The 57,671-nt window shown below is 33.0% G+C and carries 38 protein-coding genes (2 of these 38 only partly in view); 18 read left to right on the top strand and 20 right to left on the bottom strand.

Annotation, left to right across the window (positions count from 1 at the left end):
* A protein-coding gene (locus tag H0I30_RS02580) for a TolC family protein (protein ID WP_218772755.1) crosses the window boundary here: on the top strand, positions 1–808 show its 3' portion. 515 nt of this gene lie to the left of the window's left edge; only the last 808 of its 1,323 coding nucleotides appear in the window; its start codon lies beyond the left edge, outside the window; the stop codon is at positions 806–808.
* A gap of 57 nt (positions 809–865) precedes the next feature.
* Here H0I30_RS02580 and H0I30_RS02575 read toward each other — a convergent pair whose 3' ends face one another.
* Genes H0I30_RS02575 through H0I30_RS02565 form a run of 3 tightly spaced genes read right to left on the bottom strand, consistent with a single transcriptional unit; the run spans position 866 to position 2,486 of the window.
* The gene (locus H0I30_RS02575) at positions 866–1,558 is read right to left on the bottom strand and encodes a cyclase family protein (RefSeq protein WP_218772754.1); all 693 of its coding nucleotides are present in this window, start codon (positions 1,556–1,558) and stop codon (positions 866–868) included.
* A 3-nt stretch (positions 1,559–1,561) separates the two neighbouring features.
* Positions 1,562–2,110: an acyl-CoA thioesterase gene (locus H0I30_RS02570; protein ID WP_218772753.1), complete on the bottom strand. Its 549-nt coding sequence runs from the start codon at positions 2,108–2,110 to the stop codon at positions 1,562–1,564.
* Positions 2,103–2,486: a 6-phosphogluconate dehydrogenase gene (locus tag H0I30_RS02565; protein WP_218772752.1), complete on the bottom strand. Its 384-nt coding sequence runs from the start codon at positions 2,484–2,486 to the stop codon at positions 2,103–2,105. The genes H0I30_RS02570 and H0I30_RS02565 overlap by 8 nt, the downstream gene beginning before the upstream one ends.
* Positions 2,487–2,600: 114 nt before the next feature.
* Between H0I30_RS02565 and H0I30_RS02560 the strand changes: the two genes are divergently transcribed.
* Positions 2,601–3,776 carry a GlmU family protein gene (locus H0I30_RS02560; RefSeq protein ID WP_218772751.1) on the top strand — a complete coding sequence of 392 codons (1,176 nt, stop codon included), beginning with the start codon at positions 2,601–2,603 and terminating at the stop codon, positions 3,774–3,776.
* 30 nt (positions 3,777–3,806) lie between these two features.
* Here the strand turns inward: H0I30_RS02560 and H0I30_RS02555 are convergent, their stop codons facing one another.
* The 6 genes from H0I30_RS02555 to H0I30_RS02530 all read right to left on the bottom strand — a co-directional run bounded on the left by H0I30_RS02555 (position 3,807) and on the right by H0I30_RS02530 (position 10,907).
* On the bottom strand, positions 3,807–6,137 hold the full coding sequence (locus H0I30_RS02555) for a TonB-dependent siderophore receptor (RefSeq protein WP_218772750.1): 2,331 nt from the start codon (positions 6,135–6,137) through the stop codon (positions 3,807–3,809).
* 31 nt (positions 6,138–6,168) lie between these two features.
* Positions 6,169–7,092 (bottom strand): FecR family protein, encoded by a 924-nt coding sequence (locus H0I30_RS02550; protein WP_218772749.1) that lies wholly within the window; start codon positions 7,090–7,092, stop codon positions 6,169–6,171.
* Positions 7,093–7,153: 61 nt separating this feature from the next.
* Positions 7,154–7,672, bottom strand: a complete 519-nt coding sequence (locus tag H0I30_RS02545; RefSeq protein WP_218772748.1) for an RNA polymerase sigma factor — start codon at positions 7,670–7,672, stop codon at positions 7,154–7,156.
* A gap of 48 nt (positions 7,673–7,720) precedes the next feature.
* Positions 7,721–9,466, bottom strand: coding sequence for a M14 family metallopeptidase (locus H0I30_RS02540; RefSeq protein WP_218772747.1), 1,746 nt, complete (start codon positions 9,464–9,466; stop codon positions 7,721–7,723).
* Positions 9,467–9,472: 6 nt separating this feature from the next.
* Positions 9,473–9,925 (bottom strand): pantetheine-phosphate adenylyltransferase, encoded by a 453-nt coding sequence (coaD, locus tag H0I30_RS02535; protein ID WP_218772746.1) that lies wholly within the window; start codon positions 9,923–9,925, stop codon positions 9,473–9,475.
* Between the two features lie 4 nt (positions 9,926–9,929).
* Complete coding sequence (locus H0I30_RS02530) at positions 9,930–10,907, bottom strand: D-alanine--D-alanine ligase (protein WP_218772745.1); 978 nt, start codon at positions 10,905–10,907, stop codon at positions 9,930–9,932.
* A gap of 143 nt (positions 10,908–11,050) precedes the next feature.
* Between H0I30_RS02530 and H0I30_RS02525 the strand changes: the two genes are divergently transcribed.
* Together H0I30_RS02525 and H0I30_RS02520 are read left to right on the top strand one after the other, a co-directional pair.
* Positions 11,051–11,626 carry a PASTA domain-containing protein gene (locus H0I30_RS02525; protein ID WP_218772744.1) on the top strand — a complete coding sequence of 192 codons (576 nt, stop codon included), beginning with the start codon at positions 11,051–11,053 and terminating at the stop codon, positions 11,624–11,626.
* 15 nt (positions 11,627–11,641) lie between these two features.
* Positions 11,642–12,682, top strand: coding sequence for an RluA family pseudouridine synthase (locus H0I30_RS02520; RefSeq protein WP_218772743.1), 1,041 nt, complete (start codon positions 11,642–11,644; stop codon positions 12,680–12,682).
* Between the two features lie 65 nt (positions 12,683–12,747).
* On the opposite strand, the gene H0I30_RS02515 is transcribed toward H0I30_RS02520, so the two are convergent.
* On the bottom strand, positions 12,748–13,170 hold the full coding sequence (locus H0I30_RS02515) for a thioredoxin family protein (RefSeq protein ID WP_218772742.1): 423 nt from the start codon (positions 13,168–13,170) through the stop codon (positions 12,748–12,750).
* 39 nt (positions 13,171–13,209) lie between these two features.
* On the bottom strand, positions 13,210–13,896 hold the full coding sequence (cmk, locus tag H0I30_RS02510; RefSeq protein ID WP_218772741.1) for a (d)CMP kinase: 687 nt from the start codon (positions 13,894–13,896) through the stop codon (positions 13,210–13,212).
* Positions 13,897–14,126: 230 nt separating this feature from the next.
* On the opposite strand from cmk, the gene H0I30_RS02505 reads away from it, so the two are divergent.
* The 10 genes from H0I30_RS02505 (at position 14,127) to H0I30_RS02460 (ending at position 46,930) form a co-directional block, all read left to right on the top strand.
* Positions 14,127–16,352, top strand: coding sequence for a gliding motility-associated C-terminal domain-containing protein (locus H0I30_RS02505; protein WP_218772740.1), 2,226 nt, complete (start codon positions 14,127–14,129; stop codon positions 16,350–16,352).
* Between the two features lie 9 nt (positions 16,353–16,361).
* Positions 16,362–18,191, top strand: coding sequence for a PorP/SprF family type IX secretion system membrane protein (locus tag H0I30_RS02500; RefSeq protein ID WP_218772739.1), 1,830 nt, complete (start codon positions 16,362–16,364; stop codon positions 18,189–18,191).
* 41 nt (positions 18,192–18,232) lie between these two features.
* A complete protein-coding gene (locus H0I30_RS02495) occupies positions 18,233–40,363 on the top strand; it encodes a T9SS type B sorting domain-containing protein (RefSeq protein ID WP_218772738.1) in 22,131 nt (7,376 codons plus the stop codon).
* Positions 40,364–40,365: 2 nt separating this feature from the next.
* Positions 40,366–41,313 carry a type IX secretion system membrane protein PorP/SprF gene (locus tag H0I30_RS02490; RefSeq protein WP_218772737.1) on the top strand — a complete coding sequence of 316 codons (948 nt, stop codon included), beginning with the start codon at positions 40,366–40,368 and terminating at the stop codon, positions 41,311–41,313.
* Between the two features lie 65 nt (positions 41,314–41,378).
* Positions 41,379–42,266, top strand: a complete 888-nt coding sequence (gene rluF / locus H0I30_RS02485; protein ID WP_218772736.1) for a 23S rRNA pseudouridine(2604) synthase RluF — start codon at positions 41,379–41,381, stop codon at positions 42,264–42,266.
* Positions 42,267–42,391: 125 nt separating this feature from the next.
* Positions 42,392–43,522 (top strand): tRNA guanosine(34) transglycosylase Tgt, encoded by a 1,131-nt coding sequence (gene tgt, locus H0I30_RS02480; protein ID WP_218772735.1) that lies wholly within the window; start codon positions 42,392–42,394, stop codon positions 43,520–43,522.
* 12 nt (positions 43,523–43,534) lie between these two features.
* Positions 43,535–44,620 (top strand): LptF/LptG family permease, encoded by a 1,086-nt coding sequence (locus H0I30_RS02475; protein ID WP_218772734.1) that lies wholly within the window; start codon positions 43,535–43,537, stop codon positions 44,618–44,620.
* On the top strand, positions 44,607–45,506 hold the full coding sequence (locus H0I30_RS02470; protein ID WP_218772733.1) for a DMT family transporter: 900 nt from the start codon (positions 44,607–44,609) through the stop codon (positions 45,504–45,506). The genes H0I30_RS02475 and H0I30_RS02470 overlap by 14 nt, the downstream gene beginning before the upstream one ends.
* Positions 45,507–45,595: 89 nt before the next feature.
* Positions 45,596–46,549 (top strand): acetyl-CoA carboxylase carboxyltransferase subunit alpha, encoded by a 954-nt coding sequence (locus H0I30_RS02465; RefSeq protein WP_218772732.1) that lies wholly within the window; start codon positions 45,596–45,598, stop codon positions 46,547–46,549.
* A 93-nt stretch (positions 46,550–46,642) separates the two neighbouring features.
* Complete coding sequence (locus H0I30_RS02460; RefSeq protein ID WP_218772731.1) at positions 46,643–46,930, top strand: hypothetical protein; 288 nt, start codon at positions 46,643–46,645, stop codon at positions 46,928–46,930.
* A 53-nt stretch (positions 46,931–46,983) separates the two neighbouring features.
* On the opposite strand, the gene H0I30_RS02455 is transcribed toward H0I30_RS02460, so the two are convergent.
* Positions 46,984–47,616: a 7-carboxy-7-deazaguanine synthase QueE gene (locus H0I30_RS02455; protein ID WP_218772730.1), complete on the bottom strand. Its 633-nt coding sequence runs from the start codon at positions 47,614–47,616 to the stop codon at positions 46,984–46,986.
* Between the two features lie 87 nt (positions 47,617–47,703).
* Here H0I30_RS02455 and H0I30_RS02450 point away from each other — a divergent pair, with 87 nt between their 5' ends.
* Genes H0I30_RS02450 through H0I30_RS02440 form a run of 3 tightly spaced genes read left to right on the top strand, consistent with a single transcriptional unit; the run spans position 47,704 to position 50,256 of the window.
* Complete coding sequence (locus tag H0I30_RS02450) at positions 47,704–49,227, top strand: helicase HerA-like domain-containing protein (RefSeq protein ID WP_218772729.1); 1,524 nt, start codon at positions 47,704–47,706, stop codon at positions 49,225–49,227.
* A 50-nt stretch (positions 49,228–49,277) separates the two neighbouring features.
* Entirely contained in the window at positions 49,278–49,838 is a 561-nt protein-coding gene (locus tag H0I30_RS02445; protein WP_218772728.1) for a hypothetical protein, read from the top strand.
* A gap of 46 nt (positions 49,839–49,884) precedes the next feature.
* The gene (locus tag H0I30_RS02440) at positions 49,885–50,256 is read left to right on the top strand and encodes a cupin domain-containing protein (RefSeq protein WP_218772727.1); all 372 of its coding nucleotides are present in this window, start codon (positions 49,885–49,887) and stop codon (positions 50,254–50,256) included.
* A 125-nt stretch (positions 50,257–50,381) separates the two neighbouring features.
* Here the strand turns inward: H0I30_RS02440 and H0I30_RS02435 are convergent, their stop codons facing one another.
* Together H0I30_RS02435 and H0I30_RS02430 are read right to left on the bottom strand one after the other, a co-directional pair.
* A complete protein-coding gene (locus tag H0I30_RS02435; protein WP_218772726.1) occupies positions 50,382–51,059 on the bottom strand; it encodes a ZIP family metal transporter in 678 nt (225 codons plus the stop codon).
* Positions 51,056–51,781 carry a bifunctional 2-polyprenyl-6-hydroxyphenol methylase/3-demethylubiquinol 3-O-methyltransferase UbiG gene (locus H0I30_RS02430; protein WP_218772725.1) on the bottom strand — a complete coding sequence of 242 codons (726 nt, stop codon included), beginning with the start codon at positions 51,779–51,781 and terminating at the stop codon, positions 51,056–51,058. Before H0I30_RS02430 ends, H0I30_RS02435 begins: the two co-directional genes overlap by 4 nt.
* Before the next feature lie 112 nt (positions 51,782–51,893).
* Here H0I30_RS02430 and H0I30_RS02425 point away from each other — a divergent pair, with 112 nt between their 5' ends.
* Positions 51,894–53,072, top strand: a complete 1,179-nt coding sequence (locus H0I30_RS02425; RefSeq protein ID WP_218772724.1) for a class I SAM-dependent RNA methyltransferase — start codon at positions 51,894–51,896, stop codon at positions 53,070–53,072.
* A 173-nt stretch (positions 53,073–53,245) separates the two neighbouring features.
* On the opposite strand, the gene H0I30_RS02420 is transcribed toward H0I30_RS02425, so the two are convergent.
* The 6 genes from H0I30_RS02420 to H0I30_RS02395 form a co-directional block, all read right to left on the bottom strand.
* Positions 53,246–54,358 (bottom strand): SMP-30/gluconolactonase/LRE family protein, encoded by a 1,113-nt coding sequence (locus tag H0I30_RS02420; protein ID WP_218772723.1) that lies wholly within the window; start codon positions 54,356–54,358, stop codon positions 53,246–53,248.
* 69 nt (positions 54,359–54,427) lie between these two features.
* On the bottom strand, positions 54,428–55,003 hold the full coding sequence (locus H0I30_RS02415) for a Crp/Fnr family transcriptional regulator (RefSeq protein WP_218772722.1): 576 nt from the start codon (positions 55,001–55,003) through the stop codon (positions 54,428–54,430).
* A gap of 177 nt (positions 55,004–55,180) precedes the next feature.
* Positions 55,181–55,951, bottom strand: a complete 771-nt coding sequence (locus tag H0I30_RS02410; protein ID WP_218772721.1) for a pentapeptide repeat-containing protein — start codon at positions 55,949–55,951, stop codon at positions 55,181–55,183.
* 119 nt (positions 55,952–56,070) lie between these two features.
* A complete protein-coding gene (locus H0I30_RS02405; protein ID WP_218772720.1) occupies positions 56,071–56,346 on the bottom strand; it encodes an HU family DNA-binding protein in 276 nt (91 codons plus the stop codon).
* A gap of 186 nt (positions 56,347–56,532) precedes the next feature.
* Positions 56,533–57,477, bottom strand: a complete 945-nt coding sequence (gene fmt / locus H0I30_RS02400; protein ID WP_218772719.1) for a methionyl-tRNA formyltransferase — start codon at positions 57,475–57,477, stop codon at positions 56,533–56,535.
* Positions 57,478–57,671 carry the 3' end of an ATP-dependent DNA helicase RecQ gene (locus H0I30_RS02395; RefSeq protein WP_218772718.1) on the bottom strand. 1,690 nt of this gene lie beyond the right edge of the window, so the window shows 194 of its 1,884 coding nt (coding positions 1,691–1,884); its start codon lies off the right edge, out of view; its stop codon occupies positions 57,478–57,480.

Below are 57,671 nucleotides of genomic sequence, written 5' to 3'. Positions count from 1 at the left end.
AGCTGTGTATAGTTTTGAGTACGGACAAAATACAAAGTTAGATGTTTTAAATGCTGAGGTTGATGTAAATAATGATAGCATTACCTATTTAGGTGTAAAAAGACAATTAGCCAACGCAAAAAGAGATTTAAACGTTGTATTGGGACGAAATGTAAATACTTCTATTGATGTAAGTACTGATGTTACTTACGCGATTGATTTGAATTTAATGGACGTGTTAGCAAAGGCAAAAGCTAATAATGCAACTTTACTCCAATCAAAAAAGAATATTGAACTCCGACAGTTAGATATTAAGATTAATAAAGCTGGTTGGATGCCAAATGTAGGCTTAACAAGTTCGTATGCTTGGAATAAAAGTAACAACGATGCCACGAATGCTTTTAGTCCGATTTCTAACACCAGAAAAGGATTAAATGCAGGATTAAACTTGTCTTGGAATCTTTTTGATGGTGGACGTACAAAAACGAATGTAACCAATGCTAAAATAGCTTTAGAAACACAAGAAATTCAAAAGGAGCAACAAGAAGAGTTATTAGAAAGAAATGTAAATAATGCTTGGGAAACTTATCAGAACGCTTTATTTTCATTACAAGTTCAAGAAAAGAATGTAATTACGAATAAGCTTAATTTTGATAGAACAGATGAGCGTTATAAACTAGGTCAAATTACTTCTATAGATTTTCGTCAGGCTCAAGTAAATTTAATTAATGCTGAATTAAGTGTAAGTAATGCGAAGTACACTGCAAAAAATGCTGAATTGCAATTGCTACAATTAGCAGGAACTTTATTAGATAATAAGAATTTCTAGAAATAGAATTTTAGCATAAATAGAAAAAAATCCGAAGTTAGTTAACTTCGGATTTTTTTATTCAAAGATTGCAACAGCTCTTACGGGAGAGCCTGTGCCGCCTCTTATTTTTAAAGGAAGACCTATAAATCGAAATCGACCTCTGTTTATCAATTTATATAAATTAATCATATTCTCATAATGCGTGAATTTTAATTCTCCACAAATATGATGTACTTCTTTATTAGAAATTTTTGGAACACCTGGCGACATGGTTTCAACACCAAAAGCGGCTATTTTTTGTTCTCCTAACCAACTAGCACATTCGGCTGTAATTCCAGGTCCTTTGCCCCAATTATCAGTATTAAAATATTTACGATAATGATCGGTATATAATAAAACGGTATCTCCTTTATTTATGGTTTGGTTGCTTTTGAGCAAAGCCGATTTAACTTCTTTAGTAGTGATTAACTCTTGTAGTTTTTTATGTGAAAAATCTAAGCAAATCCCTTCTGTATAAAACATAGAAAGTGGCATTGTGTCTATAGATTCGTCTTTATATTCTGCGGCCATATGATTTAAAGCATCCACATGAGTGCCGGTATGTTCGCACATTTCTAACTTATAAACAGCGGGAGTTTCGGTTGTTGGTTTTTTAATGTTATCCCACTCTTCATGTGTATTATGAACAGACATTTTTACTTGAGGAAGGCTCTTATAAACTGGCATTCCTTCAAAAATTTCCTGACTTAAATCTATAATTTCAGGCATAAACTATAATTCAATTTTTACGTTATATTTTTCTAAATAGTTAATGTAATTGTTAGGCACAAAGTTTTCACTATCAAATTCATCTTTACGTTTGTTCTTCATTTCAATACGTTTTATGGCTTTTAAAAATCTACCAACCTCAATATCATTTTTTACAATTAAACCCGGAACTTCAATACTTTTTCCTTCATTGTCTTTTGCAACCATTGTAAAATAAGATGAATTGCAGTGCTTCTTTTTTCCTGTTCTAATATTTTCAGCATCCACACGAATACCAATTACCATAGAAGTTCTTCCGGTATAATTAACAGAGGCTTTCATGGTAACTAATTCGCCAACTTCAATCGGACTTAAAAAATCTACCGTGTCTACCGAGGCAGTAACACAATATTCACCAGAATGTTTAGAAGCACAAGCAAAGGCTATTTGATCTAATAAAGACAAAATATATCCTCCATGAATTTTACCACTAAAATTAGCATGTGAAGGCAGCATTAACTCAGAAATTGTAATATAAGTCTCTTTTACGTATTTATGTTTTTTGTTATTCATTTGCTGGTTTTAAGCCTCTAAAATGTGGAGAAACTTCTTCTTCTACTTTAGTTATAAAATATTTTGTATCGCCTAGCCAAAAGTAAGAATCGTAACGTTCTTTATAAGTAACCTTTACATAACGACCTTGAAATTTTTGCAAATCGGCAATTACCGTTTCTGCTTGATCTTCAACAGAAAAAGAAAAAATTTGCGCGCCAGAAATACCTTGGCTAATTTCTCCTTCCCATGTTTTTATAAACATTCCTTTATTACTAATTTTTATTAGTTCGCCAGAACGAACACCTTCACTATAAGGTACATAATATATAAAAGCGTAATATAAACTAGCGACTAATAAAATACCACTAATAATTAAAGCTAAAATCTTTTTCATTGCTTAGAAGTTAAAACCTTTAGAGGTTTGTTTAGAACAAAAGTAATGTTAAATTTTAGACTTAAAAAATGAAAGGAAAGTAGTAAGTTTGTCTATCTTCAAAAAAGAAATACAATGAACTATATTTTATTTGATGGTGATGTACGTAACGCATTATTACCATTTACATACACAAAGCCTGTTGCCGATATTAGAGTTGGTATTTTAACCATTAGAGAAAAATGGGAAAAACACTTAGGTTTAACTACAACTACAGTAACTGAAGCGTATTTAGAAGAAAAATACCCGATGGTTGAAATGGAAGAAAATGTTTTGTTAAACGCTTCATTTTTACCAACGAAACCATTAATTGAAATGGTTAAAAGCTTAACGAAAAATCAAGCTATTTTTAAAGGAGAAGATGTGATTGCTTTTTATACGTTTGATTCACAAGAAGAGGTAGATTTTTCATCTTATGAGCAAATCGAGTTTGATGAAGAAATTATTCAAATAAAAAATACTTGGGATATTTTTTCATTAAATGATAAAGCAATTAGAAGTGATTTTGATTTAATTACAGATGGAAGAGATTCAGAACCAATACCTGAAACAGTTAGTTGTATAAATAGAAAAGATATTTTTATAGAAGAGGGAGCAAAGCTAACTTATGCTATTTTAAACGCTTCTACAGGACCAATTTACATAGGTAAAGATGCTGAGGTAATGGAAGGTGTTGTTGTTAGAGGCGCATTAGCAATGTGTGAAAATTCAGTATTAAAATTAGGAGCAAAAATATACGGGGCAACTACTTTAGGTCCGCATTGTAAAGTAGGAGGAGAGGTTAATAATTCAGTTTTAATGGGATATTCTAGTAAAGGACATGATGGTTTTTTAGGGAACTCTGTACTAGGAGAATGGTGTAATTTAGGAGCTGATACAAACAATTCTAATTTAAAAAACAACTACGCAGAAGTAAAATTATGGAGTTATGAAACTGGGCGTTTTGCAAAAACAGGCTTACAGTTTTGTGGTTTAATGATGGGAGATCATTCTAAATGTGGCATAAACACTATGTTTAATACAGGAACAGTTGTAGGCGTTTCTGCAAATATATTTGGTAGTGGTTTTCCAAGAAATTTTGTACCATCTTTTAGTTGGGGAGGCGCATCAGGTTTTACAGAATATAAAACATCAAAAGTTTTTGAAGTTGCAGAAGTTGTAATGAAAAGACGTAATATAGAATTTGATGAAAAAGAGAAAAAAATTCTAGAACACGTATTTGAAGAAACAAAAAAGAATAGAAATTATTAAAAAAAGCCTCACAATATTGTGAGGCTTTTTTTAGAAACTAACTCTAAAAACTAAATTAGGTGTTACACCTAACGAGCGCTTATCTACCGTTTCTAGTCGGTAATCAATTTCATTAGTATTATTAATAAATGGAACAGCAGTATATGATCTATTAATTATATTCTTTTGGTTGTAGATGTTTAGAATAGAAAAACCAAGTTTACCTTTCCATTTATCAGAAAAATTAAACGAGTATGTAACAGACGCATCTAAGCGATGGTATTTAGGTAAACGTTCTGAATTGATATTGTCGGTATCTAAAATAATAATAGGTGATCCTGTGTTTGCATCAATAATAAAATTAGAAATAGGAGTGTATGCATTACCTGTTCTGTGAATCCAACCTAATGAAAACTCATAATTATTAAACTTAAAGGCATGAGACCAAGAGAAATAATTTGTAATATCGTGGTTAGAAGGGAAAAATTTATTTTCTAGATCTAAAAATTTGAATTGATTTTTAGAGTATGAATAGTTAATCCATGTTATGTAATTATTAAATTTTTTATTAACAAGTATATCTATACCAAATATCTTACCTGTTCCTTTAGAGAAATCAGTCGTTTGATCATTATAGCCTCTTGTTTGAGAAGTCATTCCATTTACATTTTTAAAATAAGTTTCAATATCTACTTTCCATCTGTTTTTATTGTAAAGGAAACCTGATGAAACCTGAAAACTTTTTTGAAGAGGAATATCATCATCATTTACTTGCGCCCAAATTTCATTTTCTAGATCGAACCCTAAGCTAGATGTTTGAAACTCTACTATTTGGCCTAATGTTTGATTTTTTTGTTCTAAGGAAGCTTTAAAACTAAGGTCGTAAGTAATGCTTTTTTCTATATATAATCTCGGTTCTATAACCGATTTATTAATTTTATTAAAGTAATTAAAACGTATACCTGCATTTATTTTCCAACTATTGGTATCGTAAATATATTCTGTAAAAAGAGAATGAGTTTTATTGGTACCTTCATCTTCTTTTATTGAATTTATTATATTTTCACTATTAATATCAGCTTGGTACTCTAAACTGTATTTCGTTTTGTTAGAAAGAAAATCGTAACCAAATAAAAGGTTCGTATTGTTATTTGTTTTATAATTTAGGCTGTATGAAAAACCTACATCTTTAACCGAATTTTTTTTGATAGATTTCCTGATTAAATAATCATCAATATAATTGTAATTACCTTTATAGTTTAGGTTAAAATGAGAATAATAAAGTTTTAATTCTTGTTTTAATTTCGGAGTGAAACTTTTATTCCATAAAAAACTTAAACCATTATTCTTAATGTTTAAATCATCTAAATAAATATCTTTATAAATAGGTATTTTAAAGCTGTTAGATAACTTATTTTGAGTGTATAAAAAGCTTACGGATAAAGTTTCGTTAACAGATGGTTTTAAAATTATTTTTGCAGAATAATCGGCAAAATAAAAATGATTATCTCTAACAAAAGGAATGTTATTGTTTATAATGTTTCTCTCTTGATTTGCATCGAAAGTTTGAAATACTCTGTCTGATAATTTATTAAAAGTAAAGGTGTTAATTAGATCAGTAAAAGAGCGTCTAAACGAAGTAGTAATCGCTGTTTTTTTGGTTAAAGGTACTCTAATGTAGGCATCAGCGTGTGTCATGTTAAAACCAAATCCACCAGTTGTTTGCTCAGGAATATCATCTTCTGTTTTTATATCTATAACGCCAGATATTTTATTACCGTACCTTGCTTGTGTTCCGCTTTTAGATAGGGTGATTTCTCTTGTTGTATAAGGATTAAAAGCAGAAAGTGTTCCGAAGAAATGGCCTGAATAATACATTTTTATTCCGTCCCATAAAATTAAGTTCTGATCAGGAGTTCCACCTCTTATGTAAATACCAGAAGCTGTTTCGTTAGGACTTTGTACACCTGGTATAATTTTTAAGGTTTCTAAAACATCGGGTTCTGTTAATCCTGGAAGCAAGCCTAACTTTTTAGGTATAATGGCTATAGAACCGTGTTTGTTTTGATTGATACCAGAGGTAATATAGTTTTTTACTGAGATTTCTTTTAAAACATTAAAGTTTTTTTCGAGCTCTTGAACAGTAATAAAATAGTATCGTTCATCTATTTTATTGAATTTAAGGATAGTTTGTACTTCTATTTCATCAATTAAATTTTCAAGAATACATGCTTTTTTAGAAAAAGAAAATAGAATTCCTTTCGTAATATCAGAGTCAAAAGAGAACTTTATTTTATAATCAGTTTCTGTTTTTTTTAAAACGTCTAACATAGGCGCATCAAAAAAAGCAATGTCTATTTTTTCTTGAGAAAAAACAGACATTGTTAAGCATATAAAAAGAATACTTAATTTTTTATTCATCAGAGGTTAACACAACCGAGCTATTTTCTGCTAATTTAAATGAAATTTTCATAGGAGCAAAAACAGTTTTTAAGGCGATATTAACATCATTATTTGTAAAAGCACCAGTAAAGCGTCTGTTTACATCTATTTTATTAGTATTAAATTTTAAATTGTATCGCTTTTCTAGTGTTAAGATAACTTTATGTAAAGGAGCATTGTTAAAGTTACTTTCTCCTTTTAACCAAGATGGTTTCTCTTTAGAAAATTCCCAATTTTCGTTCTTATTATCATAAACTCTAAACGCCTTTCCTTTTGTTAAAATAGCTTGGCTATTGTTTTTAGAGGTAGCTTTTACTTTTCCTTCAAAACACTGAACTTCAAAAAAGTTATTTGAAGTATTTACAGTAAACCTAGTACCTAATACGACCACTTTACCTTGTTTGCTATTAACAGTAAATGATTTTCCTCTTTCAACTTCAAAATACGCTTCACCTGTTAAAAATAAATCTCTTTTTTCGCTCCAATTCTTTTTATCGAATTCTAAACTAGCACCAGGTGAAAGATAAGCTGTAGAATTGTCAGGCAATTTAATTATTATTTGTTCACCATATGCAGATGAAAAATTACTGGTATTATTTTTATTGATGTAAAATACAGTTAACAATAAAATAATTGAAGCAGCTGCACTATACATCCATGAAGGCGAAAGTTTAAAAACCTTTTTAGATTTCTTTTTCGTACTTTTTTCTTCTTTTATTTTATTTAAAACAGTCTCTTTATTATAATGAGGAGCTTTTAGTAATTGAGAAGTATCATTAATTTTTTTATATTGATGATAATCCTCAGAGTCTTTAAATTTATTTAATTCATCCGACGACAAATCATTCGCAATCCATCGAGCTAAAAATGTTTCATCGTTATATTCTTGTTTCATTTTCGTTTTTCTTGCTATTTATATTAAGAACAATTAATTTACTAATTACCCTACTTTTTTATTATATTTTACCAATTTTTTCTTTGATAATCAGCAACGCTTTGCTCATTCTTTTTTCTACTGCTTTTACAGAAATACCTACAATTTCAGCAATTTCAGCATATTTTTTCTTGTCGATTCTACTTAAAAGAAAAACCTCTCGTTGTTTTTCAGGTAAATCGGCGATTACTTTTTTTAACTTTTGATAAAACTCTTCCTCTTCTAAAATAAATTGTGGAGTTTCGTTAGTTTTATCTGTAGAAATACTTCTTCTTTGATGTTCTAAGACCACTTTTTTATGTGCTACTTCATTAAAAAAACGATTGTTGGCAACAGTATATAAAAAGGATTTCGCTTTTTCAAATATTATTTTAGAGCAATTATCCCAAAGTTTTATGTAAGATTCCTGAACAATATCTTCTGCCTGCTGAGTGTTACCACATTTATAATATATGTAGTTTCTTAGGGTTTGAGAGTGTTTGTTAAAAATTTCTTCGAAATTTTTTTGCTCACAAACAGATTTTAAAAGGTCTTTACTCATTGGGTTATTTTTTTAATACAAACAAAGCCGTAAAATAGGGGAGCTAAGTTAGTATTTTTTATAAATAGGTAATTTCATATGCGCCTCTTCATAATGAGGTGTTTTCTTGTACACATAGTATAATTGTGCATAGGTGTTTTTTGCAAAAAGGGTGTCGTTATTTATTTTATCCATCAATGCTTCTTTTACTAACGGATTTTCTTTTAAAAATATAGCCGCAGCATCTTCAAAAACATAGGCAGAAAAACCTTCTTTTTGCTGTAAAATGGTATCAAAGAAGTTCCAGTTAAAAAAAGAGTCGGTAGCCTCGGCTTCTAATGTTTCAATAATATATCTAAGGCCTTCTTGTTGCGTAGAAATATAAATATCTCCTTTTTTAATTTTAACAGGTTTAGTTTCTTTTGCTACAGAAGTGTTATAGTGTAGATAATGTCCTTCGTAGGCTGTTTTTTGAGTGTCAAAATTTGTTATATGTTGTGTTTCTAATGTTAGAAGTGTGTCTTTTTTAAAACGTGTAAAAGCTATTTTATTTTGCTGTAGTCTTTTAACAATTTTATGCCAACCTTGTTGTATTATATATGCTTTGGGTATTGTTATTTGTTTGGTGCTTTTAAAGTTGTTGTAATAAGTTACTTTTTTAGTGTATGGTTTACTTTTGTCGTAAAATAACCTTTTCCCGTTGGTTACTTCACTATCTATATAAGAACCTTCATAGCCTTTAAAATCTAAATAGCTAGGATTGTTTTTATCAACTTGAAAAGTTATAGGGTATGTTTTTTTACTTAAAATATCTTTAAGATTTTTTTTACGTAAATCTTTAATTTTAAGAGTGTTTTTCTCCGTGAAATCTAATGTAGAAAATAACAATTCATAGGTTTGCTCAACGCGAATTTTATATGGTTTTAACATGTGTGTTTCTACCATTAAACCTAAGGTGTTAAATAAGGTTGTATATCCGGTAGAATATCTTGGCGAGTCGTAAAACTGCGACCATCCTTTTTCGGGAGTATTTCCCCAAACGTTTACATATGGAGTAATGGGAATTTGTTTTTCTGATAAAGAATTTTCTATAAACGGGCGCATTTCTGTTTCTAAAAAAGCACCAAGTTTACCACCTAGTTTATTGTGTTGTGTAAATAAATGTGTAATCGCGTATTGATAATCGGCACCATTACTTACATGATTATCTATAAAAACATCGGGATTTATTAAATGAAAAATTTCTGCAAAAGCAGCGGCATTTTTAGTGTCTTGTTTTATAAAATCACGATTTAAATCGTAGTTACGAGCATTTCCTCTAAATCCGTATTCTTTCGGTCCGTTTTGGTTGGCTCTAGTATGTGAGTTGCGATTTAAAGCGCCACCGATATTATATACAGGAATCACAGAAATTAAAGAATTTTTATATATTTTTTTTAGAGAATCATTCTGAACGATATCTCTTAAAAGCAACATAGAAGCATCTATTCCGTCGGATTCTCCGGGATGAATTCCGTTATTAATAAGTATTTTGCTTTTAGACGAATCTTTTATGTTTTTTAAAGTCGTTTTTCCGTCTGAATTAAAAACTACTAAATGTAACGGTTTTCCAGAATCTGTTTTGCCTATTTCAAATAAAGATATTTCAGTGTAGGTTTCCGCTAAATCTTCATAAAAAGAAATAACGTCTTTATATTCTGGAGTTTTTGTTCCGTTTGATTTTTCGAAAAGTGTTGTAAAATCATCCGTATTGATGCGTTCTTTTTTACATCCGAAGAAAGCAATTAAACAAAGTAGAATAAGTAGTTTTTTCATTAAAATTTAATTTTTTACAGTACTGGGAACTAAGCCTGTATAATCACCATTATTTCTAATAACATCACGTACAATAGAGGATGATATATAGCTTTTACCAGAAGATGTTAGTAAAAAAACGGTTTCTATTTCTGAAAGTTTACGGTTGGTATGCGCTATGGCTTTTTCAAACTCAAAATCACCAGGATTTCTTAAACCTCTTAAAATAAACTCAGCATTTTGTTCCTTACAGAAATTAACTGTTAAGCCGCTATAAGTAACTACTTTAATTTTAGGCTGATCTTTAAAAGTTTCTTCAATAAAACGTTTGCGTTCCTCTAAAGAAAACATGTAATTTTTAGCGGCATTTATACCAATGGCAATAACCAATTCGTCAAACAAGGTAACACCACGTTCAATAATATCTACATGTCCTAATGTAATCGGATCGAAAGATCCTGGAAAAACTGCTTTTTTCATAAGTTTAGTTTTTTAATGCTGTTTCAATAACGTTGCCAAATAGTGCTGTTAAAGAGATGCCAGCACAACTTGCTTGTTGTGGTAAAATACTTGCTTCCGTTAATCCTGGTACGGTATTTATTTCTAAGAAATGAGGTTTATCATTTATAAAAATATACTCGGCACGAGTAAAACCTTTCATATTTAAAATTTCATACACGCGTTTTGCTACTTCGGTAACGTTTTTTTCTTGTGATTTAGAAATTCGTGCAGGTGTAATTTCTTGTGATTTACCTTCATATTTAGCTTCATAATCAAAGAAATCATTTTCTGAAACAATTTCTGTGATTGGTAAAACTTTGGTTTTACCTTCGTATTGAATTACGCCAACAGAAACTTCTGTTCCGTTTAAAAAACTTTCTATTAAAATTTCAGAATCTTCTTTATAAGCAACTTCTAATGCGGGAATTAATTCAGCCTTCTTATGAACTTTAGAAATACCGTAGCTAGAGCCTGCATTGTTTGGTTTTACAAAACAAGGTAAGCCAACTTTGGTAATAATTTCATCAATATTTATGTGGTCGCCTTTATTTAAATATACCGAAATTGCTGTAGCAATACCATATTCTTTAATAACACTTAAAGTATCTCGTTTATTAAAGGTTAAAGCCATTTGATAAAAAGGAGCAGAGGTGTGTTTTAATCCGATTAAATCGAAATAAGCAAGTATGAGTCCGTTTTCACCAGGCATACCATGTATTGCATTAAAAACACAATCAAAAACAATTTTATGGCCATTTACATCCGCAGAAAAATCATGTTTATTTATAGGATATTCATTATTTTCTTCATCAACCAAAACCCATTTGTTTTTTAAAACATGAATTTTGTGAGCCGTATATTTTTCTTTATCAAGATGCTTGTAAACAACCGAACCACTTTTTAAAGATATTTCTACTTCAGAAGAATATCCTCCCATAATAATAGCTATGTTTTTTTTCACTTTACTGCTTTTGAATTGTTTTATAATGTAAAATTGTTTGTCTAAGTTTATACAAACTTACCAAAAAAACTCGTTTAAGAGTTAATGAATTAAAAATAGTAATATTTTTACTGTAAATTTGCGCCACCTTACAAAAAAATAATATGAGTAATTTTTCTGAAAAGCTTAAAAATTTATTTCAATTTTTAAAAAGTAAAACCTTCTTTATTCAAATAGGAATAGCGATTGCTTCGTTGTTTATAGTTGTTTTTGTGCTGCAATGGTGGCTAGGAACCACAACGAACCACAATCAAAAAATACAAGTGCCTAATTTGCATGAAATGTCTTTAGAAGAGGTTGAGAAAAAATTAGAAACACTTAATTTAGATTTTATTATAATTGATAGTGCAACATATAATCCTGCATATCCAAAAAAATCGGTTATAGAACAAGATCCTGAAGTAGGAGATTTCGTAAAAGAAAACCGTAAAATATACTTAACTTTAAATCCATCTAAATACAGAGATATTATAATTCCTGATTTAAACGGACGAACAAAAAGGCAAGCAACGACACATTTACAATCTCAAGGTTTTATTGTAGGAAGAGATGTTACTTATGTAAGAGATATAGGAAAAGATGTTGTTAGAGGATTAAAGCACGAAGGAAAAAGAATTACACCAGGAACAAAATTACCAAAAAAAACCACGATCAACCTTATTTTAGGTGATGGTAACTAATTATATAATTGATTCATGCAGGAAGACGCAAATTTAGCAATAGAAAACGACGATTTATACGAACACCATAGGTTTGTAGCAACTGAAGGACAAGAGCCTTTAAGAGTAGATAAATTTTTAATGAACTTTATTGAGGGTTCAACACGAAATAAGATTCAGCAAGCAGCAAAAGCAGGAAATGTTTTAGTTAATGATGAGATTGTTAAACCCAATCATAAGGTAAAACCAAAAGATGTAGTGCGTGTAGTTTTAGCATATCCGCCAGCTGAAAACTTATTGGTTGCAGAAGATATTCCTATCGATATCGTCTATGAAGATGATACTGTTATGGTTGTAAATAAACCAGCAGGAATAGTGGTTCATCCAGGGCACGGTAATTACTCTGGGACTTTGGTTAACGGATTAATTCATCATATAGAAAACTTACCAACAAACTCTAATGAGCGACCTGGTTTGGTTCATAGAATTGATAAAGATACAAGCGGGTTGTTAGTAGTTGCAAAAACAGAGTTTGCAATGGCACATTTATCGAAACAATTTTTTGATAGAACTACAGAGCGTTTGTATTACGCATTGGTTTGGGGAGATGTAAAAGAAGACGAAGGAACTATAGAAGGAAACATAGGTCGTAGTTTTAATAACCGTTTGCAAATGGCTGTTTTTCCTGACGGAGATTATGGTAAGCATGCAGTTACGCATTACAAAGTTTTAGAACGTCTTACGTATGTAACTTTAGTGCAATGTAAATTAGAAACTGGAAGAACTCACCAAATTAGAGCGCACTTTAAATACGTAGGTCATACACTTTTTAATGATGAGCGTTATGGAGGTAATGACATTTTAAAAGGTACAACGTTTACAAAATACAAGCAATTTGTAAATAACTGCTTTAAAGTATTGCCAAGGCAGGCGTTACATGCAAAGACATTAGGTTTTACGCATCCTACAACAGGAGAGTTTATGCGATTTAATACAGAAATACCTGCAGATATTGAAGCGTGTTTGGCAAAATGGAGAGCCTATTCAGAGAATTCGAAACACGAAGAACAAGTCTAAAATATATTATAAAACAAAAAAACCAGCTTCATGAAGCTGGTTTTTTTGTTTTCGGTTTAAGAAAATTATTTTTTTAGATAAGGAGTAATTTTATCCATTAAATCTTCGGGTGATTTTACATAAGCAAAAAAGTTAGCAATTTCTTTTTCGTTGCGTATTAAAATAAAACGAGGAACCATTTTTGTGTTAAATCGTTTTTTTGCTTTATTAAAATAGGCGAGTGCTTCTTTTTTACTTTTATCTAAATCGTTGTAAACTTTTACCATGACAAATTTTTTAGAAAAATCTTGAAATTTTTTAGTGTCATATGCGTATTTCTGAACAGCTCTGCAAGGCACACATTTTTTTTCTCCTAAATATATAAAAACATCTTTATTGTTTTCTTTGCCGTACATTATGGCGCTGTCAATATCTGTTTGCCAATCAATACCCTGAGAAAAAGATTGAAGACAAGTGAAAAAAGCAATGGTTAAAATAATTTTTTTCATTTTCATAGAATTTATTTTTCTATAAAAATAGGTAAATTATTATAGTCGTATGTTAACTAAACTCATAATTCTATCAAACTGCTCTTTCAAGCCCATATCAGAATTATCAAATTCTATAGCATCATCGGCGCGAACAAGAGGTGAATCTTCTCTGGTAGAATCAATGCGATCACGTTCTTGAACATTGTGTAATATTTCGGCATAATTAACCTTATCACCACGATCTAATAATTCTTTATAACGACGTGTAGCTCTTTTATCGGCAGAGGCAGTCATAAATAATTTTAATTCAGCATTTTTAAAAACAACCGTACCAATATCACGTCCATCCATTACAATACCTTTGTTTTTTCCCATTTCTTGTTGTTCGCTTACGAGTTTCTTTCTAACTTCAGAAATAGTGGCTACTTTACTAACTAAACGAGAAACCTCAATGGTTCTAATAGTGGCTTCAACGTTAGTATTATTTAAATACATTTCTGCAAAACCAAGTTCTTCATTAAACTTAAAAGAGAGTGAGATTTTATGTAAATCTGTAACCAATTCTTCCGGATTAAAGTGGGAATCTGAAATGTAATTTTGTTGCATTGCATACAAAGTAACGGCTCTGTACATAGCACCAGTATCTACATAAATATAGCCTAAATTTTTTGCAAGTTGCTTTGCGATAGTGCTTTTTCCTGTAGATGAAAATCCGTCGATGGCAATGGTGATTTTTTGTTTCATAAATGATAAAGATAAAATACAAATATACATTAGAAATCTATTTTTTTAGGTCAATAACTTCAAAATTAAGGCAAGTTTAAAGAGCTTGTAAATAAGTGTTTTACCTTAGTTTTATGCCTTTAGTTGTTCGTTTAATATAGTTTTTATATATTCACTTATAATATTATCGTGTTAATGCTGCTTTTTTTTAAAAAAAGTGTATTTTTATCGCCCCTTAAGTACCTCTATAAATGAACAAAATAACTAGAAGCATACAAATACTTTTAGGTATATTACTTATTTGTATTCAATGCAATACAATGTTAGCACAAACATTAAATGCCCCTGTTATTGCAGGTGGTGGCTCTGCATGTGATACTTCTGGAGCAACAGATTTCCCTGTCGATTTTTCTTTTAGTGGTAGTGTTTTTGATGATGAGAATGTTTTTTTTATAGAGCTTTCTGATGTCGACGGAAGCTTTGCAGACGCTTCTTTAGTGAAGGAATTAAGGAGATTAGAGAGTACAGCAGCTAATAATTTTAATCAGGCATTTAATATTAGCACAACAATACAATTGCCAGATGGCACTTTTGGTAAAAATTATAAAATAAGAATTCGTACAACTTCTCCAGAAATGACCTCTGAGTCAATTTCTTTTGAAGCTTACCATGATATGGTAGTCGATTCTGAATTAGGAATTAATAATGACGAAGATTTCGCATTGTGTAATGGCGAAAGTAAAGAAGTATCACTAACAACAGCAATTGTTGGAGAATATCAGTGGTTTAGAAGAGTTGGCTCTGTTGATACATTGGTAGCAACAACACAAGACCCTACTTTTACAATAACACAAGCAGGAACTTATTTTGTGGTGATTGACTACGGAAGTTGTGGTGGACCAAAATCAAGATTTATTAATGCAATTGGAATAAGCAATTCAGATGCTCAAATAACAGGTACTGCTAACGTTGAGATTTGTGGAGACGAAGCACATACATTTACAGCAAGTTCAAACGATACTAATTATACCTACGAATGGTATCAGGACGATGTTTTAAAGCAAGCATCTAATTTAAATACCTATACAACTCCTACAGCTGGCCAGTTTGGAACCTATCATTTAATAGTGAAATTAGGTGATTGTGAAGTGAAATCTAATGATGTTGTATTGGCACAAGAAACAACGCCCGATTTTAATGTAAATACAGTAGGTGCTTTAAAAACTATTCTTCTTCCGGGAGAAACAAGAGAGCTTTGTATAACACATGATGCTACTTCAGCTACTATTCAATGGTATAAAGATGATGCTCCTTTAGCTTCGAGAACGCAATTGTGTATGAATGCTACAGAGGCAGGTACGTATTTTGCACGTGTAACCAAAACTTCAGCTACTTCGTGTAATCTTATCGTCGATTCGGAAAAATATGAGTTAATCGCTGTAAAATCGTTCGATGTAACTATTAGGACCGAAACAGCTTATGAAGAGTGTAATACGGTTACAACCGATTTAAGCATTGTAGGTGTTACAGCTATAGGTCAGGATGACGAACAGTATGATTTGTCTGCTGATCAGATTGATATGTTAAATTATCAATGGAAAAAAGATGGAGTAGCTGTTCCAGGTGCTACAGAGACTAGCTATAATGTTGGTTCTTATCAAGATAATGGAGTTTATACCTTGCAAGTAGGTGTAGGAACATTAACTACAGACTCTAATGAGTTGCCTATAAAACTTATTGTTGAAGATCCAGAAATTACCTCAACATCATCTTCTAATTCATTATGCCCTGGTGGTGATATCGTATATACAATTGATGTTTTAGTAGCAGGCTATACTTATGAGTGGTTTAAAGATGATGATACCATTGCAATAGCAACAGACGTTACAGATTTTGCTGTTACAGAAATTGGTGAGTATACATTAAAAATAACCGGTTTTGGGTGTGAAAAAACATACGCACCAATCAATGTTGTATTGTTTGATGAATCGGTAGTAATGGTAACACCATCAGAAAAAGTAGTACTTATACAAGGGCAAACAGTAACTGTAACAGCATCGGGGGCTGAATCTTATGTTTGGCATTTGGGTGATGATACTGCCGGAACTGTTTTATCAACAAACGAAACTTTAGATGTAACTACATTAGGTTTTTATACCGTTGAAGCTTCAGTAGGTGCTTGTATTGTAATACTTACTGTTGAAGTTGTAGAGCAAGACGATCAGGTTATCGTACCAAATATTGTTACACCTAATGAAGACGGAATAAACGATACTTGGCAATTATCAAACAAATACGCATTTCAACCATCTGTAGTAATACAATTGTATGATTCGAGTGGAAAAGAAATTTTAAATACAACCGATTATAAAAATGATTGGCCATTAGAAAGTTTAGGAAATCAAAAAATCTTCTATTATAAAATTATAAAAGAAGATGTATTAATTAAAGCAGGAACAATATCTGTATTAGATTAAAGATTTAAGATGATAAAAAAAATTACATTATGTATCGCGTTATTAGTAAGTGTGTTTTCAGTAGAAGCACAATTGTCTGATGATGCACAGCAATACAATAGTTTTACTTCAAGGAATTTTATGAAGTTTAACCGCTTTTTAACGGTTCCTACTTTTTCGGCCTTACGAGAAAGTAAAACAGAGATGACTGCTATTGTACGTAATAGTAATGTAGATTTTGAAGACAACCCAAGATTATATGTTGGGACCTATTCTGGCAAAATGCGAGAAAATGTAGGCGCAGGTGTTGCTATTTATCAACAAGAAGTAGGCGTGTTTAAAGATTTTGGAGCCTTAATAAACTACGCACAACGATTAAAGTTAAATGAAAACTTGGATTTAACTTTCGGATTCAATTTTTTATATAGCCGAAGAAGTGCCGATGCAGTAAAGGTAAATTCAACAGTACCAGATCCGCAAGTAGCAAACTTTCAGGATGTACCGTTAGTAATGTTACAACCAGCAGTTACCTTATCGTTTGGTAAGTTTGATGTTGGAGTGTTTTTTGAGAATTTAGTAGATTTTAATTTAAAGACTAGCGAAACGGCTACTTCTTTTGGAGAAAAAACATTTTCTGCACACGCAATGTATTCATATGAGTTTACCTATGCTTCAGGAATTTTAGAAGGAGCAGATTTAAGAACATTAGTAATGGCAAGAAAGCCAGGAGAAAATGAATTTAGTGTTGGAGGTAATGTAATCTTAGATTTACCAAAAGCAGGTTGGGTAAAAGCAGGTTACGATAAAACCTATGGAATCTCTGCAGGAATAGGTGTGAATATTTCAGATAAACTAGCCGTTGGTTTTAGTTATGAGAAAAGTACTTTTGCGGCAACCAACGAAATAGGGTTGATTTATAATTTTGGTAAAAAATCATATACAAGAGAAAGACCAACAAGAAGATCGGGTAATGTAAATGTAACATTACCAGAAAGAGCGCCTAAAAAAGAGTATAAAAATGAAGAGCATAACGATTTATCAGATGAAATTCAAACAGCGCAAGACTCTATAGATATTTTAAATAAAAAAGTTGATGAGGTTTTACGCTTGTTAAAGAATCAACCAGCTCCACAAAAAGTAATAGTACCAACACCTGTAGAAAATAAGGTAGAAGAAAAAGATACGTCACTTAGAAGAAGATCAGATAAACCATGGAGACAAAGTACTATTACAACTGCAGGTAGTGGCGGTGGAGGTACTATGTATTATATTGTTTCTGATAGGTATAAGAATAAAGAAAATGTTTTTCCTTTAATTGATAAATGGAAAAGATCAGATGTTGAAGCAAAATATATTTTCGAACCAAACGAAAAATATTATTATGTATATATAGATAGGTTTGCAAAAGAAGAAGATGCCGTTGAAAAAGTAGAAGAGCTGACAGATAAAACGCGAATGTTCGAGAGTGATGATAAAAATGATAAATCATCAATAGTAATAAAGAAAAGCGGTAAGGATGTAGTTTATGTGGTTAAATTAACCATAGGTACAAGTGGCGAGAGTTACAAAGAACCTAAAACACAACCTAAAGCAAGAGTAAGAACCATGTCTAACATGCAAGGAGTTGCACCAGGATATTATTTACAGGTATATGTAAATGGAAATAAAGCATTGGCAGATAGAAATGTTGATGAGTTAAGAAACGATAACATAGAAGCAGGATACTTTATAAATCCTACGACTGGATATATGCATACATATATAGCAAAAACAGAAACAAGAGAAGAAGCTATTAAGTTGTATAATAATAATTTAAACGGTTCGTTTTACGATCGTAAAACGATAGTACGTATAAAATAATTAATTTGTAAGCCCCCAAAGCAATTAATCCCCGAGAAAAGATGATGAAAAAAATACTTATAGTACTAATTTTATTTTTTGCCAATATTACTTTTTCCCAAGAGAAACTTAACTTATTCGATGACTCAAGAGTATCAAATGAATTTAAGTTAGAAGTAAAAAAAGCATCTAGAATTCAGGAGATATCTAAAGCTAATAAAAAAGCAGATACTCCTTTTACCAACAGATTAGGTGTTGGTGGGATTAATGTTAGAGGTAATATAACCTTTGTTGGTAATAATATATTAAGTATAGATGATTCAAGGTTTAATTTTATTGGACCTAACGATGATTTTAATTTTGGAGGAAATAGTAACACTGATTTCGAGTTAGGCTATATTGATATTGATGATGATTTAGGTATTCCTGGGAATAATACTACTTTTTCATCAAGTATGTCTACACTTAACCTACCTAGTTGTTCAAGAGTTGTATATGCAGGTTTATACTGGGCTTCTATTTATCCATATGATGAATGGAGTGATGAGTCTGCTGCTATAAACACTAGAGATGGTGATTTTAATACCATGAAATTTAAAGCTCCTGGTCAACCGTATCAAGATATAACAGGAACTGTACTTTATGATGATGGAGAAGCTACTCAATTGCCTTACGTATGTTATAGTGATGTGACTTCAATAGTGCAATCATTAGGAACTAATTATAATGGAGATTATTTTGGAGCGAATATTAAAGCTACTCTAGGGCAAGATTCAGTTGGTCAACGACTAGGTTCTTCAGCAGGTTGGGTTTTAGTTATTATTTATGAAAATGAAGGGCAATCGAGTAAAAATATTTCGTTATTTGATGGTTTTTCTACTATTGATGGAGTTGTAAGTACAGATGTAACATTTTCTGGATTTACTACAATTCCTTCAGGTCCTGTTAGGGTTCAGTTACTAACGGCAGCCTTAGAAGGTGATAAGCCTTTTGTTGGGGATAGTTTTCAAATATTAAATCAATCAAACAACTATGTAGACATAACTACAGGTAACAATAACCAAACTAATAACTTTTTTAATAGTTCTATAACCAAATTTAATAATTTTGTTAATAATAGAGCACCAAGAAGTACAAATACTTTAGGCTTTGATGTTGATTTATTTAACCTAAGTAATCCTTCAAATTCGGTTATCGGTAATGGACAGAGCTCAATTGATCTTAGGTTTACAACAGCTCAGGATGCCTATTTTCCATTCTTAAATGCAATGACAGTTGAAATTATAGAACCAAAAGTTCAATTAATTAAAACAATTGAGGATGCTGCAGGTAATGATATTTCAGGGGCATCGGTTGGTTTAGGCTCTGAACTTTTTTATAATATACGTTTTCAAAATGTAGGAACAGATGGTGCAACAAATACAGAGATTATAGATGTGTTACCAAAAAATGTTGATTTTTTACCAGCAGATTTAATCTTACCCGCGGAATTAGAAAGTACACGAACAGATATTTTAAATAATTATGAGCTACCATCAGCAGGTAATGGATTTAGGGGGCGTTTAATATTCGAAATTCCAGATAATCTTGTAGAGGAAGGTGGAGAGTTTTACGACATAAAAATAAAAGTTCAGGTAGTAAGTGATTGTAATCAACTAAGAGATGTATGTACTAATATTATAGAAAATCAAGCATTTGCAAATTATGGGAGTGATATAGGTGGAGCACCTCGTGTTAATGGAGAAGAAAGCTTTGCTGGTCTTGATAGTTGTAATTTTGGAGTTGTAGGTACTTCTAATTTTTTAGTAGATATAAGTGGTTGTGACTTTAGAAGAACAGAAATATTGTGTGCAGCTAATTTAAACTTAATTGCAGGTAGTGGTTTCGATACTTATTTATGGGAAGATGTTAGTAGTCTAAGTACAACAGATCAAGAAGATATTAATGTCCGTGGTGTTTCTATGACTCCAGGTTCAAATCAAACACAAATTATATCAACAGCAGGTTTTTATAGAGTAATTAAAACAACGTCATTAGGTTGTTTAACAAAACCTGAAATAATAGAGGTTGTTAGTTTTAATGATGAACCAAATCCTTTAGCACCTTTTGCATCACAAGTTTTACCTGAATGTAATGGGTTTGAATTAGCAGAAATTTATTTATGTGGAATTAATAGCTCTGTAGATATAAACTTACCATTTACAGGTTCAACTACAGTTAATTGGTTTAAATTAGATGATGTAGCTACTTGTACTGTTGAAGCAGTAGAAGGATGTGCTAATATAGATACAGATTGTGCATGGACAAATATTGGTGCAGAATTAGATAAGAATTTTGATACTGAAGGTGAATATCGCTTAGAAGTACTATACGATGGTCGATGTCCGCAAACTTATTACTTTAATGTATATAAGGCTACGTTAAATCCAACAATAACTACACAAGATATTGTTTGTAATACACCAGGTAGTATAGCTATTACAAATGTTCCTGATGGTTACGAATATAGTTTAACAGGCCCAGGAGGTTTTAATGAACCATTTTCAACAAATGCTACTTTTTCAATAACTGATGCTGGAGATTATGATTTATCAATTCGTTTAATAGGTGCACCAGCAGGTTCATGTACCTATACACAAGAAAATATTAACATACAATCACCACCTATACAATTAAATGTAACCCAAGGAACTCTTAATTGTTCAGATGACGTTATACAAATAACAGCAAGTATTAGTGGAGTACCAGGAGGGTATTCTTATGAAATTACAAGAGATGGAGTTCTCGCAGCTAATTCAGGTGGTTTCATAGCAAACAATAGCCAAACTTTTGACTTTAATGACGGAGGTACTTTTGTAACCACTATAACTACAGTAGATGGTTGTACAGCGCAAGAAACACGTATCATAAATAAACCACCACCAGTTACTTTAACAGCAACCACCACAAAAAATATTTCATGTGTGGATGGATCTTCCGATGGTATTATTACGTTAACCCCAGGCGGAGGAACCTTATTACCAGGTTTAACTTATAATATTTCACTTATTTCAGCTCCTGCTTCAGTAACAACGCCTGTAGCTATTGCAGGATCAACGTATAATGTAGCAAACGGAAATGAAGGGACGTATACTTTTCAAGTAACAGATAGTAATAATTGTGCTACAACAGCAACTGCTACAGTTGTTGTAGAACCTGAAGTTCAATTTACAACCAATACAACCGATATTTCGTGTAATGGTTTAACGGACGGACAAATAGCGGTAAGTATTAATGGTGCAGATTTAGGGTACACATTTGAATACAGCATAGATGCAGGTGCTAATTGGACCGCAACAGGTGTGTTTTCTAACCTTGCAGCAAACCCATCTTATACAGTAAGAGTTAGAGCATCAAAAACAGGATATCAATGTATATATGATATCGAAAATATTGAAATTCAAGAACCAGCTGCATTAACAGGTGGTAGCACAACACATACCGATCACAGTTGTGATGCTAACGGTAATACGATACAAGGTACTATAAGTTTTACAGATCCAACAGGGGGTACAGGAGTGTATACTTTTTATTATAAATTAGATACAGATGCAACTTATGACCCAGCAACAAGTAATCCAGTAATTAATTTAGCAGCAGGAACTTATAATATTAGAGTAGAAGATGCTAACGGGTGTCCAAGAGATTTAGCCGATGTGGTTATAGACCCAATTCCGGGTGCACCAACATTTAATCAAACTGTAGTATATAATTGTGAAGGAGAAGGAAGTATAACAATAACTCCATTTGATGCTTCATACACCTATACCTTAGACGGTACAGTAGTACAAACAGGTGCAAATGCAAACGTTTTTACTGAGGTAGCAGTGGGAGCACATTCAGTAAGAGTAAATTATTTCGGAAATTGTAGAACAGATATTCCGGTAACTGTTGCAGGAGGAAATGCTTTTTCTGGAGACATAAGAGCAACTTCAGATAGTGAATGTTTTGGTTCTGATAATGGTAGTATTACTATAGGAGCAAGTAATGTTATAGGCACAAGTTTTGAATATTCTGTAGATGGCGGAACTACTTGGTCTTTTACAGCAGACAACCCTTACAGAGTTGTAGGTTTAGCTGCAGATACTTATGATGTTTTTATTAGAGAAGTAGATGGCGGAACAACTTGTGTAATAGATTTAGGAGATGTAACAATCACACAGCCAGATGAGTTAACATTAACAGCAGCCGTAGATCAGCAACCAACATGTTCAGGCCCACCAACAGGAACCATTATAGCAACAGCTTCGGGTGGGGTACCACCTTATGAATTTAGTATAGATGATGGTGCTACATGGCAATCATCTAATATATTTAATGACGTACCAGGAAGAGTAACAGACTACATAGTAATGATTCGTGATAGTAGAAACTGTAACGAATGTGGTTGTACTTCAAATTTATTCGAAAATGGTAGTTTCGAGCAACCAACAAGAGCAACAAGAGGTTTTAACCAACGAGATGAAGATGATGTACCTGGTTGGGATACTACAGATCCTTCAAATACAATAGAAATATGGTATAATAATTTTCAAGGAGTGCCTGCTAAAGAGGGGGTTGCTTTTGCCGAATTAAACTCACGAAATCCAGGTTCGTTGTTTCAAGAATATTGTACGCAACCAGGCGATGAAATAAATTGGTCTGTTTCTCATAGAGGAAGATCGGGGGTAGATGTTGCTACTGTTAAAATAGGAGATGATTTAGCAACAGCAGGTATTGTGGAAACAATGACAGACGGTAATTCAGCTTGGGGAGATTACAGTGGAACATATACTGTACCTGTAGGACAATCAACCACAGTTATTGCTTTTGATGCTTTTTCTACAGCAACAGGTAGTTTAAGTGTAGGTAATTTTATAGATGACGTTAAAATTACTATTCTAAGAAACAATTGTGTACCAGTAAATGTGTCAATACAAGAACCAGACGCAGTAGAATTTACCGTAACTCCAGAAACTTGTTACAATGGTAATAATGGTACTTTAACCGTAAATGTAACAGGAGGAAACGATGATTATTTATTTAGTATAGATAATGGTGCAACGTGGGAAACTCCAGATGTAACCACACCAAATCAATATGTATTTTCTAATTTAACAGAAGGTACTTATAATGTAACCGTTCAAGACGGATTAGGATGTACAATACCACCAATAGCTGCAACAATAAACGCACCAATAGATGCTACCGTTGCAACAACAAACCAAACGTGTAACGCTTTAGGTCAAATAGCAATTACACCAACAGGAGGAGATGGTAATTACCAATATGTAGTAACACCAATTGCTCCAACAGTAGGTTCAGTAATAACAAGTACAACAAGTCCAATTGATGTTGCCGCGGGTTCTTATACTGTAAGTGTAAGAGATCAAAACGGAGCAGTAGGATTTTGTGAATACACAGAAGATATAACCATTACCAGAATAGCAGATCCTACGATAGTAGCTACTGAAACACAACCAGATTGTAGTGGGGATACAGGCTCGGTAAGTATTGCTATTAGTAACGGAACAGCAGATTATACAACCACCATAACATTACAAGGAGCACCAGGTACAGTACAAACATCAGGTCCATCATCAGATGTTAGCATTTCTTTTAATGCTTTAGCTGACGGAACCTATGATATTGTAACCACGGATGCTAATGGATGTTCAGATACAGCAGAAATAACAATTGCTGCACCAAATCCATTATCAGGGACAGCAGCGCAATCGCAAGATTATACGTGTGCTCAATTAGGAGAAATCACGGTAGAAAATGTAACAGGAGGAACAGCACCATATACCTATACATTAAGTGACGGAACCACTTCTACAGCATTTACAACAGACACGGTAACTTTTGATTATACATTTGAAGATTTAACGGACGGAACATATACGATAACAATAACAGATGCAAATAGTTGTTCTTTAGCTTTAGCTCCAATAACAATATCACCATTACCAACAGCACCAACCTTAACAAGCGCGGTAACTTATAATTGTGACGGAACAGGAACAATAACAATAAGTCCTTTTGATGCTTCTTATACATACACATTAAATACAGGAACACCAGTTGTACAAAATGGAGCAAATGCAAATATTTTTACAAATGTGCCAGCGGGTAATTACACAGTAAGTGTAGCTTACGGAAGCGATTGTACAATAGACGCTACAAATATTGATGTATTAGCAGATCAAGAATTTACAGCACAAGTAACCGACCAATCGAATCCTGTTTGTATTGATGATACTAACGGAAGTATTGAAATAACAGCAGCATTTCCATCAGTAGCACCAACAAGCTTTGAGTATTCATTAGATGGAGGAACAAATTGGAATCCAGCAGCAACAAATCCGTTTATAATTCCAAACTTAGAAGATGACACATACAATATTCTAGTAAGACCATCAGGAGCAACTACAGATTGTAATATTACATTGGCACCGGTAACTTTATCAGATCCATCAGTAATAAATGTAGCAGCAACAGTAACGAAACTAATTACGTGTGATGCTGATCCTACATTAGATGGAGCAACAATAAGTATAGATGGAGTGACATCAGGTGGAAACGGAGGCCCTTATACCTACGAATTGTTTGATGATAACGCAGGAGTACCAGGAACTTCAGTTCAAACAAGCGCACCTTTTACAGATATTGATACCGCAGGAGATTACTGGGTAATAGCCATAGATGCAGAGGGTTGTACATCAACACCTGTTTTAGTAAATGTTCCAGATGCAATACTTGTAACATTTACTGTAGCGCCAGAAGTTTGTTATAATGCGACTAGCAATAACGGTACGCTAACAGTTACTATTCTAACAGGAAACGGTAACTATTTATATAGTTTAGATGGAGGAACAACTACGCAAACATCAAACATATTTACTGATTTAACAGACGGTACGTACGATGTAACTGTAACAGATGGTTTTAATTGTGCGGCAACAGTAACAGGAACCGTAATTAATCCTCAATTAACAGCTACAGTAGTAACTACGAATGAAACGTGTAATGACGGAACAATAAATATTACTCCAAGTGGAGGAGATGGAAATTATGTATATGCGTTAGTAACAAGCGGAACAACACCAGGTTCAGGAGATTTTAATACAACAGCACCAACCACAATTACAGCAGGTACTTGGGATCTTTATGTACGTGATCAAAACGGAACAGGAACACCAAGTTGTGAATTTACGCAAGAAATAACCATTACCAGAATAGCAGATCCTACGATAGTAGCTACTGAAACACAACCAGATTGTAGTGGGGATACAGGCTCGGTAAGTATTGCTATTAGTAACGGAACAGCAGATTATACAACCACCATAACATTACAAGGAGCACCAGGTACAGTACAAACATCAGGTCCATCATCAGATGTTAGCGTTTCTTTTAATGGTTTAGCTGACGGAACCTATGATATTGTAACTACCGATGCCAATGGATGTTCAGATACAGCACAAATTACAATTGCTGCACCAAATCCATTATCAGGAGATTCAATAGAATCACAAATTTATACGTGTACTCAATTAGGAGAAATCACTGTAGAAAATGTAACAGGAGGAACAGCACCATATACGTATACATTAAGTGATGGAACTACTTCTACAGCATTTACAACTACAAATGACACTTATACATTTACAGATTTAACGGACGGAACTTATACCGTAACAATAACAGATGTAAATACGTGTAGTTTTACGGTAACGCCAGATATAATAATAGCACCATTACCAACAGCACCAACCTTAACAAGTGCGGTAACTTATAATTGCGACGGTACAGGAGTAATAACAATAAGTCCTTTTGATGCTTCATATACATACACACTAAATACAGGAACCCCAGTTGTACAAAATGGAGCAAATGCAAACATTTTTACAAATGTACCAGTTGGTAATTATACAGTAACTGTAGATTACGGAAGCGATTGTGAAATAGATGCGACTAATATAGATGTTTTAGATAATCAAGAATTTAGGGCATCAGTAACAGCTCAAACGAATCCTGTTTGTATTGGAGATACTAACGGAACCATAGAAGTTACGGCTTATTTCCCTGCACCAACAACGTTACCAGCAGATTTTGAGTATTCATTAGATGGAGGAACAAATTGGAATCCAGCAGCAACAAATCCATTTACAATTCCAAATTTAGCAGAAGGAACCCATAATATATCGGTACGACCAGATAATAGTTCACCAGCAGCGTGTAATATTACATTGGCACCGGTAACTTTATCAGATCCATCAGTAATAAATGTAGCAGCAACAGTAACCAAACAAATTACGTGTGATGCTGATCCTACATTAGACGGAGCAACAATTACCATAACACCAACAACATCAGGTGGAAATGGAGGCCCTTATACCTACGAATTGTTTGATGATAATGCAGGCGCACCAGGAGTTTTAACTCAAACAGGCGCACCATTTACAGATATTGATACCGCAGGAGATTACTGGGTAGTAGCAATCGACGCAGAAAGCTGTCGTTCAACACCATTTCAAGTAAATGTACCAGATGCAATACTTGTAACATTTACTGTTACACCAGAAGTTTGTTATAATTCGACTAGTAATAATGGTACGTTAACAGTTAATATCCTTACGGGTAACGGAAATTATTTATATAGTTTAGATGGCGGAACGACCACACAAACATCAAACATATTTACAGATTTAACTGACGGTACGTATGACGTAACTGTAACAGATGGTTTTGAATGTACTGCAACAGTAGCAGGCACAGTAATTAATCCGCAAATAGATGCTACTATTGCAACTACCAACGAGCATTGTAACGCTTTAGGTCAAATATCAATTACACCAACAGGAGGAGATGGTAATTACCAATATGTAGTAACACCAATTGCTCCAACAGCAGGTGCAGTAATAACAAGTACTACAAGTCCAATTGATGTTGCCGCAGGTACTTATACAGTAAGTGTAAGAGATCAAAACGGAGCAGTAGGATTTTGTGAGTACACAGAAGATGTAACCATTACAAGAATAGCAGATCCTACGATAGTAGCTACCGAAACACAACCAGATTGTAGTGGAGACACAGGTTCGGTTAGTATTGCTATAACTGATGGAACAGCAGATTACACAACCACTATAACATTACAAGGAGCACCAGGTACAGTACAAACATCAGGTCCATCATCAGATGTTAGCATTTCTTTTAGTGCTTTAGCTGATGGAACGTATGATATTTTAACTACCGATGCCAATGGATGTTCAGATACAGCAGAAATTACAATTGCTGCACCAAATGCATTGTCAGGGACAGCAGCGCAATCGCAAGATTATACGTGTGCTCAATTAGGAGAAATTACAGTAGAAAATGTAACAGGAGGAACAGCACCATATACCTATACATTAAGTGATGGAACTACTGCTACAACATTTACAACAGACACGGTAACTTTTGATCATATATTTGAAGACTTAACGGACGGAACATATACGGTAACAATAACAGATGCAAATAGCTGTAGTTTTACAGTAACGCCAAATATTATCATTGCGCCATTACCAACAGCACCAACCTTAACAAGTGCGGTAACTTATAATTGCGACGGTACAGGAGTAATAACAATAAGTCCTTTTGATGCTTCATATACATACACACTAAATACAGGAACCCCAGTTGTACAAAATGGAGCAAATGCAAACATTTTTACAAATGTACCAGTTGGTAATTATACAGTAACTGTAGATTACGGAAGCGATTGTGAAATAGATGCGACTAATATAGATGTTTTAGACAATCAAGAGTTTAGGGCATCAGTAACAGCTCAAACGAATCCTGTTTGTATTGGTGATACTAACGGAACCATAGAAGTTACGGCTTATTTCCCTGCACCAACAACGTTACCAGCAGATTTTGAATATTCATTAAATGGAGGAACAACTTGGAATCCAGCAGCAACAAATCCATTTACAATTCCAAATTTAGAAGATGTCACATACAATATTGTAGTAAGACCAACAGGAGCAACTACAGATTGTAATATTACATTAGCACCGGTAACTTTATCAGATCCATCAGTAATAAATGTAGCAGCAACAGTAACCAAACAAATTACGTGTGATGCTGATCCTACATTAGACGGAGCAACAATTACCATAACACCAACAACGTCAGGTGGAAATGGAGGCCCTTATACCTACGAATTGTTTGATGATAATGCAGGCGCACCAGGAGTTTTAACTCAAACAGGCGCACCATTTACAGATATTGATACCGCAGGAGATTACTGGGTAGTTGCAATCGACGCAGAAAGCTGTCGTTCAACATCTGTTATGGTCACAGTATTACCAAGGCAAACAATTGTATTTACGGCAACTCCACAATGTTACGATGGGGCTAACGGAATTATAGATTTAGATGTTACTAATGGTAACGGAACTTACGAATACAGTTTAGACGGTACTAACTTTACGCCATTTGCACCAGCCAATGCTACAACATTTAGTATTACAGGTTTATCTAGTATTGCCTACACGGTAACTATTAGAGATATTGCTGGTTGTACAGAAACTGCTAACGTTACTATAAATGATGCTTTAGTTGCCTCTGCAATACCAACAGATATAAGTTGTGTAGACGGACAAATACTTTTAAACCCAACAGGTGGTTCTGGTACGTATGTGTTCTCAGCAGTGCCAGATGGTAATGCTGCAGGAGCATTTTCAGCAACAAACCCTATTGTAATTGCGGCAGGAGCTGCAGGTACATACGATGTGTATGTGCAAGACGATGCCGGTTGTGAATATATAATACAAGATGTTATTGTAAATGCTATAACACCAGTAGCAATTACAGCTACTCCAAACCAACCAACATGTAACGGAGATTTAGGTAGTATAGATGGTGTTATAACAGCCAATACAGGACAAGCGCCATATACAATTACCATTACAAATAGCGCAGCTGTTTTAGTAGAAACTATTTCTAACTTTTCAGGAAGCAATTTTAGTTTTAATAATTTACCAGCCGAAACATATACGGTTGAAATTACAGATGCCTTAGGATGTACAGATACTATAACACCAGCAATTGAATTGGTAGATCCGCCAGCTATTGTAATGGATATTCAAGACGTATTACCAGCAACTTGTGTTGTCGATCCTGCTAATACTGGGTTTGATTTTATTAATATAGATCCTACTGATTATTTGCCAAATACCTTACAATATAGTATAGATAACGGAGCTACATGGATTGATTTTACTTCAACAGGAGGTGAAGTAAGAAACTTAAACTCAGGAGATGTTATTTTTCCAACTTTAAGAACTATTGATGGTTCAGGCAATCAACTTTGTTTTGTAGCTAACGGTAGGTTTGAGGTAGCATTTAATGTAAGTGGTTTAATAGTTGACCCTGTTGCTAACCCAGGAAATTGTGCAGTTGGTTTTTCTGTAACAGTTGAAGCATTAGGTGGAGGTTCTACAAGTGTTTTTGAGTTTGCTATAAATTCACCATCAGGTTGGGTAGGACCGGATGCACTTAATAATGGTACTATGGGAGAGGCTGATAGAACTTATACATTTACGGGCTTAACACCAGGTTTAAGTTATGAGTTTTTTGTAAGAGATACAAAAGGTACAGCAGATCCTGCTGATGATTGTATTGAGAGAAATAATGAAGATCTTTATGTAGATTACAACCCAACAGTACCAATTACTAGTGTGGTAAATAGTCAATCTTGTTTTGGTCTAGACGCTGGAGAAATAACGTTTACAATAGATAACACAAGTTTAGATTTATCTAATAATTTTACATGGACTTTATATGAAAGAGACCCTATAACGAATGTGGGCTCAACAGTTTCTGCAGCATACACTAATCAACCTCAAACAGGCTTTGCTGACATTACTGTAACAGGCCTTTCAGAAGGTGTATATTATATTATATTAACGAATAATACTGGAACTTGTGATTTTGGAAGTCAAGATGCAACCATAAACCCAGGAACACAAATATCTGCAGATTTATCAGTAGTAAGTAATATAACTTGTAGTACAAACGGAGTTGTAAGGCTTGATAATGTTACAGGAGGAACAGCTCCTTATACATATACAGTTGCAACAGCCAATAATTTTACCATCGCAAATGCAACTGTAGTAGGAAACACTATTGAGTTTGGGTACGCAGATGTAACAGATACAACTTTAGATGTTACAAATATTACTGTAACAATTACAGATAGTAATGGTAATAGTTGTGCAACAACAGTTGGTCCGGTAGATTTAACAGTAAGTCAACCACCAGTAATTATATATACCGAGCCTAATAGCTGTGACGCTAACAAAACAATTACAGTAAGAGTAAATAGTGGTACAGGGCCTTATCAATTCTCTGTAGATGGCGGAACATTTAGCAGCGCAATTGCTTTAGATGGTGGTTCAGGTTATGCAGAATTTATTGCACAAAACTTAACACCAGGAAACCATGTAATTACAGTAAGAGATGCTAACGGATGTACGGTTGATACAAATGCAGATATTCAACCAGATTTAGAATACGAAGTTAACTTAACTAAAAACTTAACGTGTGATACAGTTACACCAGCTAATGAAGCAGCAACCTACGAAATAGATAATATAACAGGTAGTGGATCTTATACCTATGAAATAAATGGTGCTGTAAGTGGAAATGTTGTTCCAGCAGGTACAGCTTTACCAGCTACACCATTTGTATTTAGCACTGCAATTGCAGATGAATACACCATAACAATTACAGATACTGTAGAAGGTTGTACCAATACAAAAGTATTTACAGTTGCACCAGCCGTAGTACCAGCATTCACTACAGCTGTAACAGATGCAACATGTAATGGTGGAGCCAACGGAAGTATAGCAGTTGCTGTAACTGCAGGGTTAACGCCATTAACATACAGTATTGTTAAAACAGATTTACCAGCTTTAGGTGCGGGATTAGCTAGCTGGGATGCGGCAAGCAACTCATTTATCAATGTACCAGCCGGAACCTATACGGTAACTGTTACAGGAGATAATGGTTGTTCAACTGATGAACCAGGTATTTTAGTAGAAGATAACCCATTATTAACAGTAAACGCACCAACGCCAGTTCAGTTTGGTTGTACTACAGCAAATGATGTAAACAACGCTACGTTAAGCATTAATGCATTAGATGGATCAGGAGTTTCAGGCGGAACAACTGTATATTCAACAGTAGAACTGTATCATGATGTTAGTGGAAATAATTCAGTAGATAACTTATCAAATACAACAGATGATGTTTTAGTAAACAGCTTAACTATAACAGGTACAACGTATGAATTTTCAATAAGCGATGTTGCGGGCGGTAGTTATTATGTACGTATTGTAGATAGTGCTAATTGTGAAGCAGTATCAACATCAACCGTAATAAATGCTTTTGATCCTATTACAGATATTGATATCGATTCAGTAAAAGATATTGATTGTCAAGACGGAGAAAATATTGAAGTAAAAACAAGTACTGATATTGCAGGTGTTGATTACCAGATTACAGCAGGACCTGCAGGTTATACATTACCAGCAGTTCAAGCAGTAGCGGCAGGAACAGACCCAGCAACTTTTACAGATTTACCAACAGGTTCGTATACGATAACAGCAACACACCCAGTAACAGGTTGTGTGTTTACAAAAACATATACAGTAGGTACAGCACCAGACTTTACGGTAATCGCAAACAATCCGCAAGCAACCTGTTTCGGAGATAACGGCGGAAGTATTGATATCAGTTTTGATGCAAGTACAACTTATGGAGGAGTTTATGACTATGAAGTTTTAGATACTTCAGGAAATTCTTTAGCAATTCCAATTACAGGAACAGGAATAAGCGGAGTAACAACCGAAACTATTACAGGTTTATTAGCTGGTACATATTATGTAGAAATTACAATGACTGATACACCTTTCTGTACAGAGCCAACGAATCAGTTTACAATCAATCAGCCTACGGCAGTAATTTCAGTAACAGGAGTTGTAAATCCAGGAGTAAGTTGTACAGGAATTGCCGATGCAACAATTACAGCAACCGGAGCAGATGGTTTTGGCGGATACACATATCAGTTAGAAGAAACATTAACACCAAATGTAGCAATAGTAGGTTATGATTTTGCAACCAACGGAACAAACAATGTGTTTACAGGTTTAGCAGCAGGAAATTATACGATACGAGTACGAGATGTAAACGATTGTGAAGGAACATCAGTAAATGTAGAAGTTGCCGATCCAATTGCAGTAAGTTTTACAGCAGTTGATACAGATAATGCTTGTGATACGAATGTAGATGGAAGTATTTTAGTAACAGCAGCAGGCGGAACGGGAAGTTATACCTATGTATTAACCAACAGTGGCGGAACAGAAATTGCAAACACAGGTGTAATTGCAACAACTACGCATACGTTTAATAATTTAACTGCAGATACTTATACGGTAAGTGTAACCGATTCAAACGGATGTGCACAACAAGCCCCAATAGATGTAATAATAAGTGAAGATTTAATTTTCACTTTAGATGAAACCAAGAACTTAACATGTAATGCACCAATGGCAGCAGAAGTTGTAATAGAAGTAGCATCAGGTTCAGGAACATATACGTATGAAATTACAGGACCAAGTGCTACAGTTGGATCAGGAACTGCTTTTACAAGTCCATTAACTTTTAATCCAACAGTAGTAGGAACGTATACGGTAACAATAACTGATACTGGAGCAAACCCAAATTGTTCGGTAACAAGAACGATAGATATTGCAGAAGGATTAGTACCAGCATTCACTACAGCTGTAACAGATGCAACATGTAATGGTGGAGCCAACGGAAGTATAGCAGTTGCTGTAACTGCAGGGTTAACGCCATTAACATACAGTATTGTTAAAACAGATTTACCAGCTTTAGGTGCGGGATTAGCTAGCTGGGATGCGGCAAGCAACTCATTTATCAATGTACCAGCCGGAACCTATACGGTAACTGTTACAGGAGATAATGGTTGTTCAACTGATGAACCAGGTATTTTAGTAGAAGATAACCCATTATTAACAGTAAACGCACCAACGCCAGTTCAGTTTGGTTGTACTACAGCAAATGATGTAAACAACGCTACGTTAAGCATTAATGCATTAGATGGATCAGGAGTTTCAGGCGGAACAACTGTATATTCAACAGTAGAACTGTATCATGATGTTAGTGGAAATAATTCAGTAGATAACTTATCAAATACAACAGATGATGTTTTAGTAAACAGCTTAACTATAACAGGTACAACGTATGAATTTTCAATAAGCGATGTTGCGGGCGGTAGTTATTATGTACGTATTGTAGATAGTGCTAATTGTGAAGCAGTATCAACATCAACCGTAATAAATGCTTTTGATCCTATTACAGATATTGATATCGATTCAGTAAAAGATATTGATTGTCAAGACGGAGAAAATATTGAAGTAAAAACAAGTACTGATATTGCAGGTGTTGATTACCAGATTACAGCAGGACCTGCAGGTTATACATTACCAGCAGTTCAAGCAGTAGCGGCAGGAACAGACCCAGCAACTTTTACAGATTTACCAACAGGTTCGTATACGATAACAGCAACACACCCAGTAACAGGTTGTGTGTTTACAAAAACATATACAGTAGGTACAGCACCAGACTTTACGGTAATCGCAAACAATCCGCAAGCAACCTGTTTCGGAGATAACGGCGGAAGTATTGATATCAGTTTTGATGCAAGTACAACTTATGGAGGAGTTTATGACTATGAAGTTTTAGATACTTCAGGAAATTCTTTAGCAATTCCAATTACAGGAACAGGAATAAGCGGAGTAACAACCGAAACTATTACAGGTTTATTAGCTGGTACATATTATGTAGAAATTACAATGACTGATACACCTTTCTGTACAGAGCCAACGAATCAGTTTACAATCAATCAGCCTACGGCAGTAATTTCAGTAACAGGAGTTGTAAATCCAGGAGTAAGTTGTACAGGAATTGCCGATGCAACAATTACAGCAACCGGAGCAGATGGTTTTGGCGGATACACATATCAGTTAGAAGAAACATTAACACCAAATGTAGCAATAGTAGGTTATGATTTTGCAACCAACGGAACAAACAATGTGTTTACAGGTTTAGCAGCAGGAAATTATACGATACGAGTACGAGATGTAAACGATTGTGAAGGAACATCAGTAAATGTAGAAGTTGCCGATCCAATTGCAGTAAGTTTTACAGCAGTTGATACAGATAATGCTTGTGATACGAATGTAGATGGAAGTATTTTAGTAACAGCAGCAGGCGGAACGGGAAGTTATACCTATGTATTAACCAACAGTGGCGGAACAGAAATTGCAAACACAGGTGTAATTGCAACAACTACGCATACGTTTAATAATTTAACTGCAGATACTTATACGGTAAGTGTAACCGATTCAAACGGATGTGCACAACAAGCCCCAATAGATGTAATAATAAGTGAAGATTTAATTTTCACTTTAGATGAAACCAAGAACTTAACATGTAATGCACCAATGGCAGCAGAAGTTGTAATAGAAGTAGCATCAGGTTCAGGAACATATACGTATGAAATTACAGGACCAAGTGCTACAGTTGGATCAGGAACTGCTTTTACAAGTCCATTAACTTTTAATCCAACAGTAGTAGGAACGTATACGGTAACAATAACTGATACTGGAGCAAACCCAAATTGTTCGGTAACAAGAACGATAGATATTGCAGAAGGATTAGTACCAGCATTCACTACAGCTGTAACAGATGCAACATGTAATGGTGGAGCCAACGGAAGTATAGCAGTTGCTGTAACTGCAGGGTTAACGCCATTAACATACAGTATTGTTAAAACAGATTTACCAGCTTTAGGTGCGGGATTAGCTAGCTGGGATGCGGCAAGCAACTCATTTATCAATGTACCAGCCGGAACCTATACGGTAACTGTTACAGGAGATAATGGTTGTTCAACTGATGAACCAGGTATTTTAGTAGAAGATAACCCATTATTAACAGTAAACGCACCAACGCCAGTTCAGTTTGGTTGTACTACAGCAAATGATGTAAACAACGCTACGTTAAGCATTAATGCATTAGATGGATCAGGAGTTTCAGGCGGAACAACTGTATATTCAACAGTAGAACTGTATCATGATGTTAGTGGAAATAATTCAGTAGATAACTTATCAAATACAACAGATGATGTTTTAGTAAACAGCTTAACTATAACAGGTACAACGTATGAATTTTCAATAAGCGATGTTGCGGGCGGTAGTTATTATGTACGTATTGTAGATAGTGCTAATTGTGAAGCAGTATCAACATCAACCGTAATAAATGCTTTTGATCCTATTACAGATATTGATATCGATTCAGTAAAAGATATTGATTGTCAAGACGGAGAAAATATTGAAGTAAAAACAAGTACTGATATTGCAGGTGTTGATTACCAGATTACAGCAGGACCTGCAGGTTATACATTACCAGCAGTTCAAGCAGTAGCGGCAGGAACAGACCCAGCAACTTTTACAGATTTACCAACAGGTTCGTATACGATAACAGCAACACACCCAGTAACAGGTTGTGTGTTTACAAAAACATATACAGTAGGTACAGCACCAGACTTTACGGTAATCGCAAACAATCCGCAAGCAACCTGTTTCGGAGATAACGGCGGAAGTATTGATATCAGTTTTGATGCAAGTACAACTTATGGAGGAGTTTATGACTATGAAGTTTTAGATACTTCAGGAAATTCTTTAGCAATTCCAATTACAGGAACAGGAATAAGCGGAGTAACAACCGAAACTATTACAGGTTTATTAGCTGGTACATATTATGTAGAAATTACAATGACTGATACACCTTTCTGTACAGAGCCAACGAATCAGTTTACAATCAATCAGCCTACGGCAGTAATTTCAGTAACAGGAGTTGTAAATCCAGGAGTAAGTTGTACAGGAATTGCCGATGCAACAATTACAGCAACCGGAGCAGATGGTTTTGGCGGATACACATATCAGTTAGAAGAAACATTAACACCAAATGTAGCAATAGTAGGTTATGATTTTGCAACCAACGGAACAAACAATGTGTTTACAGGTTTAGCAGCAGGAAATTATACGATACGAGTACGAGATGTAAACGATTGTGAAGGAACATCAGTAAATGTAGAAGTTGCCGATCCAATTGCAGTAAGTTTTACAGCAGTTGATACAGATAATGCTTGTGATACGAATGTAGATGGAAGTATTTTAGTAACAGCAGCAGGCGGAACGGGAAGTTATACCTATGTATTAACCAACAGTGGCGGAACAGAAATTGCAAACACAGGTGTAATTGCAACAACTACGCATACGTTTAATAATTTAACTGCAGATACTTATACGGTAAGTGTAACCGATTCAAACGGATGTGCACAACAAGCCCCAATAGATGTAATAATAAGTGAAGATTTAATTTTCACTTTAGATGAAACCAAGAACTTAACATGTAATGCACCAACGGCAGCAGAAGTTGTAATAGAAGTAGCATCAGGTTCAGGAACATATACGTATGAAATTACAGGACCAAGTGCTACAGTTGGATCAGGAACTGCTTTTACAAGTCCATTAACTTTTAATCCAACAGTAGTAGGAACGTATACGGTAACAATAACCGATACTGGAGCAAATCCAAGTTGTGATGTAACAAGAACAATTGAGATTGAAGCTGCTACATTACCAAGTTTTACAGCATCAGTAATTACAGATAATATTTGTAACGGTGCATCAAACGGAGCGATACGAGTAACAGCTATAGATAATGGTATTTCGCCATTAACTTATACAATTTTACCTAACGTTGGTACTTTTGATGCAACAACAAATACATTTGAAGGTTTACCAGCAGATACTTACATTATAACCGCAACAGGTGCTAATGGTTGTACTTTTGATGTAACTGAAACTGTAAATGAAAATCCAATTATTGATATTTCAGGAGCAGTTACCGTAACAGATTTTGATTGTGCTGTAGGAACAAATACTACAAACAATGCAACCATATCTGTTGATACAACAGGAGCAGGTGGTACGGGTGATTTTGTTAGAGCAATATTTGTATATGATAACAATACCCCAGCAGATACATCAGATGATATAACGCAAGACAGTGGTGTGTTTAACTTTACAATAACAAACGAAGCAGGCGGTGAGGTAACCGTAACAGTTTTCGATAGCAACAACTGTGCTGACTCAGCAACAAGAACTATTGCTCCTTTCGCAAGAATAACAACAGTAACGATTACTGCAGACAGAGCGATTGACTGTAATGAAGGTGAAGATATTTTAGCAACCTATACAAGTACATTGCCTATCGCAAATGTTGAGTACAGATTATATGATAATACATCAAACACGTTATTAGAAACAAGAGCGGTTGATGGTGATTTTGTTACATTATTACCAACAGGAGTTTACAGAATAGAAGTAGAAAATACAGATACAAATTGTGTGTTTACAGAATTTTATACCGTAAATGATGCTCCAGTATTCGATTTAATTATTGATAATATTCAACGTGCATGTTTTAATGGTACAGCAAGTGTAGATGTAAGTTTTAATCCAACATCACCATACAGTGGAGATTATACGTATGAAGTGTTTAATGTGGGTGGAGTAACTACAGGTATTACAGGAGCAGGAGTAGGAACTACAGCAACTACCATTACAGGTTTAGCTGCAGGTAATTACTATGTAACAATTTCGATGATTGATACCCCTTTCTGTTCACCAGAATCTAATCCTTTCGAAATCGTACAACCAACGGTTGATTTAACATTGTCAGAAGAATTAACGTACATAAAATGTACGCCAACAGATTCTGGAGAAGTTAGTTTAACAGCTGTAGGTGGTTGGGGAGTTTACGAATATCAACTAGAAAAAACAGGTGAGGTTTCTCCAATTCAATCTTTCAGTAATAATGCTGTAATTACAGGCTTAACAGCAGGTGATTATACTGCAACAGTAAGAGATGCTAATAATTGTATAGAAGCAATCACTTTTACTTTAGAGGATGGTATACCAATAACGGGTACATTTACAGTAACACCAAATGTTTGTATTGATGAAAGTACGGCAACCATTTCGGTTGATGCAGTTGGAGGTCAATTACAAGCAGGAACCCCTTTATTGTCATACACGTATATCTTAGAATACCCTGATGGAACAAGAACGGCGAGTCAATCATCAAATACGTTCACTAATTTACCAGCAGGTATTGGGTATTATGTATTAGTAGCAGATGGTTATTCTTGTGACGGTAGAGTTGGACCTATTGATATTGTAGACCCTACAGAAGTAGTAGCATCAGCAGATATTATAGAGGTTATTACTTGTAACAGAGCAGAAGCAGTTGTAGAAGTTTCAGGAACTGGCGGAACAGGACCTTATGAATTTAGTACAGATGGTATTAATTTTATAGCTGCTAATGCGACACCAAACCATAGGTTTGATCTTCCTGCAGGAGAACACCAAATATATGTAAGAGATAACGAAGCATGTATTTCTGATGCCATAACGGTAAGAGTTAATCCTTATACAGATGTAACAGCAACCTTAGATGTTTCATCGGCATTTATTACGTGTAATGGTGACGCAAATGGCGTATTAATAGCGAATGCTCAAGACGGATTTGGAAACTATGAATATCAATTAGTAGATGAAAATGATGTTGAAATAAGAACGTGGCAAAGTGATAATTCATTTACAGGTTTAGGAGTTGGTACGTATAAAATTAATGTAAGAAGTACCAATGCAGCAGGTGAAGTTTGTAGCACTGTAACGGGTGAGTATACCATAGCAGAACCAATAGCATTAACTGGTACAGCAGTAGCAACACAAAATGTATCATGTTTTGGTGGTAGTACAGGTATTATTACAGCACAAGGTTTTGAGGGTAATGGAGGTTATGAATATAACATTATTTCGGTACCAGCAAATCCGCTATATCCAGCAGATAAGTTTGTAACAAACGGTGTGTTCGAAAATTTACCAGCAGCAACCTATTATGTAACCATAAAAGATGTTATAGGATGTACAATTGTACCACCAATTGAAGTTGTTATAACTGAACCTGATGCATTACAAATAGGTTTAAACAGCGTAACGCAACAAACGTGTTTAAATGATCCTTCACCAATAATTACTGTTGATGTACAAGGAGGAACACAACCATACTTTATTAGTATTAATAATGTTGAAATTGCAACGCCATATAATACAGGTACAATTAGTTTAGGTGCGGCAGAAGGTATTGAAGATGATACTGTATATGTAATTAGTGTAAGAGATAGTGGTGGCGGATGTCCTTCAGTAGCTTTACCAGCCATTACAACAGATGAAGCTATAGACCTTGATTTAACAGTAGATTGGGAGTATACCTGTCCGGTAGGAAATATTATTGTTGCAATTGTTGCCGATCAATATAAGAATAACATGTCTTATACGTTATATGATGGTGCAGGTAGCGCTGTTGCAACAAATACAACAGGTGAATTTGTTGATGTAGCTGCAGGTAACGGTTATACGGTTACAGCAACAAACACAATATCAAATTGTGCTCAAAGCTCAAGTGATTCGATAGACATTGAAGATATTCAAGCATTAACGATGTTTATTGACGATTCACAAAAAAATAAGTTAATAGCAAATGTAGACTTTGGTTTACCTCCTTATAACTTTACAGTTGATGGAGTAGATTACGGAGAGGAAAACGAATTTACAATTCTACAAACTAAAGATTACACCATAACTGTAACCGATGCAAGAGGTTGTCAAGTAACAATTACGATAAGAGGCGTTTATGTAACTATTACGGTGTTAAATTTATTTACGCCAGATGGTGATGGAACAAACGACTTCTGGTATCCATTAGAAGTAGAACCGTATCATAATATAAAAGTATATATTTTTGATAGATATGCTCGTAAGATTGTTAATTATCAAGGTGTTGTGCAAGGATGGGACGGTACTTATGAAGGTAAACCATTACCAGCAGGAGATTACTGGTATACTATTTACTTTAATGAATTATCAGGAGAAGAGAAAAAGTTAATGGGACACTTTACATTATATAGATAAAAATGAGAAAGATATTAATAACAATAAGTATCCTAATTTGTAGTGTCAAATTAGTAGCTCAAGAGGTAAATTTACCTCAATATATAAGTCATATGGCAGATAATCCTTTTTTAATATCGCCAAGTTATGCAGGTATTGGAAGTGGGTTACAAGTACGATTAAACGGTGTAAGCCAATGGGTTGGTGTTGATGGGGCTCCTGATACACAATCGTTAGTGGTTGAAGCGCGTTTAGCAGATCGTTTTGGTGGTGGTATTACTATTTTTAATGATAAAAACGGATTTACTTCTCAGAAAGGAGTGAAGTTATCATTGGCAAGTCACTTAACATTAAGTAATTTTCATGATAGTTTTTTATCATTTGGTTTAAGCTATAATTTTGTTCAATTTGGTATCGATACTTCAGAAAATAATTCAGGAGAAACAGTGCCTAATAGAACACTTACAAACTCTAATTTTGATGTAGGTATGTTATACCGTTACGAACGATTTAGTGTGAGTGTAAACGCAAATAATCTGTTAAATAAAAAAATAGAAAACTTTGCTACCAACGAACCAGAATCTTTACGAAGATTTACATTATATACATCGTATGTATTGGCAAGAATTAGCAATATGGTAGAGATAGAACCGTCTATTTTTGTTGAATACTACGAAGCTGATAAAAGATCGAGAACCGATATGAATGTAAAAGTAAGAAAAGGTATTAATGACGGGTATGTTTGGGCAGGTTTAAGTTATACATTCTTAAATGATCAATTTTTTGAACCTAATGCAATAGCACCGTTAATAGGTTTAAAAAAGAACAACTTATATATGTCTTACGGTTTTAGTGTTAATGTAAATAAAACACAAGATTTTAATTATGGTACACACATGATCACACTTGGTTTTGATTACGATAGAAGACCTAGTTTAGCACGTTGTACGCAGAAAATGATGATTTTTTAAAAAAACAAAATAATATAGTAAGATCCTCAAGCTAAAACTTGGGGATTTTCTTTTTCTTTGCAGTAATGGAAAACAAGAATAAAGTATCAACAAATCTTAATAAATTTATAAGCAGTACGGGGATTTGTTCTCGTAGGGATGCCGAAAAATTTATTGCAGCGGGTAGAGTAACCATCAATAAAAATGTTGCTCAATTAGGTAATAGAGTTTTTGAAGGAGATAAAGTACATGTAGATGGTCGTTTATTAGAGCCAAAACCTACTACACTTTACATCGCATTAAACAAACCAGTAGGTATTGTTTGTACGACCGATAGTAAAGAAAAAAAGAACATTGTAAAATTTGTAGGCCATCCAGAAAGATTATTTCCTATTGGACGTTTAGATAAACCCTCTGAAGGGTTAATATTTTTAACCAATGATGGTGATATCGTTAATAAAATTTTACGCGCAGGAAACAACCACGAAAAAGAATACATTGTTACGGTTGATAAACAGATAACGGATGATTTTATCGCAAGAATGGGTAATGGAATTCCTATTTTAGGAACCGTAACTCAAAAATGTAAGGTGAAGAAAATAAATGATTTTACCTTTCAAATTATTTTAACCCAAGGTTTAAATCGTCAAATACGACGAATGTGTGAATATTTAGAATACGAAGTAACGAAGTTAAAACGCGAACGTATTATGAATGTTTCTTTAGATAAACTAAAACCTGGTGATTGGCGAGAATTAACAAGTGATGAGATGAAAGAAATCAACGAAATGATTGCTAGTTCTTCTAAAACAGAAGAAGCATCTACAGTTGTTGAGAAAAAAAAGCCAAAACAACCAAAAAAGAAGGAAGTACAAAAGCAAGACGATTTTAATAAAAAAAGTGCTGCTTTTAGAAAAAATTCACCAAAATCAAAAAGAAATTCTAACCAAAAATTTGGACGTAAACGTAAATAAAAGGCCTTTATAAAGAAGGTAGTTGTAGGCATGAAATATAAAATTTACACAACAGCTAACTACTTACTAATTATTATGATTTTATTTACTTTTCCAATTCTTAAATAAGCGTATCTTTGTCACTTATGCAATTCGACTTAAAAACAACCGACCCAAAAAGTAAAGCACGAGCAGGTGTTATTACAACCGATCACGGAACAATAGAAACTCCAATATTCATGCCTGTAGGTACAGTAGGTACTGTAAAAGGTGTGCATCAATCAGAGTTAAAAAACGAGATCAATCCAGATATAATTTTAGGAAATACCTATCACTTATATTTACGCCCTAAATTAGAAACTTTAGAAGCCGCAGGAGGTTTGCATAAGTTTATGAATTGGGATCGTAATATTTTAACTGATAGTGGTGGATATCAAGTGTATTCGCTTTCTGGAAGAAGAAAAATTAACGAAGAAGGAGTTAAATTTAAAAGTCATATTGATGGATCTACACATTTCTTTACTCCAGAAAATGTGATGGAAACTCAACGCACCATTGGTGCCGATATTATTATGGCATTTGATGAGTGTACTCCATATCCTTGTGATTATAATTACGCAAAACGCTCTATGCATATGACGCATAGATGGTTGAAAAGATGTGTAAATCATTTAGAAAAATTACCTTTTAAGTACGGATACGAACAAACGTTTTTTCCTATTGTACAAGGAAGTACTTATAAAGATTTACGAAAACAATCTGCTGAATATATAGCGTCTGTAGGAGCACAAGGAAATGCTATTGGTGGTCTTTCTGTAGGGGAACCAGCAGAGGAATTATACGCAATGACAGAAATAGTAACGGCTATTTTACCTGAAGACAAACCACGTTATTTAATGGGGGTAGGAACACCTATTAATATTTTAGAAAACATAGCATTAGGCATCGATATGTTCGATTGTGTAATGCCAACACGTAATGCACGTAATGGGATGTTATTTACTGCACACGGCTCTATAAATATTAAAAATAAAAAGTGGGAACAAGATTTTTCTCCTATTGATGAAATGGGAATTACTTGGGTAGATACCATGTACTCGAAGGCATACTTACGTCACCTTTTTGCAGCAAAAGAAATGTTAGGTAAACAAATAGCGTCTATTCATAATTTAGGATTCTATTTATGGTTAACAAGAGAAGCAAGAAAACACATTTTAGCTGGAGACTTTACAGAGTGGAAAGATAAAATGGTAAAACAAATGGACAATCGTTTATAAAAAACTAGTTTTTTGAAAATACTTGATTGGTACATATTAAAGCGCTACTTAGTAACATTTTTGTTTACTTTATTAATACTAATACCTATTGCGGTAGCTATTGATATTGCAGAAAAAATAGATAAATTTTTACGTGATGAAAGCTTAACTTTTTATGAGGTAGCAGTTGATTATTATGTGAATTTTATTATCTATTATGCCAATACATTTATGCCTTTGGCATTATTTATAGGCGTAATTTTATTTACATCTCGATTAGCAAATAACACAGAAATTGTAGCTATAAATGGTTCTCAAGTATCATTTACTCGTTTTTTATTCCCTTATTTTATGGGAGCTACGATAGTTTGTTTTGTAGCTTTATCTATGAATCATTTTTTTGTACCTACAAGTAGTAAGGTTAGAAAAGCGTTCGAAAAAAAGTATTTAAGTAAAAAAAAATATACCGATAATACCATACGAGAATTTAGTTTACAATTAAATGATAGTACTTATGTGTATCTTCAACGCTACGATTTGAAAAGAAACTCAGGGTATAATTTTTCTACGGAGATTTATGACGGAATTCAATTAAAACAGCAGCTAACAGCAGATAATATCAATTGGAAAGAAAAAGACAGTGTTTTTAAACTTTATAATTGGAAAATAAGAAAAATATTTAAAGATAGAGATAGTATATTTTCAGGGACTTCTCTAGATACCACTTTTGCTTTCACGCCTAAAGACTTTAATTATAAAAATATTTTAGCGCAAGAAATGAGGTCTCCAGAATTAATTAAATTTATTGAAATTTCTAAAAATAGGGGAGCAAAAAACTTAAATGTATATTTAGTTGAATTATATAAACGTACCAGTTTACCGGTAGCTTGTTATATTTTAACACTTATAGCAGTTGCTTTAGCGTACAAGAAAAAACGAGGAGGAATTGGCTTAAACTTAGCCTTAGGAATCTCAGTAATGTTTGTATACGTATTCTTCTTAAAAGTAGCAGAAGTATTGGGTGGAGTGGCAGGTGCAAATGCTTTACTAAATGTTTGGGTGCCAAATATGGTATTTGGAGCCTACGCAATTTATTTATACATTAATGGAAGGAAATAAATTAAAAAATTACTTACACCTTCATTTTATCGTTTTTATTTGGGGGTTTACAGCAATATTAGGGGCATTAATATCTGTAGATGCGATACCATTAGTTTGGTTTAGAATGTCGCTTGCAGTAGTGTTTATAGCGCTCTATTTTATAATCCGTAGAAAAACATTTAGAGTAGATAAAATAGGATTGTTAAAGTTTGCAATATCAGGTGTAATTATAGCATTGCATTGGGTTACCTTCTTTAAAGCTATAAAAGTATCAAATGTATCGGTTGCTTTGGTAACAATGAGTACAGGTGCTTTCTTTGCCTCATTAATTGAACCTGTTTTTTTTAAAAGAAAAATAAAAGCAATCGAAATTTTATTAGGCATATTGGTAATTGCTGGGCTATATATTATCTTTAATTTTCAAAGTCAATATACTTTAGGAATTATTTATGCATTAATTTCAGCCTTTTTATCAGCCTTATTTGCTGTTTTAAACGGCTTGTTTATCAAAAAATACGATGCAAATATTATCTCTTTTTATCAATTAATGTTTGGTGCTTTAGGGATAACTTTATACTTATTATTTACACAAAAATTTTCGATTGAATTTTTTCAAATATCAACAAATGATTGGTTGTATCTAATCATATTAAGTAGTTTTTGTACGGCCTATGCTTTTATCGCATCTGTACAAGTAATGAAATACTTAACGCCATATACCGTAATGTTAACGATTAACTTAGAGCCTGTGTATGCTATTATTTTAGCGTTGATTATATTCGGAGAAAAAGAACAAATGAGTACTGAGTTTTATTACGGAGCATTTATTGTGCTTTTCGTAGTTTTATTAAACGGTGTTTTAAAAAATACCAACTTCATAAAAAGCAAGTTCAGTAAAAAATAGTATTATTAAAAAAGGGAAAAAGCTAAAATTTACAATTTTTTAGTATGTTTGCCTTTACAAACGACTAATATAAAATCAAACTATATATAATGGAATATTTAGATTTTGAATTGCCAATAAAAGAGTTAGAAGATCAATTGGCAAAATGTTTTGATATAGGAAAAGAAAGTGATGTAGATGTTACAGCAACCTGTAAGAAGATAGAAAGAAAATTAGAAAAAGCTAAAAAAGATATATACAAAAATTTATCGCCTTGGCAGCGTGTACAATTATCACGTCATCCAAATCGCCCATATACATTAGATTATATCAATGCTATTTGTGGTAATACTTTTATGGAGTTACACGGTGATCGTAATGTAAAAGACGATAAAGCCATGATTGGTGGTTTAGGTAAAATAGGCGATCAATCGTTTATGTTTATTGGGCAGCAAAAAGGATACAACACAAAAACACGTCAGTATCGTAACTTCGGAATGGCAAATCCAGAAGGGTACCGTAAAGCTTTGCGTTTAATGAAAATGGCAGAAAAGTTTGGTATTCCTGTAGTTACTTTATTAGATACTCCAGGGGCATACCCAGGTTTAGAAGCTGAAGAACGTGGACAAGGAGAAGCTATTGCACGTAACATTCTTGAAATGACTCGCCTTAAAACGCCTATTATAACGATTGTTATTGGTGAAGGAGCATCTGGAGGAGCAATTGGTATTGGAGTAGGAGATAAAGTATATATGATGGAAAACACATGGTATACCGTAATTTCACCAGAATCATGCTCGTCTATTTTATGGCGTAGTTGGGAGTATAAAGAACAAGCGGCTGAAGCATTAAAATTAACAGGTGATGATATGAAGCGATTAAAATTAATTGACGGAATTATTGAAGAGCCTTTAGGTGGTGCACATTCTAATAGAGAAGCTGCTTTTTTAGCAGTACAGGAACAAATTATAAGCGCTTTTGATGAATTGAAAGACTTAAATGATACTGATTTAGTAGCTCAACGTATGGATAAATACGCTAATATGGGTGTTTACAAAGAATAATCTTATTACATATTTCATAAAAAAAACCTCGTCTTTAAGATGAGGTTTTTTTATGAAATTTAGTAACTTCGGTTATAAAAAAAATATAGTATAATGAGAGACACACAAACAATAACATTTTTAGAAGATACTTTTGAAAGTCATCCAAACTGTTTTAATGGATGGAGTGAAGATTATGCACAAACAATTATAAGAAAAGCTTTAAAAGAACTTAATTGTGAAAACGAAGAAGTTATTTTTACAAAATATGCTTGTAGAGCTATTGACGAAGATAATTGGAGAACTGAAGTATGCTATATAGAAACAGAACAACCAGGGTTTTTTTATATCATGAGAGATATGGTTGATCATATTAATGTAGTTTATAATAGGTGGGACTAATACTGTAATGATAGTATAAATAAAAAAGCAACCAAATTTGGTTGCTTTTTTTATTATGGTATATTTAAATATTTATGGGTTTGTAAAGAAACACGCCATTTTGGGTTTTTCATTACATAATCTACAATTAAAGGAGTCATTTGTTCTTTTTTACTCCATTCTGGTTGTAAAAAGAGTTGACATTTTTTGCCAACTTTTTCAGCTTGTTCTTCAGCAAATTGAAAATCATTTTTATTGTGAATGATCATTTTCAATTCATCAGCTTCTTTGTAGCACTCTTTTGTGGGTAATTTTGTTTTTTTAGGAGATAAGCAAAACCAGTCCCAAACTCCAGAAAAAGCATAGGCACCAGAAGTTTCAATATGTGTTTTCATCCCTTTGTCCTGAAGTTGTTTGGTAATATAATCTAAACTCCACATTAATGGCTCTCCTCCAGTAATTACTACTGTTTTAGCCCATTTTTGGGCATTGGTAACAATCAGATCTGTTTTTGTTGGTGGGTGCAAATTAGCATCCCAACTTTCTTTCACGTCACACCAATGGCAACCAACATCACAACCACCTATTCTAATAAAATAAGCAGCAGTACCTGTATGAGACCCTTCACCTTGTATTGTATAAAATTCTTCCATTAACGGAAGCATTTCACCTTTATCTATTAACTCTTGTACTTCTTTTTTCAACATAAGGATGCAAAGATAGTCAACATTAAAATTTTATGGATGATTTTTGTTACTTTTACGTGTTTTATCAATAAAAAGAACCAAATCAACATGAGTAAATCCGAAGCGTTTTTTAAATATATAACTGAAGGCTATAAAAGCAAAGGAGATTTTATCACTTTAGGCGCTGGTATGTTGGGTGAAGAAACCATAACGAATGCATTGGTAAATATTCCGTTAAAAACTTTAAATCGCCATGGTTTAATTGCAGGAGCCACAGGTACAGGTAAAACAAAAACATTACAAGTGTTGGCAGAAAACATGTCTGACAAAGGGATTCCGGTATTGTTAATGGATGTAAAAGGTGATTTAAGTGGATTGGCTCAACCGAGTCCTGGTCATGCGAAAATAGACGAGCGTCATGAGAAAATTGGTATTCCTTTTAACGCTACGAAGTTCCCGATAGAAATTTTATCAATATCAGAACAAAACGGAGTGCGTTTACGAGCAACGGTATCTGAATTTGGCCCGGTTTTATTATCGCGTATTTTAGATTTAACAGATACGCAATCGGGAATTGTAGCAATTATATTTAAATATTGTGATGATAATAAATTACCATTATTAGATTTAAAAGATTTTAAGAAAATTCTTCAATTTGTAACGGATGAAGGAAAAGAAGAAATTCAGGCTGAATATGGCCGAATTTCTACAGCAAGTACCGGAGCAATTCTTAGAAAAATTATAGAAATTGAGCAACAAGGTGGTGATTTATTTTTTGGTGAAAAATCATTTGAAGTAGATGATCTAACACGCATTGATGAAAATGGTCGTGGGTTAATATCAGTTTTAAGATTAACAGATATTCAGGATAAACCTAAATTGTTTTCAACGTTTATGATGCAGTTATTAGCAGAAGTATATGAATCGTTTCCAGAACAAGGAGATAGTGACAGACCTGAATTAATTATATTTATTGATGAAGCGCATTTGGTTTTTGAAGAAGCATCAAAAGCATTGTTAAATCAAATAGAAAGTATTGTAAAATTAATTAGATCGAAAGGAATAGGTTTGTACTTTGTAACGCAAAATCCTAAAGATGTGCCAGAAGATGTTTTGGCGCAATTGGGAATGAAAATTCAGCATGCTTTACGAGCTTTTACGGCAAAAGACAGAAAGGCTATTAAGTTAGCCGCAGAAAATTATCCGGATTCTGATTATTATGACACCAAAAAAGTATTAACACAATTAGGAATAGGAGAGGCGTTAGTATCTGTTTTAAATGAAAAAGGAATTCCGACTCCGTTAGCACGAACTATGCTGCGTGCTCCTATGAGCAGAATGGATGTACTTACAGATAAAGAAATTAAGCAGGTATTAGACAATTCGAGATTGATACCTAAGTATAATGATACTGTTGATAGAGAAAGTGCTTACGAGTTGTTAAATGAGAAGATTGAAAAAATAAATAAGGAGAAAACAGCAGAAGTGCTTAAAGAAGAAAGAGCAAAAACAAGCAGAAGATCTTCAGCTACAAGAAGTAGGAGCACACGACAAAACCCGATTGTAAAAGTACTAACCAGTGCTACATTTATTCGCAGTGTTTTCGGAATATTAAAAAAAGTATTAAAATAAAACAAATAGTATATAAAACCGTTTTTAATAATAACAAACCAAATAAATAAATGAAAAACTTAATTAAACCCCTAGTAATCGCATTAATTTCAGTTGTATTTATACAATGTGGAAACAGTAAATACGATGTTTCTAAAGGGAAAGTAGGTGAATTAACCACAAAAACAACAATGCAGGAAATAGAAGGGATTTTTAAAAACGATTCTGTAGTTAAAATATTAAGCGAAGGAGCTAAGGGAAATAATTTTTATCAAGAAGATGATAAATATGAAATCTTCGAAAAAGGAGGTAAGCATTTGTTAACGATTATACCAAATGAACAATTAGATTCTTTATCAACTATAAAAAGTATCGAAATTTATGATAATCGTTTTAAAACCAAAACGGGTTTAAATATTGGCTCTTCATTTCAAGAAATTAACGCTAATAATACGATAAGTAAAGTTGAATCATCATTTTTGTCAGCTACCTTATTTATAGACGATTTAAATGCAACAATAGCATTAGATAAAGAAGACTTAGGCTTAAAAGACTTTAGCACGCAAAAAGTAAGTATAGAGCAAATTCCTGATTTAGCTAAAATAAAATCATTAACCATTTGGTTTAACTAAAACGCAAAAAAAGTCGAAACAATTGTTTCGGCTTTTTAATTTTTATATGATGAATAAAAAATATACAATTCAAAGAAAACCGTTTGTAGTACCTACTACAGATGGAAAGTTAATAGAAGAGCATTTTGGAAATGCGACAGATAAAAATAAAAAAGTAAGTATAGCTCATATGGTTGCACCAGTAGGTTGGAGTGAGCCTTTTCAAACACCAGAATTTGAGGAATATACTTATATTATAAAAGGTAAAAAACAATTTATCATTAACGATGAAATAATTGTTTTAGAAGCAGGAGAGTCGATTAAAATAGAAAAAGGAGTACGAGTTCAATATTCAAACCCATTTAACGAATCATGTGAGTATTTAGCCGTTTGTATGCCTGCTTTTTCTATCGATTTGGTGAATAGAGAAGAGGAATAGTATAATTTAAAGGAGATTTTTTACGTTCAATTTATTTGATAATAAAAGTACTTCTTAAATCAAAAAAAACATCAAATTGAATTTGTTTCAATTTGATGTTTTTTTATATGCACTATTTAAAAATATTAAAGCGTAAGTATTGTTAATACAATTCCTAAAAGAATTGCAGTAAATTTTTTAAAATTGAATTTGTGATTTTCTGAACTTTCAAAAAGTATAATTGTTGAAATATGAAGAAAAACACCAATAATTAAAGCCGTTATTTCTGTGTGATATTCAATGAAAAAAGGCACTTTATCTGAAACTAATACGCCTAAAGGACTCATTAAAGCGAAAAGACTTAAAAATAAAACAATTGTTTTTTTGCTATAATTTGTCTGTAAAAAGAAAGTAGTTAAAACAATGGCAATAGGAATTTTATGTACAATAATTGCCCAAAGCAAATTGTCGCCAGCATGATGTATTGGCAATCCTTCAGAAAAAGCATGAATACATAAACTCACAAAAAGTAACCAAGGAAACTTAGATGAATCAGAATGTACATGAATATGACCATGTTCGGCACCTTTAGAAAACGATTCTAAAACCGATTGTATAATAATTCCGATTAAAATTAAGATTCCGATTTTCTTAGCATTGCTTGTATGTGTATAAACTTCAGGAAGTAGGTGTAATATAGTAACCGACAGTAAATAAGCACCACTAAAGGCTAACAAAAGTCTAACTAATTGATTGTTTGGTTTTAAAAATAAAACAAGTAAAGATCCTAATAAAACAGCAATTATTAATAATATGTAACTCATTCTCCAATTAATATTAATCTATCAGAAGTATTTTTATCAAATTCATTTAAGCTATAATCACCAAAAACATGTTTTATGTTTAAACCTGCTTTTTTAAAATAGGTTTCCATCTTATCTAAGGTTAAAAATTTTACCTGCTCTGTATATGAATGTTGTTGGTCATCGGCAATAAAAGAAATGTGTTTTAAGATAAAACCATCTTTAATTTCTCTTTTAATATGAAATTCAATACCATCAATTGTTTTAACTTCTTTAGCAATTAAAGAATCTTTAACTTTTTCGACGTTTAAAAAATCTAAAACAAATACACCATTTTCTTTTAAGCCGTTTTTGATGCTTTTTAAAATAGCAATATCTTCATTGTCATCCTCAAAATAACCAAAACTTGTAAATAAGTTAAAAATAGCATCGTATTTGTGTTCTATAGGATCACGCATGTCCCAAACTTCAAAATTAAGCGACTCGTTTTCAAATTTTTTAGCATAGGCAATACTATTACCACTTAAATCACCACCAGTTACTTTATAGCCTAAAGAATTTAAGTATACTGAGTGTCGTCCTTTTCCGCAAGGTAAATCAGCAATATGACTCGTTTTAGGTAATTTTAAAAAAGATGTAATGTTTCGCATAAAAAACTGCGCATCGGCATCATTTCTATGTTTATATAATGTGTGATAGTAAGAAGTATCGAACCAAGAAGTAAACCAGTCTGTTGTTTTCATAATTATAAGGTCTGCAAAAGTACACAAATCTTACGTTTTTTAGATTGAAACAAGAAAAGATTCACATCAACCCAAAATAAGCTGTACTTTTGCAGTGAAATTTTACAATTACATGGAAAAAGATTTTAAAATGACTGCTGTTACAATGGCAGGTTTAGAAGGAGTTTTAGCAGATGAACTAAGAAAGCTTGGTGGTCAGGATGTTAAGGAAGGAATACGTAATGTTACTTTTAAGGGCGATACAGGTTTTATGTACAAAGCAAATATAGCTTTGCGTACGGCTATTCGTATTTTAAAACCGATTAAAAAGAGTAAAATTTTTGATGAAGAAGATTTATACGAGGCAATTCAGCGTGTAAAATGGGATAAATATATTGATGTTGACGGAACTTTTGCTATTGGAGCAGTAGTAAATTCGAAGAATTTTACAACAAACTCACATTATATTAGTTTAAAATCGAAGGATGCAATTGCTGATTATTTTATGAGCAAGTACAAAAAGCGTCCGAATGTAGATTTAAAGCACCCGGATGTTAAAATTCACATTCATATTCATAATGAATGGTTAACAATTTCTTTAGATTCATCAGGAGATTCACTACACAAAAGAGGGTACAGAAGTGCTACCAATATTGCACCAATTAACGAAGTGTTAGCGGCTGGTTTGGTATTGTTATCTGGTTATAAAGGAGAAGAGAATTTTATCGACCCAATGTGTGGTTCAGGTACGATTTTAATTGAAGCAGCTATGGTTGCTAATAATATACCAGCAAACATTAATCGTAAGCATTTTGCTTTTGAAAACTGGAAAGATTACGATGAAGATTTATTTTTTGTAATTCAAGATGCTTTGTTAAAGAAAATTACAAGTTCTCATTTTAAAATAATGGGATTTGATAAAGCTCCGTCTGCAGTTAGCAAGGCGAAGCAAAATATAATAAATGCAAATTTAGACGAGTTTATAGGTATACACCACGTAAACTTTTTTAACTCTAAGAAAGAAGTATTTGGTAAAACAACTATTTTATTTAATCCACCTTATGGTGAACGTTTAAATATTGATGTAGAAGAATTTTATAGAAAGATAGGAGATACCTTAAAGCATAATTACCACGATTCTACAGCTTGGTTAATTACTTCTGATATGCTTGCTTTAAAACATGTAGGGTTAAGAACATCAAAGAGAATACCGCTTAAAAATGCCGATTTAGATTGTCGTTTTGTAAAGTATGAACTTTATGAAGGAAGTAAAAGAATTAAGAATGATTTCGAATCTGATATCGAAGCATAATAAAAAAATCCGCTGAAAACTTTCAGCGGATTTTTTTTTGTTTGAAAATTAATAATCGTCAAGATCATCCATGACAATTATTAACTTGGTTTTTTGTTTAATAGAACAAAGAATCCATAGTAATTTATAGAAATATGCTAAAGTATCTAGTTTTATATCTTTTTAGTCTAAAGTTATTTTTCTAGTTTATATTTTCCAATATGACCAGATACATCTCCACCAAGATAAAGATAACCATTGTGTTCTTCGACAGAAGTTGCTTCCGCTACAAATTTTCCAGTTGTATCGTAATATGTTTTTATTATTTCACCATTACTATTTAAGTGCATTAACATTCCATAAGGTATTGTTTTAGGCTGCATAAAAGATGGAAGTCCATAAACGATTTTTTTAATTAATGGTTTCGGATGTATTTTATCTAGTGATTCATCTCTTTTAGTTGAAAAACCAAGCCAAAAACTACCATCTTTACTTCTAGAAATTCCATTAGGAAAGCCGTTTAAATTATCTATAAATATATCAGTAGTTCCTTTTTTTTCTCCTTTAAGCCAGTATCTACGTACTCTATATTTTGCTAAATCAACCATTAATACAAACTCATCATTTTGAGAAACAGCAACTCCGTTTCCAAAATATGTCCCATCAATTAACGTCTTTACACGTTTTGTTTTTGGGTCGTAACTATAAAGGCCTCCGTCTGGTCTAACCTCCATTAATAATTTCCAAATATGTTTGTTACTAAAGTTTAATTTTGAGGATGTATTTGTAAAATAAATAACTCCATCACTAGCAATATCAACGTCATTTGGTATTAAGAATTTGTTGCCGTTTTCATCTTCACTTGCCAAAGTTTTAATATTGCCATTTTGGTCTATACTTATTAAACCTCTTTCTAAGTCGCCAGCGATTAGATTTTGATTACTATCAAAATGCATACCTGTAACCCAAGATTCTGAATTCGCAAATACGGTAACTTTTCCAGATGTATCGATTTTTAAAATGCGACCATCTGTGAAATCTGTTTTAGAAATATGTACTCCGCAATACAAATTTCCTTGATTATCTATTGCAATGTCTTCTGGTCCAAACCAGCCATTTAATTCAATCCGTTTTGTTGTACTTAATAATTCATTTTCTGACAGTAATCCATCTAGTTTTGAGATTGTTGGTGGTGACCATGCTAAAGGATTAAGTGACCAGGAATTGTATAATACATTAGTAATAAATATAGAGAAGAAGATAAATATTGTAATGATTGATATTTTTACTTTTTTTGATAATTTCATTGTGTTTGTTTTTTTAATTTATAAAAAACAAAGTAACAACAGGTTTTAATATTTATATATTGACATTTGTTATGAAATGAAAATTTCTTTTCTAATCCTACTTAAAGACTCAGGTGCTATACCAAGGAAACTCGCAATTTGGTATTGAGGAACTCTACTTGTAATTTTTTTGTTGTAATTTTTTAAAAAATCTAAATATCTTTTTTTTGCAGATTTAGTCTGCATTGTTAAAGTTCTTTCTAAGGCACAAAGATGATTTTTTTCCGCTAAAATCCTACCGAATTTTTCAAATTTTGAAGATTTTTTATATAACTGAGTCAAGCTATCAAATGATATTTCATAAATTATGCTATCTTCAAGAACTTCTAAAATTTCTGATGAAGTTGTTTGATTTATAAAACTATTAAAAACCGTTATAAATTGATTGTCACAAGCGAAATAAGTAGTAATATCTTTTATATCTAAATTTTTATATGTTCTAAATAATCCCGATTGAATAAAGTATAAAGACTCTGCCGTATTTCCTTCTTCAATTAATATGGCTTTCGCTTTATATTCTTTCCTTTTTAATTGTTTAGAAAATTCACGCCATTCACTTTCTGTTAATTCAATTAATTCTTTTAATATTATACTAAGTTCGTTCATTTTTAATGGAAAATAACTTTAATTATAAGAGTTCTTTTTTATAAATTAAATCAATTATAAACAAATTTATTAGAAATAGAGATACGAATCAAACTAAGTTTAAAAACAAATCAGTAAAAACTCACAATATACATTGTGAGTTTTTACTGATTTGTTAAATAAGGTGAAGAAAAAAGATTATTTATTTTTTAATAAGTATTTACTAAAGCTTAGTCCGTTTATTTTAGTGTATTTAGAATCGATATCATAGGCTACATTCATATTCGTAATATTAAAATCACCAGATACTTTAGCATATTTTATGTTTAGATCTTCTTCGAATTTTACATTTTTAAAAGAAACACCGTTATTAAATTCGGTATATTTAAAAATAGCACTTTCATTAAAAACAGCATTCGCAAAACTTACATGTTTTTTAAAATCGGCATATTTAAAGGTTGCAGGTTCATCAAAGAAAGTGTTTTCAAAGGAAATTTCTCTCTCGAATTTTGCATATTTAAAAGTAGAGTCATTATTAAATTTTGTGTTTGAAAAATCTGTATTTCTTTCAAAATCAGAATATTTAAACATGGCTTTTTGTTTAAAAGTACAGTCTTTAAATATTACTTCATCTTCAAAATTAGCGATAAAAGTATAACCACTTTTTTCATCAGGAATGTATGCTAATACATCATCATTAAAAGTACAGTTAACAAAAGATACCTTATTAGTAATTTGTTTTTCTATGGTATTAGAACCTCCGTTATTCCACCAGCTTTTTCTTTTTGGTAATTTAGGCAAAGCCTCATCCATAAAAGTAAAGTCTAATACTCCTTTTATAGTCGCGTTAGAAATAGTTACTGATTTACCATTTTTTACATCTCTAATAATATCCGAAGCATTTACTGTTTTTTGGGCATAAGTAGTTAAGCATAATAAAACGGCAATGAATGTAATTGTATTTTTCATTTTTTTGTTTTTGTGTTATACTTAATAGACAAAGCTTTTTTTTGTTTGTGACACTATTGCAAAGAAAAACAGCATTTAGTTGCCTAAATGCTGTTTTAAATATGTTTTTGAGAAAAGTCTTAGTTGTTTACTGAATCACTTAAACCAGCACCCGCTTTAAACTTTACTACATTTTTAGCAGCAATTTGAATTTCTTTTCCTGTCTGAGGGTTTCTACCAGTTCTAGCAGCTCTTTCAGAAACAGACCAAGTTCCCCATCCAACTAATGCAACTTTGTTACCTGACTTTAAAGACTTAGTAACGTTAGAAGTTAAAGAGTCTAATGCAGCTTTAGCATTAGCTTTAGAAATTCCTGCGTCAGCAGCCATTGCATCGATTAAATCTGATTTGTTCATAATTTTAATAAGTTTTAAAAATTAATTTTTTGTTTTTCGCTTAATAGCTCAACAAATATAGTAGGAATGCGGTACCATGCAAGTTTTGACCCTAAAAAAAGGCTTATTTGTTAATAAGTAGGCTTAAATTGTTAATAACCGTGGTGCTTTTTGTGAGTAAAACGTTAAAACCTTATAAATAGAGGGCTACAGCGCTTTTGCTTCTTTGTCGAATTGAAAACCGTTTAATAAACTTTTAGCATCCATTAATTTTTTACCAGAAATCTTAATTTCATCAACAATAAGGAAACCGTCTTTTACGGCAATTTTTAATTCCTTTTTAGAGGTAATAACTGTGCCGTTTGTAAATTCATGTTCAGAAAACTCTTTTGTCACATCATATATTTTAGCTGAAATTTCATCTTCACCATTTTTTATAGTTGTCCAAGCAGCAGGGTAAGGGTTTAAACCACGAATATGATTGTAGATATCATTTAAAGATTTAGACCAATCTATTTTACAATTATCTGGATACAGTTTGTAAGCAGGTTTTTCTTCTAATTCGGGCTGTTTTGTTGTATTTACATCTCCAGTAGCAATTAAATCTAATGTTTCGGCAACCAAATTGGCACCTAAATACATTAATCGATCATGTAATTGACCAACAATTTCATCGTCTTTAATAGTTACTTCTTTTTGTAAGATAATTTCACCAGTGTCAATTTTATCATCAATAAAAAAGGTAGTAACACCTGTTTTGGTTTCACCATTAATAAGTGCCCAGTTAATAGGTGCAGCTCCACGATATTCTGGTAATAAAGAAGCATGTAAATTAAAAGTACCATATTCCGGCATTGCCCAAACAGTTTTTGGTAACATTCTAAAAGCAACCACTATCTGTAAATTAGCATTCCATTCTTTTAAAGCAGCCTGAAATTCTTCATTTTTTAAATTGGTAGGTTGAAGAATCGGTAGGTTTTGAGATAGCGCATATTTTTTTACAGCAGATTGATTTAGCTTACGACCTCTACCAGCAGGTTTATCTGCAGCAGTAATTACACCAACTACATTATAATCATTTTCGATAAGGTGTTGTAAAATGGTTACCGCAAAATCGGGTGTTCCCATAAAAACAATGCGTAAATCTCTCATTTATAAAAAGTATTTATTGTTAGTAACGTTTATTTTTTCTTCGGATAATAGCGTACGCAAAAGTATTAAAATGTTTGCTTCTTTTTCGTTTAGATGCATACTGATTTCGTAAACAGTTAAGGCTTTATGATTTTTTAATAAATTAAGAATAGCAAGTGGTTTTATAACAACAGTTTGTTTTGCTTGCAAGCAAA

This window comes from Tenacibaculum sp. AHE14PA, assembly GCF_019278465.1.
Taxonomy (GTDB): domain Bacteria; phylum Bacteroidota; class Bacteroidia; order Flavobacteriales; family Flavobacteriaceae; genus Polaribacter; species Polaribacter bernardetii.
Note: the sequence above shows the minus strand (reverse complement) of the source record. Positions and strands in the feature narration are given on the sequence as shown.

Bases quoted from the DNA above. Each gene is read 5' to 3' on its own strand.
- H0I30_RS02575 (WP_218772754.1), bottom strand. From the start codon at position 1,558: ATGCCTGAAATTATAGATTTAAGTCAGGAAATTTTTGAAGGAATGCCA.
- H0I30_RS02570 (WP_218772753.1), bottom strand. From the start codon at position 2,110: ATGAATAACAAAAAACATAAATACGTAAAAGAGACTTATATTACAATT.
- H0I30_RS02565 (WP_218772752.1), bottom strand. From the start codon at position 2,486: ATGAAAAAGATTTTAGCTTTAATTATTAGTGGTATTTTATTAGTCGCT.
- H0I30_RS02560 (WP_218772751.1), top strand. From the start codon at position 2,601: ATGAACTATATTTTATTTGATGGTGATGTACGTAACGCATTATTACCA.
- H0I30_RS02555 (WP_218772750.1), bottom strand. From the start codon at position 6,137: ATGTCTGTTTTTTCTCAAGAAAAAATAGACATTGCTTTTTTTGATGCG.
- H0I30_RS02550 (WP_218772749.1), bottom strand. From the start codon at position 7,092: ATGAAACAAGAATATAACGATGAAACATTTTTAGCTCGATGGATTGCG.
- H0I30_RS02545 (WP_218772748.1), bottom strand. From the start codon at position 7,672: ATGAGTAAAGACCTTTTAAAATCTGTTTGTGAGCAAAAAAATTTCGAA.
- H0I30_RS02540 (WP_218772747.1), bottom strand. From the start codon at position 9,466: ATGAAAAAACTACTTATTCTACTTTGTTTAATTGCTTTCTTCGGATGT.
- coaD (WP_218772746.1), bottom strand. From the start codon at position 9,925: ATGAAAAAAGCAGTTTTTCCAGGATCTTTCGATCCGATTACATTAGGA.
- H0I30_RS02525 (WP_218772744.1), top strand. From the start codon at position 11,051: ATGAGTAATTTTTCTGAAAAGCTTAAAAATTTATTTCAATTTTTAAAA.
- H0I30_RS02520 (WP_218772743.1), top strand. From the start codon at position 11,642: ATGCAGGAAGACGCAAATTTAGCAATAGAAAACGACGATTTATACGAA.
- H0I30_RS02515 (WP_218772742.1), bottom strand. From the start codon at position 13,170: ATGAAAAAAATTATTTTAACCATTGCTTTTTTCACTTGTCTTCAATCT.
- cmk (WP_218772741.1), bottom strand. From the start codon at position 13,896: ATGAAACAAAAAATCACCATTGCCATCGACGGATTTTCATCTACAGGA.
- H0I30_RS02505 (WP_218772740.1), top strand. From the start codon at position 14,127: ATGAACAAAATAACTAGAAGCATACAAATACTTTTAGGTATATTACTT.
- H0I30_RS02500 (WP_218772739.1), top strand. From the start codon at position 16,362: ATGATAAAAAAAATTACATTATGTATCGCGTTATTAGTAAGTGTGTTT.
- H0I30_RS02495 (WP_218772738.1), top strand. From the start codon at position 18,233: ATGATGAAAAAAATACTTATAGTACTAATTTTATTTTTTGCCAATATT.
- H0I30_RS02490 (WP_218772737.1), top strand. From the start codon at position 40,366: ATGAGAAAGATATTAATAACAATAAGTATCCTAATTTGTAGTGTCAAA.
- rluF (WP_218772736.1), top strand. From the start codon at position 41,379: ATGGAAAACAAGAATAAAGTATCAACAAATCTTAATAAATTTATAAGC.
- tgt (WP_218772735.1), top strand. From the start codon at position 42,392: ATGCAATTCGACTTAAAAACAACCGACCCAAAAAGTAAAGCACGAGCA.
- H0I30_RS02470 (WP_218772733.1), top strand. From the start codon at position 44,607: ATGGAAGGAAATAAATTAAAAAATTACTTACACCTTCATTTTATCGTT.
- H0I30_RS02465 (WP_218772732.1), top strand. From the start codon at position 45,596: ATGGAATATTTAGATTTTGAATTGCCAATAAAAGAGTTAGAAGATCAA.
- H0I30_RS02460 (WP_218772731.1), top strand. From the start codon at position 46,643: ATGAGAGACACACAAACAATAACATTTTTAGAAGATACTTTTGAAAGT.
- H0I30_RS02455 (WP_218772730.1), bottom strand. From the start codon at position 47,616: ATGTTGAAAAAAGAAGTACAAGAGTTAATAGATAAAGGTGAAATGCTT.
- H0I30_RS02450 (WP_218772729.1), top strand. From the start codon at position 47,704: ATGAGTAAATCCGAAGCGTTTTTTAAATATATAACTGAAGGCTATAAA.
- H0I30_RS02445 (WP_218772728.1), top strand. From the start codon at position 49,278: ATGAAAAACTTAATTAAACCCCTAGTAATCGCATTAATTTCAGTTGTA.
- H0I30_RS02440 (WP_218772727.1), top strand. From the start codon at position 49,885: ATGATGAATAAAAAATATACAATTCAAAGAAAACCGTTTGTAGTACCT.
- H0I30_RS02435 (WP_218772726.1), bottom strand. From the start codon at position 51,059: ATGAGTTACATATTATTAATAATTGCTGTTTTATTAGGATCTTTACTT.
- H0I30_RS02430 (WP_218772725.1), bottom strand. From the start codon at position 51,781: ATGAAAACAACAGACTGGTTTACTTCTTGGTTCGATACTTCTTACTAT.
- H0I30_RS02425 (WP_218772724.1), top strand. From the start codon at position 51,894: ATGGAAAAAGATTTTAAAATGACTGCTGTTACAATGGCAGGTTTAGAA.
- H0I30_RS02420 (WP_218772723.1), bottom strand. From the start codon at position 54,358: ATGAAATTATCAAAAAAAGTAAAAATATCAATCATTACAATATTTATC.
- H0I30_RS02415 (WP_218772722.1), bottom strand. From the start codon at position 55,003: ATGAACGAACTTAGTATAATATTAAAAGAATTAATTGAATTAACAGAA.
- H0I30_RS02410 (WP_218772721.1), bottom strand. From the start codon at position 55,951: ATGAAAAATACAATTACATTCATTGCCGTTTTATTATGCTTAACTACT.
- H0I30_RS02405 (WP_218772720.1), bottom strand. From the start codon at position 56,346: ATGAACAAATCAGATTTAATCGATGCAATGGCTGCTGACGCAGGAATT.
- fmt (WP_218772719.1), bottom strand. From the start codon at position 57,477: ATGAGAGATTTACGCATTGTTTTTATGGGAACACCCGATTTTGCGGTA.